Source organism: Maricaulis salignorans, from assembly GCF_900103475.1.
Classification (GTDB): Bacteria; Pseudomonadota; Alphaproteobacteria; order Caulobacterales; family Maricaulaceae; genus Maricaulis; species Maricaulis salignorans.
This window is the reverse complement of record NZ_FNHG01000019.1, coordinates 1-56,199: the sequence shown is the minus strand read 5'-3', so window position 1 is coordinate 56,199 and position 56,199 is coordinate 1. Positions and strand designations below refer to the sequence as shown.

Sequence of the window (56,199 nt, the reverse complement as noted above, 5' to 3'; positions counted from 1 at the left end):
GAGATGGACCGAATTCATGGCGAGATGGCCGCCATCATGGAGCAGGTGGGCTTTGAGGGCACGCTGGCTGAATTCTTCGAATTCATGCGCTCCGACCCGCAATTCTACCTGCCCAGCACCGATGAGGGCCGGGCCGAATACATGACGCGGGTCAATGCGATTTTCGACCGCGTGCGCGGTGTGCTTCCGGATTATTTCGACACCGTGCCACGCGGCGAAATGGTAGTCCGCGAGGTCGAGCCCTACCGGGCCGCCGGGTCACCGAGCGCCTTCTACAATACCGGCACAATGGATGGCACGCGTCCCGGCGCCTTCTACGCCAATACGCTGAATATGCGGAATCTGCCGATCTATCAGATGGAGACCCTCGCCTATCATGAGGGTATTCCGGGCCATCACTTCCAGCTCACCCTAGCGCTGGAAGCCGACGACACCCCCATGTTCCAGCGCCTGCTCTACCTGCCGGCCTTTGGTGAGGGCTGGGCGCTCTACGCCGAGAGCCTGGGCAAGGATATGGGGATGTTCACCGACCCCTATCAGGATTTCGGCCGTCTCGCCTACGAGCTGTGGCGTGCCGGACGGCTGGTCGTCGATACCGGCATCCATTCGATGCGCTGGTCGCGCCAGGATGCGATCGATTATCTGCGCACCAATACCTCCTTTACCGAGGAAGAGATCACGCGCGAGGTCGAGCGCTACATCGTCTGGCCCGGCCAGGCGACCGCCTATAAGATCGGCCAGATACGCATTCGGGCTCTGCGTGACTTCGCGCAAGCCCAGTTGGGCGATGCCTTCGATTACGGCGAATTCCACGATGTGGTGCTGACGAATGGCTCCTTGCCGCTGCCGGTCCTGACCGAGCTTGTGAATGATTATGTTGAGTCCAAGCGCGCTGAAACGGCGCCTTGAGGGAGAATGAAATGACGAATCTGAAACGTTTCCTGGTCAGCGCCGCAAGCGCAGCCCTGCTCGCCGCCTGCTCCGACCCGGCCAGCACACCCCCTGCGGCCAGCACCGCGCCAGCCGCAGATACGGCGTCCGCGCCGGCCGATACCGGCAGCGAACAGCCCGTCCTGTCCGCGGAGACCGTGCGCCTCAATGCCTGGTTTGAAGAGGTGTTCCAGCGCAATGTCGCCCGCTCGCCGATGACCCAGACCTTCCTCGGCATGAAGACCAATTACGATCAGTGGAATGACGCCTCGCCGGAATATGAGCGCGAGGACTTCGAACTCGGCCAGGCCGACCTTGCCTACATGCTGGCAAATTTCGACTTCGATTCCCTCGATGAAAGCGCGCAACTTTCCTGGCGCCTGTTTGAATATAATGCCCAGCGGGCCGCCGACGGCCAGCGCTGGGTCGATCACGGCTATACCTTCACGCCGCGCTCCGGTCCGCACATGAATTCGCCGACCTTCCTGATCAATAATCACCGTATCGACGATGTCAGCGACGCGGAGGCCTATATCGGCCGCCTGCGCAATCTGGGCCCCTATCTCGACCAGAATATCGCCAATGCGCGCCGCTCCTTCGAGCTCGGCGTCTCGACGCCGGACTGGACCTATCCACCGATGATCCGCACGGCGCAGAACATCATCACTGGCGCCCCGTTCGACGATGGCGATGACAGCCCGATCATGGCCGACTTCCGCGGCAAGGTCGCAGCCCTGGGCCTGCCACAGGACGAAGCGGATCAGCTGCTGGCCGACGCCTCAGCGGCCCTGCGCGACGTCGTGGCACCAGCCTATGGCCGGATCATCGCCCTGTTCGAGGAACAGGCCGAGACCGCCAGCAGCGATGATGGCATCTGGAAGCATCCCGATGGCGGCGAGTATTATAATTACCTGCTCAATGGCTATACGACGATGGATATCTCCGCCGAGGAGATCCACCAGCTTGGCCTGTCGGAAGTCGCCCGTATCCATGACGAAATGCGTGGCATCATGGAGCAGGTCGGCTTTGAGGGATCCCTGCAGGACTTCTTCGAATACATGCGCACCGATCCGCAATTCCAGTATTCCAATGACGAGGCCGGCCGCACCGCCTATCTCGCCGACGCCACGGCGCTGATCGACACGATGCGCGAAGCACTGCCGCAAATGTTCAACACCTTCCCGCGCGCCGAGCTGGAAGTGCGCCGGGTCGAAGCCTTCCGCGAGGCCTCGGCGGGCAAGGCCTTCTACAACCGTCCGGCGCCAGACGGATCACGGCCGGCCTATTATTACGCCAACCTGCGCGATATGGCCGACATGCCGACCTATCAGATGGAAGCGCTCGCCTATCATGAGGGCATTCCGGGTCACCACATGCAGCTGGCCATCATGCAGGAACTGGAGGGGGTTCCATCCTTCCGCCGCTTTGGCGGCTACACGGCCTATACCGAAGGCTGGGGCCTCTACAGCGAATTGCTGCCGCGCGAATTCGGCTTCTATTCCGACCCCTATTCCGACTTCGGCCGCCTGGCGATGGAATTGTGGCGCGCCTGCCGGCTTGTGGTCGATACCGGCATCCATCACCACCAGTGGAGCCGCCAGGAGGCGGTCGACTATCTCGCCACCAACACGCCTAACCCACAGGGCGATGTCGAGAATGCGATTGACCGTTATGTCGTCTATCCGGGTCAGGCCAATGCCTACAAGATCGGCATGCTCGAGATCCTGCGCCTGCGCGGTATCGCTGAAGCCGAGCTGGGCGAGGCCTATGACATCCGTGACTTCCACGATGTCGTCCTGACCCAGGGCGCCATGCCATTGGCGATCCTGGAAGAGCGCGTCCAGGACTATATCGCTGCCACGCCGCACTAGGGCTGGCATAGCAGACCAGAAAAAGGCCGCCGGATCGGATGATCGGGCGGCCTTTTTTTGTCGGATTACTGCGGTCGTTCGGGGCTGATGCTAGATCGGCATGCGCAGGATTTCCTGATAGGCGCGAACCACTTCATCGCGAACCGCGACCATGGTTTCCAGCGAGATCTCGGCGGCCGACACCGCGGTCGCGACATCGATCAGCTCGGCATCGCCAGTGGCCGACGCGGCGGTCATCTGCTCGGCATGGCCCAGCGAATTGGAGGTTTGGCTGATCGCCTCGGCGACCATGTCACCGAAACCAAATCCGCCGGCATCGACTTTCTCGCCGCCATTGCCGACAGCATTCTGGGCGGAACGGATAGCGGCCTGATAGGCCTGTACCCCGGTGAGATCACCTGCCATTGAATTTATCCTTCAAACTCGTTCTGAGTCAGTGATGCGACCGGCTAGCGGCGCAGGAGGTCAAGCGCACGCTCCTGCATGCGCCGGCTGTTTTCAATCATGTTGAGATTGGCTTCATAGCTGCGCAAGGCTTCGCGCATATCCATCATTTCCACCAGCATGCTGACATTGGAGGTGCGTACATAGCCACTCTCGTCAGCGGCCGGATGGCCGGGATCATATTCCAGCGTGAACTCGGATTCGTCCCGGGCGACATCGGTCATGCGGACGCGATTGACGCCGGAAGCCCGGTCGAGCTCGGTGTCGAAGATCGGGATCTGGCGCTGGTAAGGATCGCCGCCCGCTTCGCGTGCCGTCGAATCGGCATTGGCGATATTCTCGGAAATAATCCGCATCCGGGCCGCCTGGGCCCGCATGCCGGAGGCCGAGACCTGCATCGCATCTGAAGCATTTCCCATAACTTACTCTCCCGACTAGCGGCCAGCCTGGCGGATCGCGGTACGGATCATGCCAAGGCTTTTCTGGTAGAGGCTCAAGGCGCTCTCGTATTCCATGCGGTTTTCATTGGCCCGCATCATCTGCTCCTCGAGCACGACCGTATTGCCGTTGACGGTGGTCTCGGAGTCCGGCGCATCCTGGGTCTGCCACTGGCGCGTCGGCGATGTCAGTGCCGGCAAGGTGCCCTGCGTCGAACGGGCCGCAGAGCGTGCCTGCATCTGTTCACGCAGACTGCGCTGGAATTCGCCTTCATCAAGATCCTGGGCGACATAGCCGGGCGTGTTCGCATTGGCGACATTCTCCGCAATCACGCGCTGGCGCTGATTGTGGAAATTCATCGATTGGGTCAAAAGCCCCAGTACGGGCACGTCTTCGGGTCGCATGAGCGAATCGCCTTCTGATTAGGGTTCAGGCTGCGCCCGCACGGTTAACGCTGGCTTAACCGCATCGGCCCACAAGGCGAGATGAAGCAAAATGCGGCCCTGCCATGAATGACCTCGTCAATTGGAGCCATTACCTGCTCGCCCTGATGGTCCTGCTCGGCCTGCTCGGCGCGATGGGCTTCTTCGCCTATGCGGTGCAGCGCGGCTGGATCCTCCAGGGCGTGACCGGTCTGCGGGCCCTCACCGCAACGACGCGCCGCCTGTCGATCAGCGAAACCATGAGCGTCGATCCACGCCGCCGCATTGTCATCGTGCGCTGCGACAATCGCGAACATATCCTTCTGCTCGGTGCCGAGCGCGAAACCATTCTGGCCAGCCATGATGTGCCGGCGCAAAGCCCGTTGGCGAACAGGGAAACCGAAACATGAAAAAGGGTTTCTGGCTCTATCTCGGCCTGTTTGCGCTCGGCGCGGTCCTGCTGCTGGGCGGCGGGGCCCAGGCCCAGTCGATCACGATCGATACCGGTACTGAAGGCGGGCTGACCGAGCGCGTGCTACAGCTGATCGCCCTGATGACGGTGCTGTCTCTGGCGCCCTCCATCGTGGTGATGACGACAAGTTTCGTACGCATCACCGTCGTGCTGTCGCTCCTGCGTACGGGCCTCGGCCTCCAGCAAAGCCCGCCCAATGCGGTGCTGGTCAGCCTGGCGATGTTCCTGACCGCCTTCATCATGGCCCCGGTTTTCACCCAGTCCTATAATGAGGGCATCGAGCCCCTGCTCAACAATGAGATCGAGTTGACCGAGGCGTTTGACCTCAGCACCGACCCGCTCAAGGCCTTCATGCTGATGCATACCCGTGAGGATGATCTCGGCCTCTTCATCGGCATGTCCCAGGGCGAAGTGCCCGAAACCCCCGCCGACGCCTCTTTCTTTGTCGTCGCGCCGGCCTTCATGATTTCCGAATTGCGACGCGCCTTCGAGATTGGCTTCCTGCTCTTCATCCCCTTCCTGGTGATCGACCTGGTCGTTGCCTCCATCCTGATGTCGATGGGCATGATGATGCTGCCGCCGGTGGTGATCTCACTCCCGTTCAAGCTGATCTTCTTCGTGCTGGTGGATGGCTGGCGATTGGTGACCGGAGCGCTGGTGCAGAGTTTCGGCACGCTCAGTTAGCGAGCCCCTGAAACCAGGGGCGGTCTGTCGACAGAGGCGCTTCCGGCGCGGACCTCGCGCCCGCAACTTTCCGCTGAGAGACACCCGCAGCGAGCCGCGCGCCCATCCCGGCTCCGCTTGACCACCCCGCTGCATGGCCACGACTCAGCTCAATGCGGCCGGCTCAAGTGCCAAACGATGGCGCGATCGGAAGAGTTCAGACAAACGCTTGAGGCTCAACCCGCCCTAGGCCGGTCCACCGCCATTATTGAAGCGCGCCCGGAAGGGTTCCATGAAGGCATCAAGCGTGTCGATGCGCGCGATGCGGGCCGCCAGGTCCGAGAAGCGGACATTGCCCGGCGGCGTGTCATCATCGGTCAGGACCTCGAAGGCCGCGGCCCCCTCGGTGATTGCCATCGCCTCGCCATAACGGCGGCCGAGCCGCCCGGCCGCTGCGCGATCGCCCGACAGGGAATAGGCGATTGCGGCCCGCACCAGATCGGATTGCTCCGATGGCGTCAGCGGCGCGGCATCGAGATAGCGATTGCCCAGCAGGGCTTCCAGCCGGCGGCCGGTATTGGGCCAGTCACGCTGGGCCCAGGTCACATCGGCGCGCAGGCGGGCCGCAGCCGGTGACTGATCGTCCTGGATCAGCTCCAGCGCCTGTTCATGACGCCCCAGCTCGGACAAGGCCCGGGCCTCCAGCAAATAACGTTCATCAACCAGGGCTTCAGGCAGACCGGCGACACGCGAGCCACGGATTGTGTTGAGGGCGTCCTCATAGCGATGATCCATCAGATAGACCACGGCCAGATCGGTGGCGACGCGGGCCCGCGCCGTCGGTTCACGCAGGCGATAGGTGCAATCAGCCCCCGTACTGATGCGATGACAGCCGACCTGGTGTTGCAGCAATTCCGACGCCGGGCCGAGCAGATCAAAGGCGATCAGGCGGTCGGCCAGGCGGCGGATCATGCGGTCACCATCGGAACCGATCGGCGCCAGATGCTGGTATTGGTAGAAGATCGCAACAGCTTCGACCGGATCCATCCGGTCAGCTTCGCCTTCGAGGAAAAGCCGGCGGAAAATCGCCGCCATGTCGCCGCCCATGCGGCGCCCGGCCTCGGTGTCGGGGAAGCGTGATTGCGCCGTGCTCATGGTCTGGAGCCCGCGGGCAAAACTGCCCGACTGGACATAGAGCTCGCCGAGCAGGCGCACGGTGTCGAGTTCAATTGTGTCGCCGCGCCAGCGGAAACGCAGGTTTTCCAGCGCGTCGATCGCGTCTTCGCGGCTCATGCGTCCATCGGCGACCTGCAGCCGGTACAATTCGTAAAGCGCGTGCGCCTCCAGCGGTGGGACGCCGGATTCCGCGAGGCGTTCGAACCGGCGGATCGCTTCGTCCAGATTGCCGGATTCGGCCTCGATCCGGGCGGCGATATAGGCAGCGTCCAGCCGGGTCCGGTCATCGGGCTCGCCTTCGTCGACGCGATAGAGGAAATCCTGCGCCGCAGCGAGGTCGCCAAGTTCCAGCGATGCGCGTGCCTGGGCCACAGCGAAACGCGCCTGCCATTCAGGCGAATAGGCGCCAGCCACAGCCTGGCCAGCCAGCAGACGCCGGCGCCCCTCCGGCCAACGCTCATGACCGACAGCAATCATGCCGCGCCACAGATCAGCCGCGGGATCGACGAGCAAGGACGGATCAGCCAGGAAGCGGGTCGCATCATCGAGCCGGTTCATCTCGTAGGCGGCGACGGCCTGCAGGGTGCGGACATGGGAATCGGTCGCGAGTTGCGGTTCGCGATCGATGGCGAAATCGAGCATGCCGAGCGCTTCCAGGGCCATGTCGCGGGACAGGAGGAAGCGCGCCAGCGCAAGACGGCTCTCCGAACTGTCTTCCAGAGCGGATTGCCGCAAACGCGCATTCCAGGCCGGAAGGAAAGGCCCTTCCCCGTGCCAGCTGGCGAAATCCATCATCGCCGGCGAGGCCAGCGCCGCGGCATTGGCATCGCCTTCGCCGGTCAGGCTGGCAGCCGGGGTCAGGTCGAGCCCGCCGGGGCGGCCAATCGCGGCACCGGAGCCGATCAGGGCCAGTTGGAGATCTTCGGCGACGACTTCCACAGCGCCGCCATGGGCCGAGCGCAGTAGTGCACCGCCGACGAAATCGCGACGGGATATCAGTCCCTGTACCGGACCGGTGGCGGTCACCACGGCGATCTGGTCGCCCACGACCGGGTCCGGGACCCAGCGAATGGCATGAGCGCCATCAAGCCCGATCAGAATACGGCCCGGCCGGTTGAGACGGGCATCACGGCGGATCTGGATCGGGCGCGGCGGCGCGTCGATCCGGTCGCTGAAGACAATGATCCAGCGGCCGCCATCGATCCGGGCCTCCGCTTGCGTCACACCGGATGTCACCAGCCGCACGGCCGTGTAGTCGGCGCCCTGCATGACCTCATAATCACGGATGTGACGGTCCGGTCCGCCGGGAAATTCGCCGAACTGCAAGGCTGCGGCGGCGTCGAAGACAATCCAGATCGCCTCACCGCGCCGGAAAATCGCTGCGCCCACGGGCGCCGCCCAGGGGAATTCGGCCCGCAAATCACCATTCGTCTCGGCCAGAAGGACCGGTATAATGCCGCTCTCGGGCACGGGATCGAGCCCCGCCTCCGGCGCGATTACGTCCGCTGCAGGCGCGATTTGTGCCGGCCCGTCCGGCTGCACATCCGCAGCAATGGGCGTGGGATCATCGCGGCTCAGGACGACGGGCACCGCAGCGGGCTCGGGGGCCGGTTCCACGGCAGGTTCAGCGAGTTCGTCTGGCGCCCGCAGGCCGGCCAGTTGTGCCAGCAGGGCTTCGGCACCGGCAGCGGCCGGGTCAGGCAAATCAATATTGACCCGCGCGCCGTCAGCCCAGGCCCGGGCCTGGACGCCGGGATCGAGATCCAGGCGCAATATCCAGTCATTGCCGATGCGTTCCTGGCTCGCGGCGCGCAGGAAATCCGGCGGCGAACCGGTCAACCGCCCGAGCGAAATATCAGCCGGTTCGCTGAAGCGCAGTTCGGCCGTGTCGCCCGTCTGGCTCAGGGTAAAGGGGACTTCGTGCGGCCAGATCAGTTCAAGCCGGGTGTATTCCGTGGTCTGGCCAATCCGGTAGCGGACCGGAACCGGATCAAGCGGTGGCGGGCCGGCGGGCGTGCTGGCGGCGAGTTCGGCGGCACGTGCGGCGGCCTCGCGCTCGGCCTGCTCGCGCGGCGAGACCAGTGGCGCAAGCGCCGGCGTGCCGGGCGGGGCGAGATCGATCGCGACCTGGTCATAACTGGCCGATACGCGTGTTTCGACCGGGCGCGTCAAGGCGATCCGCAAGGTGGCACCGTCCGCATCCAGCCGGGCACGCGCTGCCAGATCACCGATCTCGTCGGCCAGGCCGGAAATGTCGGCGCGCATGGCCTCGCTCAGGCGGATCAGCAGAACGGAGTATTCCAGCCCGGCCGTCGCGGTCGGGCGGGCATCACCAATACTGTCCTCATAATCGAGAATAATGCGCGCAGTTGCGCCCTCGCGCTCGACGCGGACATCGGCGGCACTTTGAGCCAGCACGGCCGGGCTCAGACAACAGGTGAGCGCCAGGCCGGACAGAAAGCCGATATGTCTAGCCGCCTTCGGCAATCCGCGCCTCCAGCTCGGCCACGGTATCGGGAAGATTGCTGCGCGCGGCCATGCGCTCGGTCAGGCTGGCAGCGGCCAGCGGCGTCATCTCGGCGAGAATGCCGCCAAAGGTGCGCTGCGACATCCGCGAGGCGATCTGCAACTGGGTGTCCAGATCAAGGCTCGAAATCCGGGTCGCCGCATCGCCGGCATCCATCGCGGCATACCAGGACACGATGACATTCATGTCTTCCGATTCGCGCTCGGTCAGATTGCCGGCCAGGCCTTCAATCTGGGTGCGCAATTGCGTCAGTTCACCAATCTTGGTGTCGACGCGGTGTTCCATCGCCAGCATCAGGGCTTCGCGTGTCTCCAGCTCGCTTTCACGGCGGTCCAGCTCGATGGAGCGTTCGCGCAGGCGATAGATCACCCGTTCCTCATCGGCCGTGCGCACGCCACTGGCAATGCGGCTGGCGAATTCGGCAGACGGTGTCGCGGCCGCAGCCACCGGCTCCGGCGCTTCGGCGTCACCCAGGCTGATCGGCGCCGCAGCGGCCGGAGCCGGCTCGTCATCCGTGTCAGCCGTCGCTGCGGCGGCCGTGTCCTGCTCCACGCCTGCAGCATGGGCCTGCCACCAGTCGGCGGCGCCATTGGCGACCGAGATCGTCTTGAGGGCGAAAAGGCCGCCCATCAGGATGGCGAGGACAGCAAGCAGGCGCATGGGTTCACGCATCATGGTCTATCTCACATCCTTCAGGCCATTGATCACCGAGGAGCCGGCGCCTTCGGGGAAAATCTCCGAAGCGCGGCGGCGCGGTGCCCGGCGGGAGATCGTGTCGGCGGTCCGATCGGCCTGGCCGGTCATCAGGCGCAATTCCTCGGACAGGCCGCGCGCCTCGCGCACCCGGGCTTCGAGTACTTCACCGGACTCCGTGGTGGCGCGTTCGAGCGCCGCCAGGCTGGCACGGGCGCGGTCGGTGGCTTCGTTGAGCGCGATCACCGCACTGCGCACGCCATCCTGGCCACGCTTGAGCGCGTTGAGCCGGCGATCGACGCGCCAGCACATGACGACAGCGACCAGCAAGAGACCGGCGACCAGCGCCTCGAAAATCAGACCTGCGAGTGTCATGCGAACCTCATCATTGTTTTCTTGGCTACCGGCGAGAGCGGACCGCTCAGGCGCAGGGCAACACTGTGTCCGAGTCGGCCCATCCGGCCGCGCGTCAATGGCACATTGCCACAACGCAATTCCACTTCACTGGTCGGCGAGGCATCCAGGAAGAGCGTGTCGCCCACCTTGAGATCCATCACCCGGCCCAGCGTCACGCGCTGCTCGTCGAGCACGGCGTGAACTTCCATCTTGGTCGACCACAATTCGGTGGCCAGATGGCCTTCCCAGATATTGTCGCGACCGAATTTCTCACCCATGAATTGCTGCAGCAGCATTTTCCGGATCGGCTCGAGCGTCGCATAGGGCAGCAAGAGCTCGATGCGGCCGCCGCGGTCTTCCATATCGATGCGCAGCTTGACCAGGATGGCGGCATTGGCCGGGCGCGCGATGGCGGCAAAGCGCGGATTGGTCTCGACACGCTCGAGATCGAAATCAACCTCGGTCAATGGCTGGAAAGCCTGTTTGGCATCGCCGAGCACGACCTCGATCATGCGCTGGACCAGCATGCGCTCGATCGTGGTGTAGGGCCGGCCCTCAATGCGCATGGCAGAGGTCCCGCGACGGCCACCGAGCAGCACGTCAACAATGGAGTAGATCAGGTTGGAATCGACGGTCAGCAGGCCGTAATTATCGAGCTGCTTGGCGCGGAACACCGCCAGGATGGCCGGCAGCGGGATCGAGTTGAGATAATCGCCGAACCGGATCGAGGAAATATTGTCGAGGCTGACCTCGACATTGTCCGAGGTAAAATTGCGCAGGCTCGTCGTCATCAACCGGACTAGCCGGTCGAACACGATTTCGAGCATCGGCAAACGCTCATAGGAGACGAGTGCCGAATTGATGATGGCGCGAATGCCCGACTTGTCGGCCGCATCATCATCGGAGAGGGAAAAGCCCAGCAGGCTGTCGATCTCGTCCTGATTGAGGATACGCTCCTGGGCACCGCCGGACTGGGCCATGTCGGACGAATCATCATCGCCGCCGACCATGGCTTCCCATTCGGAGGCGAGGTCGAGATCATCGCCGTCCTCGGCCATGGCTTCCCATTCGGCAGCGAGCGCATCTTGGTCCATATCGTCAGACATGCAGTTGGGTCCTAATCGACAATCATGAATTCTTGAATCAGCACGGCGTCGGCGTATTCCGGTTCAATAGCCAGATTCACCCGCCGCAATAATTCCAGACGCACACGGTGCATTCCGGCCGAACCGTAGAGATCGTCCTCGCGCAGCTCGCGCAGGAACATGATGAACTGGTCCATGATCGGATCGATATGAGCATCGATGACCTGGCCAAAATCCGGATTGGAGGATTCCAGGGTGATCTTCAGCATCACCGTAACCGGGCGGCCATCGACCGAACGGATATTGGTAATGATCGGGTCCTCGGCACCATCGGCATCGCGCAGCGGGAAGTAATAGGCCTGCGCCTCATGCTCCTCTTCCGCTTCAGCATGCCCCCCGGCAGCCGCCATCACCGGCTGGCCATGATCGTCGAGCACAGGGTCGCCATGCTCGTCGAGTACAGCCTCGAGAACGGGCTCATCACCTCCGCCGGCAAACATCATGAAACCGGCCACACCGGCAAGCAGCAGGATAATCGCCGGCAGGCCAATAAACAGGCCGAGCTTGAGCACGCCCATTTTCGGCTTGGCCTTGGCCTCGCCGCCGTCTTCGTCTTCGTTTTCTTCCGGATCGTCGGCCATGCCGGTCTCCTGCAAGGGAATCGCTTTGCATGATTAACGGCCAGCGCGGTTAACACTCCGTAGCCTTCCCGCCGGAACCGGCAATTCCTGCCCAGTTGCCCGGACAGGATTGCCCCTGCCGCAGGGCCTCCCCAACCCCGCTACAAGACCAACCGATTGATTTTGCGCGATATTAACCTTGGCACGCCGGATGCAATGGTTTGTGGCAACGCCGCAGACGGTGGCGAACACCGGCATCCAGAATGGAATATGCCCATGGATAATACTCTGATGATCGGCCTGTCGCGCCAAATGGCCCTGCGCCAGGCGATGGATGTGGTGGCGAATAACATCGCCAACGCCAATACGGCGGGCTTCAAGGTCGAATCACTCCTGATCGAGAATAATGCCGCCCCGACCGCCTCGCAGGCTGACGGCCCGACCGACCTTCAATTCGCCGATGTCTGGGGCATGGGCCGCGATTTCCGCCAGGGTACGCTGGAAAGAACCGGCCGCAATCTCGACGTCGCGATTGAGGGCGATGGCTTCTTCGCTGTTAGCGTCAATGGTGCCGAGCAATTCACCCGCGATGGCCGCTTCCATCTCGACAATGCCGGCCAGCTGACAGCCCATGACGGGGCGCCGGTGCTCGATGCGGCGACGCGCGGTCCGATCATGCTCAACCCGTCGGCGCAATCGACCAGCATCTCCCAGGACGGCACCATCACCCAGGATGGCGTGCCGGTCGGAACGGTCGGCGTGTTCGAAATCACCGATCTCTCGGCCCTCTCCAAACAGGGCAATGGCCGCTACGTCCAGACCGACAATCCCGACGGCCGCAATGACCCGCAATCCATGTTGTCGCCGGTCATGCGCCAGGGCTTTGTCGAGGCGTCCAACGTCCAGCCCATCGTCGAGATGACCGACATGATGACCATCATGCGCAGCTATCAGTCTGTGTCGAAATTTGTCGAACAAGCCGAAGACATCAACCGTCGCGCCATTGAGCGCCTCGGCAAGGTTTAAAGGGAAAGAGGACCGATATGCGCTCTCTCATGACTGCCGCCACGGGCATGCAAGCCCAACAGCTCAATGTCGAGGTCATCTCGAACAATCTGGCCAATATGAACACGACCGGGTTCAAGCGGCAGCGCGCTGAATTCCAGGACCTGCTCTACCAAAATGTCCAGCAGATGGGGGTCAGCTCCTCGGACGCCGGCACCATCGTGCCGACCGGTATCCAGGTCGGGCTCGGCGTCCAGACCGCCTCGATCTATCGCATCACCGAACAGGGCTCGCTGGCCAATACCGGCAACCCCTTCGACCTGGCGATCAATGGTGATGGCTATTTCCGGATCCAGATGCCCAATGGCAATGACGCCTACACCCGCGCCGGCAGCTTCGCCGTCAGCCCGGAAGGCGAGATCGTCACCGCCGACGGCTATACCGTCGCGCCGGGCATCGTCATCCCCCAGGGCGCCCGCAGCGTGGCCATCAATGAGCAGGGCCAGGTCCAGGCCCTGATCGATGGCCAGACCGACCCGCAGACCGTCGGCCAGCTCGAGCTTTCGACCTTCAATAATGATGCCGGCCTGGAAGCCATTGGTAACAACCTCTTCCTCGAATCCGCCGCCTCCGGCGCGGCCGCAACCGGCACCCCGAGCTCACCGGGTTATGGCTATGTCATGCAGGGCTTCGTTGAGGCCTCCAACGTCAATGCGGTGACCGAAATCACCTCGCTGATCCAGGCCCAGCGCGCCTATGAAATGAATGCCCGCGTCATTACCGCGTCCGACGAAATGATGTCCGCCACCTCGAACCTTCGCTAGGAGGACCGTTAGATGATCCGCGCCAGCTTGCTTGCCCTCGCCTGCCTCACCACGGCACCGGCCCTCGCATCAGAGCCCGTCTTCCTGCGCGAAACGCTGGTCGTCGAGGGGCCACAAATCACCCTTGGCGACCTGTTCGAAGTCGGCGGACCACAGGCCGCCACCGTTCTGGCCCGATCGCCAGCTCCCGGTGCGCGCCTGGCGCTCGACATCAATTATGTGCGCCAGATCGCGGCCGATCACGAGCTTGACTGGGCCAATGCATCCGGACTGCTGCGCCTGACCGTGACCCGCGCCAGCCGTGTCGTCGACGCCCGTGAGCTGACCGGCATGATTGAGGGTGAATTATTTGCCCGCGAAGGCGGCCAGCATGAAGTCCAGCTCGCCAATACCAATCTCGCCCTGCACGCGCCGGTCGGTACAATTGGCGGGCCGCAGATCAGTGCCCTCAATTATGATCCACGCACCGGCATGCTCAGCGCCGATATCGCGCCGTTCGACGGCGCCGCAACAGTCCGGGTGACCGGCCGGGCCTATCAGACCATCGACATCCCTGTCCTCGTCCAGCCTGTCGCGGCCGGCGAGGTGATCGGCGATGATGATATTCGCTGGGTGTCGCTGCGCAGCGACCGCGTCCGTCCGGATTCGGTACTCGACCCGGGGGCCATCATCGGTCACCAGGCCCGCCGCGCCCTGCGGGCCGGCGAACCCCTGCGTGGCTATGACGTGCAGGAGGCCATTCTGGTCAATCGCGGCGATCTGGTCACCCTGATGTTCGAAGCCCGCGGCATCCAGCTGAGCGTGCGCGCCCGCGCCATGGAGAATGCCGCCGATGGCGAGCTGATCCGCTTCGTCAATCTGCAATCCAACCGCACTGTTGAAGCCATGGTAGACGGCCCCGGCCGCGCCCGCGTCTTCGCCAGCCCTGCCGCCAGCTTCTAGGCCCTGGAGACCATCATGATCCGCAAGATAACCGTCATCATCATCGCCGCGCTCGCCCTCCAGGCCTGTGGTGCCACCACCCGCCTGTCGCAAGTCGGCCAGACCCCGCCGATGCGGCCCATCGAAAACCCGGCCGTGCTGGCCGGCACCGGGCCCTCGCAAATCCCGATGCCTGTGATGCCGCGGCGGCTGCCGGCCACCCAGACCAATTCGCTCTGGAACGCCAATTCGCCAACCTTCTTTGGCGATCCGCGCGCGGCACGCATTGGCGATATCCTGACGGTCAATATCGATATTTCCGACAGCGCCCAGCTGAACAACACGACCAGCCGTTCGCGCACGGCGGCAGAAGATTCCGATCTGACGCAATTCTTCGGGATCGACCTGACGCAATTCTTCAATGACTCGATCGATCCAAGCTCGCTGACCAGCCTCGGCTCGGCCTCATCAACCTCGGGGACCGGCACGGTCAACCGCGGCGAGTCGATTTCGCTGACAGTCGCCGCCATCGTCACCCAGGTGCTGCCGAACGGCAATCTGGTGCTCGCAGGCCGCCAGGAAGTGCGGGTCAATAACGAGGTGCGCGAACTCCTGATCAGCGGCATCGCCCGGCCCCAGGACATCGGTTCCGACAACACGATCAGCCATACCCAGATCGCCGAGGCCAGAATTTCCTACGGTGGGCGTGGACATCTCTCCGAAGTCCAGCGTCCCAGCTATGGCCAGGAACTCTACAATATCCTGATGCCTTTCTAGGCGGCATCAGCAACCCGACAGCCGGCCGGCCTCGCGCGAACAGAGATCGCGGCAGGCGGGCCGGGCAGACATCCCGCCACCATCGGGCTTCTCTGGGCCGTCACGAGCAATCGCGGCGGCCCGTTTTTTTTGGGGTTATCGGCGTATTCGGCCGGAGCTAGTCGTCGCGGTGGACGCGTTCCTTGCGCTCGTGACGCTCCTGCGCCTCGAGCGAGAGCGTGGCGACCGGGCGGGCATCAAGCCGGGCCAGGCTGATCGGCTCGCCGGTGGCTTCGCAATATCCGTAGGCGTCTTCCTCGATCCGGCGCAGGGCACTGTCGATCTTGGAGATCAGCTTGCGCTGGCGGTCGCGGGCGCGAAGTTCAAGGGAGCGATCCGTTTCGGTCGAGGCACGGTCGGCAATATCCGGCAATGCCCCCTGATCAGCCTGCAAATTGGACAGCGTTGATTTGCTCTCCCGCAGGATATCTTCCTTCCAGGCGATCAGTTTGAGACGGAAATACTCCTTTTGCCGCTCACTCATGAATGGCTCGTCTTCGCTGGGCCGGTAGCCCGCGGGGAGTTCGATCGGTTCAGATTCCATCATCGCCTTCTACTCAACAACTGTCGCCTACAGGCTCTCCCCCCAGAAAGCGGGCGGAGCATATGCACGGTGAACGCCGAGTCAACGCGGTGACGCTGCTCGCCGACCGGGCTCACCTAGCAAAAATCTGACCAGATTGGGAAATGGGGAGCATGCGAACCGGTAGACGGCTGCCGGATCAGCCGAATTTCGCGAGCTCGACGGCTGCCCGGATCTCGACTTCATCCAGGGCGGCTTCCAGCCCGGCATCATTGGTATCATCGCGCCGCGTCTGCAGCAGACTCATCAACGCGACCAACTTCGCTTTCGGCAGCCCGCCCTCCAGCAAGGCCAGTTTGAGCTCATCGAGCACGTCGAGCAATTCCATCGCCCGTCCGGTCGCCTGTTTGCGCGCTTCATTGAAGTCGCCAACCGATTGCAGTGCCAGAATGGCATCCACCGAGCTGACGCCGGTCATCGGTGCGCTCGCCATCGCCGCAGAGGATTGCGTGGCCTGTTCAAGCGTAAATCTGTCGCCGCCTGCAGACGAGCCGGAGGCGCGCTTGCCGGTAGAAACTGAGCTCGCTGAGCGGGGACCTGTGACTTTCATAACGAGAATCGCTTCCTGTTCGATGACCTTCAGGGATGCGCCGCCGCCGTTAACAGAGGCTTAATCCCGCCGCCCCGCCCGGCAGATCTTGCCCGGCGATTGCCGCCACCGGCGAGTTTTACCGGCTGGCCGCGCAAAATGACCGGAGGCAAACACCTGATTTAAATAGCATAATTTTATATCCCTTCAAACCGGCTCTGGCACGCCATTCGCAATGCTTGGGGAGAATCTTTCCGGAGACCGCAAAATGCGTCTGCTCATTACTGTCCTGACCGCCCTGCTCCTGTCGGCCCCGGCCCTCGCCTCGTCGCGAATCAAGGACATGGTCGATGTCGAGGATGTCCGCGATAATCACCTGGTGGGCTATGGCCTGGTTGTGGGTCTCGATGGCACGGGCGACTCGCTGCGCAATTCCAGCTTCACCAATCAATCGCTCAACGCGATGCTCGAGCATTTCAACGTCAATACCCGCGACGCCAATCTGAACACGCGCAATATTGCCGCTGTGATGGTCACCGCCACACTCCCCGCCTTCTCCTCACAGGGTTCACGCATTGACGTCACCGTCTCGGCGATCGGCGATGCCGGCAGCCTGCAGGGCGGGACCTTGATCGGTACGCCCCTGTTTGACAGCCATGGCCGCGCCTGGGCCGTCAGCCAGGGAACCCTGACCATTGGCGGTTTTGCCGCCGGCGGCGACGGTGCCTCGGTCACACGCGGTGTTCCGACCAGCGGCCGCATCGCCAATGGCGCCCTGGTGGAAAACCCGTTTGACGGCACCGGGATGGATCCCTGGCAGGAGATTGCCAATCGCACCTCCCTGCGGCTTTCGCTGCGCAATCCCGATTTCACCACCGCGCGCCGCATGGCCGATGTCATCAATGCCTTCATGGGCGCCAGCGCCGCGCGTGCGACCAATCCGGCCACCGTCGAGCTGACCCGCCTCGCCTCCTATAATGGCGACATGATCGACCTCCTCTCCGAGATCGAGCAATTGCGCGTCCAGGCTGACCAGCCGGCCCGCATCATCATCGACGAAAACACGGGCACCATCGTGATGGGCGAGAATGTCCGTGTCTCCACGGTGGCGATCGCCCAGGGCAATCTGACCATCACGGTCCGCGAAAGCCCGGTGGCCAGCCAGCCCGCCCCCTTCTCCGGCGGCGAGACGGTTGTCCTGCCCCGTACCGATATCTCGGTCACCGAGGATGATACCCAGCTCGGCGTTCTCAATGGCGGCGTCTCGCTCAGCGAACTCGTTGACGGGCTCAATGCCCTTGGCGTCACGCCCCGCGACATGATCACCATCCTGCAATCCATCAAGGCAGCCGGTGCGCTGCAGGCAGAAATCGAGGTTCTGTAATGGAAAGCCTGCTCGACTTTCAGCTCAACCAGGCACTCGGCGCCTCGCGTTCGGGCAATGTCACCGCCCAGACCAGCGGCACGACGGCCGATGCGGCCCGCGCTGCGGCCGAGGATTTCGAATCCGTCTTCCTGGCGCAGATGATGGAAGCCATGTTTGCCCAGGTCGGCGAGGATAATCCCTTCGGCGGCGGGCCCGGCGAGAATGCCTTTCGCGGCATGCTCAATGAGGAATACGCCAAGGTCATGTCGCAGGCTGGCGGACTGGGCCTGTCCGATCGCCTCACCTCGGAGATCCTGCGCTACCAGGAAGCCGCTGACAGCCAGGGTGGAGAGAGCCAATGACCGAACTTGCAGCGAGAAACGGGGCCGAGCGCGCCGAGGCGCTCCTGCGCCTGACCGCCCGCCTGACCGAACTCATCCGTAGTGAGACCCAGATGTTTCAGCGCCGCCGGCCACAGGATGCGGTTGCGCTGCAGGATGAGAAAAGCAAGCTGGCCAATATCTATCGCAGCGAGGTCGCCCGGGCCCGCAGCGAACCGACACGCTTTGCCGGCGCACCGGCACCGCTCAAGAACACATTGCGCGAGGCGACGGTGAGTTTCCATGCTGCCCTGGCCGAGAATTCACGCGCCGTGACAGCGATGAAGGTGATCACCGAGGGCGTTGTCCGCGCCATTGCCGAGGAAGCCGAACGCCAGCGCAGCACCGGCCATGGCTATGGCCCGGGTGCCGCCCAGCGGCCGCAACAGACGCGCGGCCTCTCCATCGCCCTGAATCAGACGGCCTAGGCGCTCACAGCGCTGCCTGTCGGGGATGCCACAGTGCGAAGACCGGTCCGGCCTAGTATAGCCCGCCGCTCGACGAGCCGCCCAGGCGTTCCAGCCCGGCGGAGTAATTGGCCAATTGCCGGCTCAGATAGGCCGGCACGGTACCGCCACGTTTGCCCGGGCCCTCATTGAGCAGATTCTTCAGCGCCGCCGGCGTCGTCAACTCGCGATAGGACCGCTGGACAATCGTCATGGCGTGGCTGATCGCGTCGAAAGCGGTCTTGGACGTATCCTTGTCCGACAGTTCCAGCAGCGTCGGCAGGTCCATCGCGAAAAGTGGCGGCGCATCGGCCGAACCATCCTTGTCGAGCGCCGAGACTTTCTTGACGATCGCGCCGGGCGCCATGCCCAGCGCCTTGAGCAGGTCGCGCCCGTCACCGCCGGCGAAGAGCTCGATGGTCGAGCCTTCCTTCGGCGAGATGCGCAGGGCATCGCCATTGGTGGCGCGCCGGACATCGGCTGTTCCGTCGAGGATCAGGGCGCCATTGATCTTGAAGGTGAGCGATCGCATCGTGTCATCGGCGTCGATCGTGATCTTCTTGCGGCTGCCGCCATTGACGGAAAGATAGAAATGATCGCCGTCGCGCGCGGCGGTGCGGTCGGTAACGACACGGCTGTCGGAATAGGTCAGCGTCCCGGCTGGCAGGCCCATCGCGTCGAGCACAGAATCGCCACCGGCGACAACGGAAACACCGGTCGCCTCGCTGATACCGCTACGGCCGCTGAGCTGGACGGCCCAGTCGAAAGCGCCGTCGGCAGCGTTGAAACTGGCCGCAAAGGCGTCGCGATCACCGATCAGTGACTGTCCGGGCAGCGCGCCCGTGGTCTTGCCGGCGAGATAGACCTTGGAGCCATCCAGGGTGATGGCATTGGCCGTTTCATCCTTGTCGGAGCCAAGGAAGGTTGTGTAATCCACCGTGGCGGCCGCGCCATCGGTCAGCTTGATCAGAACGGCATCGCGGTCGCCGCCGGAATGGGCTGTGATCGGGGCGCTCGGGGCGAAGCTGCCGCCCGCGGAACCGGCGATATAGATATTGCTGCCATCGACCGCGATATCGCCAATACGGCCCGCGCCCATATCGCCCAGCGATTGGGTCCAGAGCGGGCCGGCCGCCAGATCGGCGGTGTCGAATTTGCGGATCACGCCGACGCCGTCTTCCTGGCTGGCGACAATCAGATTGCCGTCCGATGCCATGGTCAGGGCTGACACCGATTCATCGCCAACGCCGCCAATGCGTGTGGTCGAGAGCGTCGTGCCGCTGGAATTGATCGCGCGCAGATAGCCATCACTGGCACCGCCCAGATGATTGGCGCCGCCAAAGGCGCTCGCGGCCTTGCCGGCGACATAGATCGTGCCATCGCCGGCAATCGTCACCGCATTGGGCTGGTCATCACCACTGCCGCCAAAACGCGACAGCCATTGCTCGACACCATTGGCATTGTATTTGGCGACGAAGCTGTCCTTGCCGCCGATATCGGTCGTGCTGCCCAGCCCGCCCTCGACAATGCCGGCGACAACGACATTGCCGCTGTCATCAACGGCCACACTGGTCGCGCCGGCTTCGGCGGCAGCACCGAGCACGCGGCTCCACACCATCTTGCCGGTGGAATCATACTTGGCGAGCACCATATCGTGCTCACCCTTGATATCGGCACCGCCCAGCGCGGCCGAGGTCGTGCCGACGACAAACACACTGCCATCCGTCGCGGTGGCGCTCGATTTGATCTCGAGTGGATTGACCTCTTCCTTGGTGCGGGTTTCGTCGTCCTCGCTGCCCACAATGGCAACTTCGCTCGTGTCCGGTGCGGCCTCGAGCCGGGTCGAAAAGGCGGTCGTCGGGGCGGCGGCGCCGAGATCGGTCAGCTTGATGACCTGGCCAGCGGCGTTGTCATTGAGGCCGGACGTGCCGGCGAGATAGATGGCCGGGCTGCCCGAAGCGGCACTGAAACTGACCACTTCGGTGGAAATACCCGAGACCTTGAAGCCGTAATCGCTGCCGGGAATGATATTGTTCTCGTCCGGCGTGCCCAGTTTGACGCGGGAAAAACGGGTCATCACGCCGGCACCCTCAAGTGCGGTATTGATATGCGCCGAGACATTGTCGAGCGAGCGCGTCGTGGCGCCCATATCGGCCAGATTGATGGCGATGTCCTGCGTGAGGCCGTTCTTCTTCACCGAAACGGTGAATTGCACATCGCCCGTCAGGCTCGCCACCTCGGCATCAAAGTCACCGCTATGCACCTTGCCGGTGACATAGACCGACTCGCCGCGGCTGATCGCCACCGTGCTGTCAGCGCTGGAGAGTTGTTTGCCCTTGAGCAGGGTGAGGCCGTCCAGCTTCATCGAATCGTAGAAACTGTCCAGCTGGGCCAGACCTTCGGCGAAACGGGTATTGATGAATTTGCGATCGGTTTCCGAGACCGTCTTGTCCATCGCCTTCTCGGCCAGTGAGGACAGGGTCTTCAGCCCGACATAGAGGTCAAACAGCGCCTTGTAATCATCCGGGGCCTTGAGATCGGAGAATGCGCTTTTCTTGGAGTCGAAGAACTCGCCGCTGGCCAATACGCCACGGCGCAATTCCTCGATCGAGGCGGATTCGCTGGAAACATCCCAGGGCGGCGTCACACCGGCCGCAGCCTGTTCATTGGCGGTACGGGTCTGGGGCGCGAGATTGGACGCTTGCGACGCACTGAGCCTGGACTGGTACCAGCCATTCAGTACCGATAAATCCAACCCGTAAACGGCCACGATGCAAAACCCTTCTGATCCAGGCTACGAGACTAGGCTCAGAGTGCGAATAAAGTCTTGCCAGCAAGGATCAAAAGCCGGTCTCAGGCGGCCTCGCGCAGGGCGAAGGGCGCGCTGGTGATTTCGGCCAGCTGCGGATTGTCCAGGCGGCCCGTATCGAGCCGGCCGGCATTGATCGCAACAAGGTCGGGACGGCGCAGACACAAGGCTGCCAGCTGAGCCGCTGACGCGGTCGCGGCGGCCTCGCCGAGTTCCTCATAGACGGCCTGGAAGAATTCCAGATCCTCGGCGTAATCGAGCGTCCAGCGCAAGCGCTCCAGCCCCTGGCCGGGCCCGGTGAGGCAGGCGTGGTGGAGGTGCGGGTTCTGGCGCAGCCACGGTGTGACATGTTCACGATCGCCCGCTTCGCTCGCCAGACGGTCGGCGCGATACAGCAACACGGCCGGGAAGACTTCACAATCGAGCCCGTGCGGAAACAGGGCCGGCATCGTATTGCTGGCATAGTCAGCATGGGTGTCATGCAACAGGCCGATCACGCGTTCGCAGATCTGCGGATCGATGAAGGGGCAATCGCTGGTGACCCGCATAATATATTCGGCGCCGCAATCGCGTGCCGCTTTGGCATAGCGCGACAACACGTCGCTCTCCGACCCGCGGCTGACGGCATAGCCTGCCGCGCGGGCCGCATCCGCGACCGCATTATCGGCCTCGGTATCGGGGACCGCAGCAATGACATGATCGGCTCCGGCTATGCGGGCGCAGCGGTCGAGCACTCGCGCCAGCGCGGTCTTCGAACCGAGCGGGTTGAGAATTTTTCCCGGCAACCGGGACGAGCCGAGACGCGCTTGAACGATGATGGCGAGGGTCATGACCAGCCTTGAAGAGTAGCCTGATGAAACAGTGTAGTATCAGTGTCAGCGGCACTCTCCTAACGCCTCGTTAACCGCTGCACGCCAGCGTCGAGTCCGACAGGCGAATCACGAGACCCAATATGGCCAAGACACCGATCGAAGAAGATGCGCTGGAACAGATGGTGATGAGCCGCACTTTCCGGGAACCCCGTATCGATCTGGACGGCAAATCCGTGCTGATCACTGGCGGGACCGGCTCGTTCGGCAAGCGTTTCGTGGAAACCATTTGCCGCGACTACAAGCCGCGCAAACTGATCATCTTTTCGCGCGATGAGCTGAAGCAATATGAAATGGCTCAGCAATTCTCACCGAGCGACTATCCCTTCCTGCGCTATTTCATTGGCGATGTCCGCGATGAATCGCGCCTGGAACAGGCCATGCGCGGGGTCGATATCGTCATCCATGCGGCGGCGCTGAAACATGTCCCGATTGCCGAATACAATCCGTTCGAATGCATCAAGACCAATGTCATGGGCGCCGAGAATGTTGTCCGCGCGACCATCAAATGTGGCGTGAAACATGTTTGCGCCCTGTCGACCGACAAGGCCGCCAACCCGATCAATCTGTACGGCGCCTCCAAACTGGCTGCCGACAAGATTTTTACCGCCGGCCAGCATATGGGCGGTGCTGACGGCCCGATTTTCTCGGTCGTGCGCTATGGCAACGTCGTGGGTTCGCGCGGATCGGTCATCCCCTTCTTCCGCAAGCTGATTGATGAGGGCACCGACCACCTCCCCATCACCGACCCGCGCATGACCCGCTTCTGGATCACGATCGAGCAGGGCGTGAATTTCGTCCTCTCCACCCTGGCCATGGCCCGCGGCGGCGAGATCTTCGTTCCGAAAATTCCGTCGATGAGCATGGTCGACCTCGCCCACACCATCGCGCCAAAGCTGCCACACAAGGTGATTGGCATCCGTCCCGGCGAAAAACTGCACGAAATCATGGTGCCGTCCGACGATGCCCGCTCGACCGTCGAACTCAGCGACCGTTTTGCCATCCTGCCGGCCTATGCCGGCGAACTGATGGCGCGCTATCTCGGCCAGGGTGCCAACCGGGTCCCCGATGACTGGTCCTACTCCTCCGACAATAATGCCGAACAACTCGACGGCCCATCGCTGCGCGAACTCATAGGCGAAGCGAACGCCGCCTGATGTCGGCTGCGGCCCTGCCTGCACGCATTCTGGTCCGGGCCGATGCCGGGCCTGAGCTGGGCGGCGGCCATATCATGCGATGCCTGGCGCTGGCCGCCTCGCTCAAGGCCCGCGGCGCCAGTATCGCCTTTGCCTGCGCCCCCGGTTCCAGCGATCTCGTCCCGGCCCTGTCGCGATCCGGTTTTGCGGTGATGACAGCGCGCTCGGCCGCCGATTTCGACCTCCCGCCGGCCTGGGGTGGCCAGGCCGATGCCATCCTCGTCGACCTCTACACCTCCACCCGTGCCGATGAGAGCCGGATGCGGCAGATCGCACCGGTCATCGCCGTGCTGGAGGACCTGCCCGACCGGGTCCATGATTGCGACCTGCTGGGCGATCAGGGCTTTGACCGCCAACCGGCCGATTATGCCGACCGGGTGCCGCCCGGCGCGACCCTCCTGCTCGGGCCGGACATGACGCCTTTGCGGCCCGATTTTGCCCGCTTGCGGTCCGCCTCGCTGGCCCGGCGGCTGGCCAGTCCGGGTCTGTCGCGCCTGCTGGTCTCAATGGGGATGACCGATGTCGGCGGCATCAGCGCGCAAATTGTCGCCCTGGCCCGCAAGAGCCTGCCGGACATCACGATCGACGTCATTCTCGGCCCGCTTGCGCCGAGCCTGCCCGGCTTGCTGCAGGCGGCGGAAAACGACCCGAAGTTCCATATCCTGGTTGATGTCGACCGCATGGCCGAGTGTGTCATGGCCGCCGACCTGGCCATCGGCGCCGGCGGCGGCAGCGCCCTGGAGCGCTGCGTTCTCGGCGTGCCGAGCCTGGTCATTGTGCTGGCCGAAAACCAGCGGCCGGCGGCCCGGGCCATGGCCGCAGCCGGTGCGGCCCTGATGATCGAGACGCCCCAGGCATTGGCAGACGCGTTGCCCGCCCTGCTGCGCCATGTTTCGCCGCCGCAATTGGCGCAAATGTCGGCCAGCGCCGCCCGGCTGTGCGACGGGCGCGGCGCCGAGCGGATCGCTACTGCCCTGCTGGCGCGCATCGCCCGGCCCCCGACCCCCGCGAATGCGTGACCGACAAGACTTGGTTAAACTCGGACCACCACAGTCCGCTGCATGCACGTCCTGATTCTTTCCCCCTATCCCGACTCCCTGATCGCTCCGATCACGGCGCGAGGGGATCGTGTTACCGTGCGTTCCGACCTTCTGAACGAGGCCGATTTTGCCGCCATCCGCCCGGACTGGGTCGTCAGTTATGGCTATCGGCGCCTGATTACCGCACCGGTGCTCGACCTGTATGCGGGCCGGATTGTGAACCTGCACATTTCGCTCCTGCCCTATAATCGCGGTGCCGATCCCAATTTCTGGTCCTGGGTCGACAACACCCCCAAGGGCGTGACGCTGCACCTCATTGATGGCGAGATGGATACCGGCCCGATCCTGGTGCAGCGCGAGGTCAAACTCGATCCGGACCTTGAAACCCTGAAATCCAGCTATCTGCGGCTGCGCCAGGAAATCGAGGATGTTTTCGCACGCCATTGGGACGCGATTGCCAGCGGCCAATTGCCGCCCCAGGTCCAGACGACCTGCCTGCCCATGCACCGCGCCGCCGACAAGACAGAGCTGTTCGCCAGGCTGCCGCAGGGCTGGGACACCCCCGCGCGCATCGCCATGCGCCTGCTTTCCGGCGCATCCAGTCCCGGCGAGGCGGGCGGCGCCGACGGCCGGGGTCGAACGACAAATTAACCCTCCTGACCGAGGCTCGAAGCCTGTCTTCAAGGGTGATTCGCGCCATGCGCCACGCAACATGTTTTCGCCCCGACACTGCTCTGCCTGGGGACCATCATGCCCGCCGCCGCTGACACCACATTCGATTTCGCCGGTCGCCCGGTTGGCCCCGATCACCCGCCGCTGGTGATCGCCGAGATTTCGGCCAATCATCTCGGCCGCATCGACCGCGCCATCGCGTCGATCGAGGCGGCCGCGGCCTGCGGTGCCGATGCGATCAAGATCCAGACCTATACCGCCGATACCATCACCATTGATCATGACGGCCCCGGCTTTGTGATCGAAGGCGGTCTGTGGCACGGGCGCTCACTACATGAACTCTATAGCGAGGCCCACACGCCGTTTGAATGGCATGGCGAGCTGTTCGCCCGCGCCCGCGAACTCGGCGTGCCACTCTTCTCGACCCCCTTCGACCACACCGCCGTCGATCTGCTGGAATCGCTCGATGCGCCCGCCTACAAGATCGCCTCTTTCGAGATCACTGATTTGCCGCTGATTGCCCGCGTCGCGCGCACCGGCAAGCCGATGATCATGTCGACCGGCATGGCCAATCTGGCCGAGATCCACGACGCCGTCCGCACCGCCCGCGAAAACGGCGTTGGCGGCCTGGCCGTCCTGCATTGCCTCTCCGCCTACCCGGCACCGATCGACCAGTCCGATCTGCGCACCGTGCCGCACCTGGCCGAGGCCTTTCACGCCGTCGCCGGGCTGAGCGATCACACGCCGGGCACCGCCTGCGCCGTCGCCGCTGTCGCGCTCGGGGCCCGCGTGATCGAGAAGCACTTCACCCTCTCGCGCGCCGATGGCGGCCCGGACGGCTCCTTCTCGCTGGAGCCGGATGAACTCAAACGCCTGGTCGAGGATTGCCATAACGCCTTCGCCGCCCTGGGCTCGGTGCGTTACGAACTGGCCGGCTGTGAGCGCGGTTCGATGAATTTCCGCCGCTCGCTCTATGTCGTGCGCGACATCGCCCCCGGCGAGGCCTTCACGGCGGAAAATATCCGCTCGATCCGGCCCGGCCTGGGCCTGGCCCCGAAGCACTGGGATGAAATCATCGACCGGCGCGCCACACGCGCCCTGAAACGCGGCGATCCGCTGGCGATGGATATGATCGACTGGCGCGCCCCTGGAGAGACAGCATGACCGACACAACCCAGCTCGACGCCTGGCGCGGCGAATTCGGCGACAAATATATCGATCGCAATGAGACCCTGACCGACGCTCTGCGGATGCGGACCCGGATGTGGGCGCAGTTGCTCAAAAGCACCCATGGCGCCGAGCCGGAGAGCATTCTGGAGGTCGGTTGCAATATCGGTCTCAACCTGCGCGCCATCGACCGGCTCTCGCCCGCGACACTGTACGCGGTGGAGCCCAATGCCAAGGCAAGGCAGCGCGTGCTTGACGACAGGGTTGTGGCAGACGAACGGCTACATAACGCGACAGGGCAGAAACTGCCCTTTGGCGCGGCCGAAATCGATATGGTGTTCACATCGGGCGTGTTGATTCACGTCCATCCCGACGATCTCGGCACCGTCGCCGACGAGATGCACCGGGTTTCAAATCGCTGGATTCTGGTCGCCGAATATTTCTCGACCAAGCCCGAATCCATCCCGTATCGCGGTCGTAACGACCTGTTGTTCAAGCGCGATTTCGGCGGTTTCTTCCTCGACCGCTTCGACGATCTGGAAATCGTGGATGACGGATTTCTCTGGCAGCGCTCCACCGGGATTGATGACCTCACCTGGGTCTTGTTCCGCAAGAAGAACCGCTAGCCGCCCAGCACCGCGTCCAGCGCCGCCACCACCCGCGCCGGATCGTCCGGCGCCATGTCCGTGAATAGTGGCAGGCTCAGAGTCTGGGCATAATATCCAGCCGCGCCTGGCGGGGTCTGATCGCCATAACGCCTGCGATACCAGGGCTGTGACGGCACCGGGATATAGTGAACCTGCGAGCCTATCCCGCGTTCCTGCAGGGCCCGCATAATCGTGGCGCGGTCCGTTCCAGCCCCGGCAAAGTCGATCCGCACCGGGTAAAGATGCAGACAGGGGTCACAATCGGGTGTCCGCACCAGCGCCTTCACCAGCGGATGTCCCGCCAGCAACGCGTCATAAGCCGCTGCAAGCGCTTTGCGTTTGGCGGCGAAGGCATCGAGCCGATGCAATTGCGAACGCGCCAGCGCCGCCTGGACGTCGCACAGGCGATAATTCCAGCCCAGCTCCTGCATCTCATGCCACCAGGGCTCATCCTGGCCCTGTTCCATCCGCGCCGGATCGCGCTCAATGCCATGACTGCGCAAGCGCCGCAGCCGGGCCGCGAGGGCCGCGTCACTGGTCGTCACCATACCGCCCTCGCCGGCCGCGATCGTCTTGACCGGATGGAAAGAAAAACACGCCGCATCGGACTGCTCGCACGCCCCGACCGGCCGGTCCTGCCAGCGCGTGCCGAGCGCATGACAGGCATCCTCAACCAGTCTGGCACCGACCGCGTCGGCGATCTCGCGCATCGCCGCCATATCCTCGCACTGCCCCGCCAGATGCACCGGCAGGATGGCGCGCAATCTCGCGCCGGAGACACGCGCAATGGCCTGCCGCAACGTGTCCGGGGTCATCAGCCCGGTAGTGGCGTCAACATCAGCGAACACGATATCGGCACCGCAATAGATTGCCGCATTCGCTGTCGCCATGAAGGTGATGGCCGGCACGATACAGACATCACCGGGCCCGACATCCAGGCCTGCAAGCGCCAGGTGGAGCGCGGTCGTGCCATTGGAACAGGCGATGGCATATTGCGCCCCGGTACAGGCGGCGAAGTCTGCCTCAAAGGCATCGACCGCAGGCCCGGTGGTCAGCCAGTCGGAACGCAAGACCCGCGCGACCGCCTCAATATCGCTGTCATCAATGGATTGTCGGCCATAGGGCAGAAAGGGTCTGGGCATGATGTGTCCTCAAAACGCGCTGCATCATGACGCGAGTCGCGAAAACGAAAACGGCACCCCGTGGGGTGCCGTTCCGCAGCAAGACAGGCCGTGGTGGGGCAGGCTTACAGGTCTACTGGAAGAGGTTGAGAATGATCTGCGGCTGCGAGTTGGCAATCGACAACGCCTGGACACCCAGTTGTTGCTTGACCTGCAAGGCCTGCAATTGCGCACTTTCAACCGCCAGATCGGCATCGACAAGATTGCCAACCCCCTTGGTGAGGGCATCGGCCAGCTTGCTGACGAAACCGGAATGGGCCTCAAGCTTCTTGGTGTCCGAGCCAAGATCGGCCAGGGATTGATTGACGTTGTCGAGACTGGCCTGAATGTTGGCCATGACAGCGGTCGCGAGGGTGACGGTACTCAGGCTGGCGGTCGCCGGGATCGTCACGATCGCGCCGCCAATGCTCATATCCTGCGACTTCAGCGTGACCGTCCGTGCCGCATCAGCGTCGGCGAGGAATTCAACACCGGTTGTCACCGAGCCGTCGAGCAGATTGGCGCCATCGAATTCAGCGTTCTCGATGATCACCCGGACCTGGTCGAGCAACGCCTTGAAATCGGAATCATAGGCCTGGCGCGAATAGGAATCGATCGACGGGTCCATCGCCGCCATCGCCTTTTCGCGCATCTGGATCAGCAGGTCCGAAATCGTCTCACCGGCCGCGAGCGCAACATCACCAATCGTCGTGGCCCGGTTGAGCCCGGTCTGGACGGCACTGAGCGCACCAAGATCGGCGCGCATGCCCTGGGCGACCGCATAGATGGCCGCATTGTCCTTGGCCCCGGAGATCTTCAGGCCGGTATTGATCCGGTTCTGAACACCATCCATCTGGTCATTGGTTTTATTGAGGTTCTGCAGCGCAATCATCGCGGCGGTATTGGTGTGGACACTCAAGGTCATGCGATATTCTCCCGCAAATCACCGCGCCACACTTTCGTGACGCCTTGAAATTACGAGCGCAATTGCCGTGCCGATTCCCGGAAGATAATAAAAACGCATCTTTTCCATTAGTTAGAGCGCTTTTAGGTGTTGGCTATAAGTGGCAAAAGTCGGATTTTGCCGAGTCGTGACGGCCAGACCGGTCAGTTTTGCCCAGCAGCTCAGGCCGTCTTGTTGACGAGGCCGGCTTTGAAGGTGCGCAGATATTCCGCCAGATCCTGATGCGTTTCAGGCGGCCAGCGACGGATGGTCTCGCCGGTATCCTTGTCGATCATCAAATAGACGAAGTCGCCCGATGTGGCTTCACGCTGAATGCTGAGCCTGGAATTGCCCAGAATTTCCCGGGACAGACGCTCAAGCTCGGCGACCAGTTCTTCGGGGGGGCGCCCGGCGGTTTGTGTGGCCGGAGGCTGTTTTTCTACAGGCGGGACGCGGGTCGGGTCGGGCCGTGGGCGGTCGCCGGACATATCGCGTGAATCCAGAAGTGGATTAGCCACCAGAGGCGGCCGAGTATAATTGGTATCAGCCATTTTCTTTTCGCTGACGTAGAGGCGTCAGCGCCTCCAAAACATCCTCCGTCAGCGATCCCGGGAAGGTGGATGGCGGGCCAGCTGGCCCGCCATCCGGTTCCGTGGATTAACGGAAGTAGCCCAGGATCGTGCTCGGAGCACTGTTGGCGATCGACAGAGCCTGAACGCCAAGCTGTTGCTTGACCTGCAGGGACTGCAAACGCGCGCTCTCTTTTGCCAGATCGGCATCGACCAGATTGCCGATACCCTGGGTCAGGGAGTCAGCCAGCTTGCCGACGAAATCCTTGTGGATACCCACAGATTTCGAAGCCGTACCCAGGCGAGCCAGGGAACTATTGAGGTTGTTCAGAGACGTCGAGATGGTGCCGGCGAGCGTTGCGGCGGTACCAGCTGAATCCATCGATGCTGTAGCGGTCAGCGTAACAACGCCGCCACCGAGCGAGAGATTTTCGTCAGCGATCGAGATCGTGGACGAGCCCGAAGCATTGGCGAGCGCCGAGATCGACGTCACGGTGTTATTGATCAGGTTCGTACCGTTGAACGAGGCGTTCGAGACGATCTTGCCGATCTGGTCGCGAAGTGCCTTGAAGTCTTCGTTCAGCGCGGAGCGCGAAGCCGAGTCGAGGCTGGTGTCGGAAGCGGCGAGCGCCTTCGACTTCATCTCGATGAGAATGTCGGAAACAGCTTCGCCGGCGGCCAGGGCCACGTCGACCGTCGATGCTGCCAGATCGAGCGACCCGCCAACAACTTCATAAGCCTGAACGTCTGCACGCATTTTCTGCGCAATAGCGAACTTGCCGCCATCATCTTTCGCGGAGCTGACCGCAAGACCGGTGGTGATCCGGCTCTGGACCTGTTCCAGGTCGCGATTGGTCATGTTCAGCTGCTGCAGCGCAACCATGGCGCCGGAATTCGTATTAATGGTAGCCATTTCTTGGCCCTTTCCGTTCTGGTTTATGCCGGGCGTTTTGCCCGATGGACCTTCTGATCCACGGAAAACCTCGCAAACTACGGGCCAGAAACGGTTGGCTGAAACAGGTTAATCGGGAGAGAGATGGTGCCGTTGGTGATGTTCGCTGAATCGACCTGTTCGCGGTAACCATTTGCTGGGTAAAAAGTGCCGCCTCAAACCTCGAAATGCCCGGCAAAAACTGCCCGTCGGCAAAGATTTATGATTTACAAAGGGTTAAAGCCGGATTGCGGACATGCCTACGGGCCCCCGCGTGCGGAACCAAAAAAACCGGGACCGCCCGAAGGCGGCCCCGATCGACGAAACTACTGGAAGAAGGAAAGGATGGTCTGCGGCGCCGTATTCGCAATCGAAAGTGCCTGAACCCCCAGCTGCTGCTTGACTTGCAGCGACTGCAGGCGTGCGCTTTCTTTTGCCAGGTCCGCGTCGACAAGGTTTCCAATACCCACTTCGAGGGCGTCGGAAAGCTTGACCACAAAGTCTCCGTGAATCTCCAAAGATTTCGATGCCGTGCCGAGGCGCGCCAACGCAAGATTCAGATTATTCAGCGAAGTCGAGATCGTTCCCGCAAGCGTATCAGCAGTACCCGCCGACGCGAAGGAAGCCGTCGCGCCCAGGGTCACGATACCGCCCCCGAGCGAGAGGTTTTCATCCACGATGGAGATCGTGCTGCTACCGTCATCATTTGCCAGGGCAGAGATGGACGTCACGGTATTGTTGATCAAGTTTGTGCCATTGAATTCAGCGGTACTGACCATCTTCGAAATCTGATCCCGCATGGCCTTGAAGTCTTCGTTCAGGGCCGTTCGCGACGCAGAGTCGAGAGAAACATCAGATGCCGCCAGTGCCTTTGCCTTCATCTCAATGAGCAGATCCGAAATGCCCTCGCTCGCCGCAAGCGCGACGTCGACGACAGATTGGGACCGGTTGAGGCTATCCTTCACAACAGCATAGCCGCCCACTTGGGCGCGCATGCGCTGGGCGATGGCGAACTTGCCGCCATCATCCTTCGCGCCGGCCACATCAAGGCCGGTGTTAATCCGCTGTTGAACCTCTGTCATTTGAGCGTTGGTTTTCGTCAGGTTCTGCAGAGCCACCATGGCTCCGGCGTTGGTGTTCACTGAAAGCATAATTGTTCCTCCATTCTGGAAGTGGTGAAGTCGTTCTTGACTTGGACTTTTTGTCCTGCCCAGACAGTCGCAATCCCCATGCCACGCGGAGCGCGGGCAAGCAGTTGTTTTCATGGGAATTTTTGGAGACACCGGGAAGCCGGATCCGGCATTTGCCCGATTGTGCAGTCCAATTGTGCCGACCCGGCAGAAGCTGCCTGCGCCGGACTTTCGACCGTTGACCGGAAGACCGGCGTGCATGCCGCGCGCGTCGGGGCGCCCGGTCAGCTACGCCCGGAAGACGGAAGGCCGGGCGCACAAGCGTGCGTCCGGCCTTCAGGTGTTCAGCAGGAGCCGCGGCTGAATGCCAGCAGCCATTTTCGGCCGGTCAAGCGGCGCTGTTGGCCGCGGTCGGCTGTGGCGCAAGGCCCTGCATGATCGTGCGGTTCAGATCGATCAAGACTTCAAACTCGCCGGTCCCGCGCATCACCTGGGAGGTGTATTTCGAGACAAAGAGCGAGAGCGAAATGATCGAGGCCCGGAGCTGCTCCGGGAGCTTGTTCTCGGTACTGGCACAATCGGCACCGAGATTGGACCAGAGTCTGCGATTCCAGTCGAGCGCGTCGATCCGGCTCGATATCTCGATCTGGTCGGTTTCCGACGCCTGCATCAAGGCCCGCGTCACCTGGGCAAACAACCGGTATTCCGTCGAACGCGGGTCTTCCACCCGGGTTGAGGCTTTCTGATAGGCTTGAAAGGACATTACTTCAGGCGCTCCTCTTCAAACTCGATCAATTTCTTGCAGCGCATCAGCGCCTTGTAATATTCGCCGGCCATCACATCGCGACTGATGGTAACGCAGCTCGACAGGATTTCGGTCGCCGTCACGGCGCCCATGAATTCATTCATCCGGAGCACAAATTGCTCGTACTGGAGATCATCTGCCTGATCCGAGAGATACATCATCATGATCGGAAAATAGATGTGGCGGGCCGGCGTTGTGACCTGCTCGGCCTGCATGATGTCCTTCTCACGAAGCACCGAAGCCCGGTTCTGCAACAGAAGCGTGGCACGGCGGTCGCCATTCTCCACCACGGCTCCGTTCAGCACGAACTTCTCGCCGGGTTTGAGCGAGATTTTCAGGGCCATGAGAATTCTCCAGTCATCGAAGCGCGGATTCGCACCCTATCAGACGTCACGTTGGCAAAGCGGGGTGAAGAAAAGGTTTCGCTGACATCCGGGCAACAGCAAGTCTGGCCTTGGCCGCGTTAGCAAGTTTTAAATCGAATCCCGTCCAGCTGCGGTTGAAATTCCAGTCACACCAGACCCGATAGGCTTTGAATGACCGACGCTGCCCTGATTGACGAGTTTACCGCCGAGGCCGAGTCCGCAAAGAATGATGCGGTCGGCGCGCGCGGATCGCGCGGCCGCCTCAGCACGGAGCTTCGCCTGGGCGTTGTGCCGAAAGCGCAGCGCGACAAATACCGCAAGGCCACCAGTCTCGTCACCCGCGGGATCAAGCTGTCCGACGCGGGCGATCACCAGGAAGCCTCGAAATACGTCCTGCGGGCCCTCGACATGGCTCCGGACATTGCCCTGACGAACCACGCGGTCGGCCTGGTCCTGTTCCGCGTCGGGCGCCTGTCCAAAGCCCTCGAATACTATGAACGCGCCTGGAAGCTCGACCCGAAAGATGCCGAGGTCTATCTCAATATGGGCATTGTCGCGTGGAAGCTGGACATGCTTGACGCCGCCGAGAAATTCTACCGGCTCTGCGTCCAGATCGATCCGGGCAATCTCAGCGGAGTCACCAATCTGGCCAGCGTCTTGCGGGACCAGGCCCGGATCGAGGATGCGATCGAGATCCTGCGGACTGCAATTTTCCAGCACCCGGAAAATATCGAATTGTGGAACTCGCTCGGCACCGTCCTCGCCGAGTCCGGTGACCCGGCCGGCGCCACGACTTTTTTCAGAGAAGCCCTGCGGCTGGATCCCAATTTCGCCCGTGCTCACAACAACATGGCGAATATGTATGAGCTGCTGGGCAAGCCGTTCGAAGCCGTGGAACATTTTGAACTCGCCCTGAGAAACCCTCAGGACGCAGCCGATCGGGCGACAATGGAACATGGCCGCTCCCTGCTCCTGCTGGCCTGCGGGCGCGTCGAGGAGGGTTGGAAAGCTCAACAGGGCCGTCTTGACCCGAACAATGCGCAGGCGACGATTTTCGCGATGAACTGCCCGCGCTGGGAGAGCCATGACCTCGCCGACATCAAGGGCAAGATCGTCGTCCTGGTCGGCGAACAAGGCCTCGGCGATGAAGTGCTCTTCCTGAATACCGCGCAGGAATTGATCGACGCGATCGGCCCGGAAGGCGAGCTGAGAATTGCCTGCGAGTACAGACTGGTGCCACTGGTCCAGCGTTCCCTGCCCCAAGCCAGGGTCGGCAACCACACCTCCGTCAAACTTGAGGGACGCGATGTGCGCACCGCCAATCATCTCGATGACGGGGCCGATTACTGGACGCCGATGGGCGATCCCCTGATCGCCCTGCGGCCATCGCTTGAGAGCTTCCCCAAACGCCCCGCCTTTCTCACGCCCGATCCCGAGCGCGTCGGGGTGTGGCGCGACTATCTCGACCAGATCGGCGACGGGTTGAAAGTCGGCATTCTCTGGAAGTCATTGAAAATGACCGTCCGGCGAGCGCGCTTCTTCTCCGAGTTCGAGGACTGGAAGCCGATTTTCGCGGTCGACGGCGTCAATTTCATCAACCTTCAATATGGCGAGATCGCCAGGGAACTTCAGCAAGCCAAGGACATGTTTGGCGTCGACATCCACCAGCCCCAGGGCATCGACCTCAAAATGGATCTCGATGATATCGCCGCCTTCGCCTCAAGCTGTGACCTGGTGATCGGACCGATGAATGCGACCAGCAATCTGGCGGCTGCGTCCGGTGGCCGCGTCTGGTTCATTCACGCGCGGTCGACGGCCTGGCCGCTGCTCGGCACCGATCACATGCAATGGTATCCCCAAACCCGGTCGTTTTTCGGCACTGGCTTCCGGGACTTCAACAATATCATGCCGCGGGTCGCATCCGATCTGGAGCAATTCGTCAAAGACCGGAAATGACCGGCACGCACGCCCGTCTCGCGATCCGCGCCGATGGCGATAGCCGTCTCGGCTTCGGTCACGTGATACGGTGTGCTGCGCTGGCGCAGGCCCTGCTGGATGCGGGGCATGCGCTCATCTGGTTCAGCCAGACGCCACATGCCATACCCGCCAGCCTCGCCAGTCGCATTGAAGTCCGGCCCATCCCGGCCGGGGGTGACACGGACGGGAGCCTGCTTCCCGCCCTCACCGATGCGCGTATCGACGGCCTGATTGCTGACTGGCAGATCACGGACGCCCCGCTGTGTGCCCAGCTGCGCCGCGCCGGATTCTGGCTGGCGCTGGTCGGCAACAATCACGGTGACGCCGAGGCCGATCTCTACATCCGCCAGGGATTCGAACCGACCCAGACGGGTGCGCTGATGCAGGTCTGCGAGGGCCGCGAGCACATTCTCCTCGCCCCCGACTATGCCAGCCGCCCGCCACGCACCATTTGGCCACAGGCGCGACGCCTGCTGATCTCGCTCGGGGGCAGCGAAACACCGGTGCTGGAGGCTGTGCTGGCGGCCCTGGATAACCTGCCCGAACTCGAAGGTGTCATGATCGACATCAAACGGGCAGCGCCAGGCACGACCGCCCTGCCCGAGGCTGGTCTTCTGGCCGAGCTGTGCGCGGCCGATATTGCCATTCTCGGCGCCGGAACCACTCTGCATGAGGCGGCAGCGACCGGTCTCGCGGCCATCGCCCTGCCGATCGCAGCCAACCAGCGCGAACGGGCCCGGCAATTCGCGGCGCTTGGACTCGGGCTCAGCCTGGATCCCACAGCCACCGGCTTTGCTGAAGATTTACGGCAGGCCCTGCGCGGTCTGCTGGAAGCACCGGCCCGGCGCCAGGCCCTTGCCCGGGCCAGCGAGGCAGCGGTCGATGGCCGCGGCGCCGACCGTGTGGCAAGCCGCATTTCACATCTCGTTTCAGCGACACAGACACAGCTAAATTCAACCATTTCAAGGACGGCGGCTGGTCCGGCGGCCTGAATCAGGCGCAGTATTTCCAGTCCAAGCCAACACAGAAGCAGCCAATCGGCCGCTCCGAGGGAGACCAGGGTGGGTAACGCACCAATACATCAACACCCCGGCCCAGGGGCGCCGCCCCCCACCGGATGGCCGGACTTTCTGGTCATCGGGGCGCCGAAATCCGGCACCACCTCGCTCTATCATTACCTGCGACAACATCCGGATATTTTCCTTTCGCCCACGCGCAAGGAAGGCCGCTTCTTCTCGGACATCTGGAAGGGCGCGGTCCATTGGCCCGCCTTCTACCATTTCGACGCACCAGGCTCTGCGGCCGACTACCAGGCCCTTTTCGCCAAGCGCGGCAATGAGAGCCGCGCCGGCGATGTCTCGCCGGACTATCTCGCCTATGCCGATATCGCCGCACCGCAGGCGCTGTCACTGTGCGGACCGGCAACCCGGATCATCGCCATATTGCGCAATCCGGTTGATCGTGCCTGGTCGCATTATCTGCAGAATGTCCGACGCGATGCCGAATTTCTCTCCTTCGCCAAGACCCTCGAAATCGAAGCCGGGCGCAAGGCGGCGAATTGGGGCTTCCAATGGCTCTACACCGAGACCGGCCGCTATGTCGGCAAGCTCCAGCCCTGGATGCAGCGGTTCGATCATCGTCTTGTCCTGCTCCAGGACGAGCTCGACCGCGACGCCCCCGGCACGATGCGCCGCATATTCGAATTTCTCGACCTTGATCCCGATGCACCGGTCTCGCTGCAGGAGCGCTATAATACCGGCGGCATCCCAGCGGCCAAACTTCCTGTTCTCGCAGGCGACTACGACCACCGCACGGCGGAGAGTTTCGAAGCCCTGCATGCCGAACTGGTGGCGCCGGTCACCGGTATATCGTCAGCCTCGACGGCCGATGGCGTCTACCCACCACCGGGTGCAGCGCCGGTGCAGGTCCCGCCGATGGATGCGGATATCCGCGCCATGCTGGAGGCTCGCTTCGCACCGGAAATTGACGCACTGGAACGCCTGCTCGGCCGGTCGCTCGACGCCTGGAGGCCGGCATGATGCTGCATGAGCTCTCCAGCGGCGTTCTGGTCACAGGCGTTGGTGCCCCGCCTGGCCTGGGCACGGTCCGCTCGCTCAAACTGGCCGACAGCGCGCTGAAGATCGTCGCTGCGGATCTCAACCCCCTCGCGGCCGGCCTGTTCGAACCGGGCGTGGAAGCCCGGCTCCTGCCCGCAGCCGGCAATGCCGACGCCTATCGCGCCGCCGTGCGCGAGATCTGTGCAACTCACCAGCTCGACATCATCATTCCCGGTTCGGAAGCCGAAGCCGCCGCCCTCGCGCCGGTCGCCCGCGATTGGGCGCGTCAGGGCCTGCGCGTACCGGTGCCTGACCCGGAGGTTTTGCGCTTCGGGATCGATAAGGGCCTGCTGCTCACCCGCATCGCCGAGGCCGGTTTGCCGCTGCCGCGCACTTTGCAACCAGACACGGCCGCAGATCTGGACAGCTGGGATGGCGATTTCCCCTGCGTGCTCAAACCACGCTGCTCGCGCGGTGCACGCGGTGTGAGCTATCCGGCCGATATGGCAACACTCAAACGCGACTGGCCGCAGACCGTCGCGGAGCACGGCCCAAGCCTGGTGCAACAGCGCATCCCCGGCGGTCCCGAGACGATCTACACCATCGGCACGCTCTGGAATCGCGGCGAGCTGGTGATCTCCACTCTGCATCGCAAGCTGCAAACCAATCCCCCCAGCGGCGGCGCCGCCATTGCCGGCGAAACCGTCGTCGATGCCCGCCTCACAGAAGCCGGCCTCGCCGTGCTGCGCGCCACCGGCCCCTGGCACGGTCTGGCCGCCGTCGAGCTGAAACGCCCCTCGCCGGACGCCTTGCCCTATCTGCTGGAGATCAATCCGCGCATGTGGGGCTTTGGCTATCTGATGACGCTGGCCGGCCTGAATGTCCCGGCCCTGCTGGTGCGCATGCTCGCGGGAGCGGAGCATCTGGATGGCCATATCCCGTCAACCATTCCGCCCTATGCTCCAATGCGCATGGTCCGCTCCTGGCAGGACGTGGAAGTTCCACTCGGTGTTAAGGGCATCACATGAAGCGTACAATCGCCGTCATCCAGGCCCGCATGGGCTCCAGCCGACTGCCCGGGAAGATTCTCGAGCCGCTGCATGACGACGTGTCGCTGCTGGCCTATCAATGCCGCCGCCTGCGCCGGATCGAAGGCGTCGACGAGCTCGTAATCGCCACGACACAGGCCCGGCGCGACAATGTCATCGCGGCCCTCGCCAAAGCCGAAGGCATCCGCGTCTGCCGCGGTTCCGAACGCGATGTGCTGAGCCGTTTCGTCCTCGCCGCCGATATGACGCTCGCCGACACACTGGTTCGCATCACCTCGGACAGCCCGTTTCGCGACCCGGACGTGATTGCGCGCTGCGTCGCCGAACACCAGGCGCACGGCGCCGAATACACCCGGCCCGAGGCCGGTCATCTTCCCAAGGGCCTGCGCGCGGAAATCGTCGAGACGCGCGTGCTGCGCCAGATTGATGGCGACGGCGCCACAACGGACCGCGAGCGCGAGCATGTGACGATCAAGGTGCGTGAAAACCCGGACGCCTATCGCTGCCTCACCCTCGCCTTCCCGGAAGCGCTGCATCACCCCGAGTACGACCTGTCGGTCGACACCGCCGCCGAGCTGGACTTTGTCCGCATGATCCACTCCAGCCTCGAGGCGCGCGGCTGGCCGGTCGATACCGGACATATCTGCGCCCTGCTGGCCGAGATCGCGCCTGCCCGGTCCGCGCAACAAGGATCAGCCTCATGAGCCCTGCCATCACACTGATCGCCGAGATCGGCTCCAATCATGGCGGCAGCCTCGACGAGGCCAAGCGCTATATCGAAGCCAGCGCGAAGGCTGGCGCGCAGATCGCCAAATTCCAGTCCCTGACGCGCGAAGGCCTGATCGCCCGCAAGGCGAAGGATGCCGCGAGCGGAGAATGGATCGACAACCCACGCTATGCTGCCTTCACCAATCAGGGCCTGCCTGATCACTGGTTGCCCGAGCTCAAGGCCTGCTGTGACGAAAACGGCATCGAATTCATGTCGACCCCGTTTGAACTGGAGGCTGTCGACAAGCTCGAGGCACTGGGCGTCAAACGCTACAAGATCGCCTCGGGTGACCTGACCTTCACGCCTCTGCTCGAGAAGGTCGCCACCACCGGCAAGGCCGTCATCATGTCAACCGGGGCGAGTTACCTGGAAGAGGTCGAGGCGGCGATCAAAACGGTGCAAGCCGCCGGCTGTACCGATCTGACGGTGCTGCAATGCACGGCGAGCTATCCGCCCAGCTGGGAGGATCTCAATCTCAACGCCATCACGACGCTGAAATCGGCCTTCGGCTTACCGGTGGGATTGTCGGATCATTCGCCGGGCCATGTCGCGCCGATCGCAGCGGCAGCGCTGGGTGCCACGGTGATCGAGAAACATGTCACTTTCGACCGGACCAGCACCGGGCCGGACCACCCGTTCGCGATGGAAATGGATGAGTTCGCCAATCTGGCCCGCGACCTGGCCGCGCTCGCCACGGCGCTCGGTGATGGTGAAAAGCGCCCGGCGGCCAGCGAGATCAATCGCCGCAATAATCTGCGCCGCGGCGTCTATGATCCGGACACGGGACTGCCAACCGATGCCGCAAACGGCGTCTGGCTGCGTCCACAATACAAATAGCGAAAATCAGGCGGTACGGATCTTGTCGATCTTGTTGGCCGAGACCCCGTCAACCATGGTGCGGTTGATCATCGGGTGATCCTCGTCCTGCGGGCCGAAATCACTGTCCGGATGATAGGCGATCACGCGCATTTCGCTGTCGAAGGTGCGGAATTTGTGATTGCCCTCGAACGGGATGCGGAACATCACGCCGGGCTCGAGCGGGATAATGCCTTCCGGCGTCACGCATTCGCCACGACCGGAGAACACCACGCCGATACGGTCGGACGGGTGTGTATGGGGTGTCTGATCAATGCCTGGCGGGAAATAGAGCAGGTTGAGACAGGCATCGCCCATCCGCACTGGCGGGATCAGCAGGCTGTCGGTGCAGCCATCGATATATTTCAGGCGCCCCTTCTCTTCGACCGGGCCACCAATCATGAAGAAGCCGCTCGCGCGATCGCGGGCGATGACGATGCCGCGTCCGCCAGAGACCTGGCCACGATCATTGAAGGAGAAATACATGCCGGGCTTCAGCGTGAACCGTCCGGAGGCGCATTCGATGACGGCCTCGCCTTCCTGCACGAAGCCGAAGAATGCGGTGTCAGGTTGATGCAGATCGAGCGGTTCGCCATCCCAGGCATGAAGCGTGGTCGGGAAATTCGGATCGCAATCCGCAATCTTCCCGGTCTTCCAGCCGAAGCTGTAGAAATTCTTGGCCTGGGCAAGCTCGATTGCCATGGGACACGCTCCTCTTATCCTTGTTGGTGCAATTGCGAAGGGATTCGCTTTACAGACTCTTAATCCGCCCCGGCCCGGCCAGGCAGGTCAGCTGAAACCCGCCCCTACCCTCGCTTGCATAATCGCGCTAAGTCGGTGGCATGCGTTTTCAAGGTACAGATAGTTACGTCGCTGACGGCGAATTGAGCGCCGCGGTTAACGCCGCGATTGCTCTGGAGCGTCCGCTGCTCGTCAAGGGCGAGCCGGGCACAGGGAAGACCGAACTGGCGCGCCAGGTGGCGCAGTCTCTCGGCATGCCGCTGCTGGAATGGCACATCAAATCGACCACCAAGGCACGCCAGGGTCTGTATGAGTATGATGCCGTCGGGCGCCTGCGCGACAGCCAGCTCGGCGATGAGCGCGTCCACGACATCTCCAACTACATCCGCAAGGGCAAGCTGTGGGAGGCCTTCACGGCCGAGAAGCGCTCCGTCCTGCTGATCGATGAAATCGACAAGGCCGATATCGAATTCCCCAATGATCTCCTGCAGGAGCTCGACCGGATGGAATTCCATGTCTATGAGACCGGCGAGACCATCAAGGCCGTCGAGCGCCCCGTCGTTATCATCACCTCGAATAATGAGAAAGAACTGCCGGACGCCTTCCTGCGCCGCTGTTTCTTCCACTTCATCGCCTTCCCCGACGAAGAGATGATGCGCGCCATCGTCGACGTCCATTTCCCGGGCCTCAAAAGCCGGCTGCTCGCCGAAGCGCTCAAGATGTTCTACGAGATCCGCTCGGTGCCCGGCGTCAAGAAGAAGCCGTCCACCTCGGAATTGCTCGACTGGCTGAAACTCCTCCTGATCGAGGATATCGATCCGGCCGTGCTCAGCGAGCAGGACCCGCGTAAGCTGATCCCGCCCCTGCATGGTGCCCTGCTGAAGAATGAGCAGGATGTGATGCTGTTCGAGAAACTGGCCTTCATGGCGCGCAGAGCGCCGGCCGGTGGACCGGGGCGTGGGCCGGGTGGTGGACCGGGCGCGGCTTAGGGAAGGCTGGCACTGAACCTTGGGCGGGGGTATAATTCACGACCAGACAATGGAGAGTGACATGGACCAGCGCGGCTAGACCGCGCCCCGCAAAGGCGGAGGCGCATTTCACCCGAGACCTTGTGAAACTACGCCCGGAGTCCGCTCATGCCTGAGTCCAGCCAACACCCTGCGTCTACCCACCCCGCCCTTGACCCGATGACGCTGCACCCCATGCCGGCCGCGCCGTCGATGGCCTATCTCAAACCCCTGCTTGCCGGTCACCCGAAGATCGAGGCCGGGGATTTCAGCTATATCCACTCCTTCACGGATCCGGCGCGCTTCGCCGATCAGGTGAAATACGCCTTCGATTTCATCGATGACCGGCTGGTGATCGGGAAATTCTGCTCGATCGCCGCCGATGCCAGTTTCGTGCTCAATGGCGGCAATCATTTCGCCGACCGGCTCTCGACCTATCCCTTCCCAATCTTCGGCTGCTGGGGCGAACCCGATCCCGGTGCCTGGCCCAACAAGGGCGGCATCACTATCGGCCATGATGTCTGGATCGGATGGGACGCGACCATCATGCCCGGCGTGACCATCGGCCATGGCGCCATCATCGCCGCCAAGTCCGTCATCACCCGCGATGTCGAGCCCTACACGATAGTCGGCGGCAATCCGGCGCGAATGATCAAGCGGCGTTTGCCCGAGGATGTCGCGGCGCAATTGCAGGCGCTCGCCTGGTGGGACTGGCCGGTGGAGCGCATTGCGCAGGCATCGGACGCGCTGATGCAGGCGGATATCGACGCCTTGACCCGACTGCGCCCCACAGAAGACTGAGCCGCCCCCGCGCCGCGCCGCATGCGAGGCCCGGTCCGGCGCGGGGCCCGGCCGCTTCGCTGCCAATAAATAGAAAGTGTTTCTGTTTCTGATTGTATCCGCGTCCGGAATGTGGAATTTTTGCCCCCATGACATTTATCGTCCGCAGTGCGTTACTGTTGCGCTGACGGATCAAGGGGAGACCGGGATGAAGACGACGATACGCAATATCATCATTGGCGCTGCGGCACTGAGCCTGGGCGCCTGCGGCAACCAGGTCGACACGACCCGCGATATTTCAGCCGCCGACAGCGATTATCAGAGCGTGCTGCTGGAACAACTGATCGATGCCCAACCCGGTGATGTGATCGAGATTCCGGCCGGCATCTATAATTTCACGCGCTCGCTCAGCCTCAATGTTGATGGCGTCACGATTCGCGGCGCGGGCATGGACCAGACCATTCTCAGCTTTCAAAACCAGATTGCCGGCGCCGAAGGCCTGATCGTCACCGCCAACGACTTCACCCTGGAAGACCTCGCCATCGAGGACACGATCGGCGATGGCCTCAAAGTCAATGGTGGCGAGAATATCATCATTCGCGGCGTCCGTGTCGAATGGACCAATGGCTATGCGACGGAGAATGGCGCCTACGGCATTTATCCCGTGCAGACGACCAATGTCCTGGTGGAGAATACGGTCGCAATCGGCGCATCGGATGCCGGCATCTATGTCGGCCAGTCGCGCAATGTGATCGTGCGCAACAGCCGCGCCGAATACAATGTCGCCGGGATCGAGATCGAGAACTGCATCGGTGCCGACGTCTATGGCAATATCGCGACCAATAATACCGGCGGCATCCTCGTCTTCAACATGCCCAACCTGCCGCAGCCCGGCTACCACACCCGCGTCTACGACAATGACGTCTTTGCCAATAATACCGAGAATTTCGGCCATGCCGGCACCCCGGTCGCCAGCGTTCCGGCCGGTTCGGGCATCGTCATCAATTCCAATGACCAGGTCGAGATCTTCAACAACCGGATCGCCGACAACAACACGGCCAATGTCATCATTTCCAGCCTGCACTCGACCGGTTATTCCTCCTATTCGGTGCAGGCGGATTTCGATCCCTATCCCGAAGCGATCTGGATCCATGACAACACCTATACCGGTGGTGGAACCTCGCCCGACGGGCTCGAGCTGACGGCCCTGAAAGTCACCATGTTCGGACTCAATGGCGCCCTGCCCGATATCCTGTTTGACGGCTATGTCGATGCGGCCAAACTTGTCGATGGTGCGATGCCGGCTGAACTTCGCATCTGCAACAGCGATGCGGTCGATGTCCTCAATGCCGACGGGCCGAATGGTTATGCCTCTCCGCGCGTCGACACCGAGGCCTTCAGCTGCGCCCTCGAGCCGCTGAGCGGTGTCGAACTTGCCTTCGCCAACTAGGAGCATGGTCATGGGTGTGTTGCGCGGATCCCTGCTGCTGATTGCGATCACGCTTGCGGCCTGCGCCGAGCAGGGTTCGACACCGCAATATCACGCCACCGACAATCCCCGGCTGCTCTCCGAATGGGGGCAGCTGGGCATTGCCACGGGTGAATTACGCCTCGGCGAAGGCGTCGTGCCCTATGATCTCAACACACCCCTCTTTACCGATTATGCCCTCAAACTCCGCACAATCTGGATGCCGCCGGGCACCCAGGCGACATATCGCGAAGGCGCTGCGCTCGACTTCCCGGTCGGCACGGTGATCACCAAGACCTTCTATTATCCGCTGGCTGACACGCCCGGCATGGTGGCGGCCGGTGACGGGCACAGTCTGACCAATCCCGATGGCAGCCTCGACCTCTCCCGCGTGCAATTGATCGAGACCCGGATCCTGGTGCACCGCGAAACCGGCTGGGCGGCTATTCCCTATCGCTGGAATTCCAATCAAAGCGATGCCTTGCTGCACCGCTATGGCGATATCGTGCCATTGCAGATGGTCAATGCGGACGGCGAAGAGACCGCCTTCAACTATGTCATGCCCGATACCAATCAATGCGGCAGCTGCCACATCCCGGATTCCAATGTGCGCGCCATCGCGCCGATCGGGCCGAAACCGCGCCATCTCAATCGCGATTTCGACTATCCCGAAGGAAGCCGGAACCAGCTGGAATACCTCACGGAAGTGGGCTTCCTCACCGGCGCACCGGATGCCGCGATCGCACCGCGCAATGCTGACTGGGAAGATGTGACCGCGCCGCTGGAAGCCCGCGCACGCGCCTATCTCGACGCCAATTGCTCGCATTGCCACAGCCCTGTGGGGCCAGCGGATACCTCGGGGCTGGACCTGGAACCGGGCGTGCCACACGGCCCTGCCGCCGGCTTCTGCAAACCGCCGGTTGCGGCGGGCAGCGGAACCGGTGACCGGTTATTCGATATTTTTCCGGGCCAGCCCGACCAGTCCATCCTGGTCTTCCGCCTCGACACGGTGTTACCGGACCAGATGATGCCGGAACTCGGCCGCTCGACCATCCATAGCGAAGGCGTGGCGCTGATCCGTGACTGGATCGAGAGCCTGCCGGGCGATTGCGGCTGACTATTTCAGATACGCAGCCAGGTAACGCTGCAACGCCATCAGAGCTTCGGTGAAATAGGCCTCGGCCTCCTCCGGACGATCGCGCACTTCGAAGATCAGGATCTCGGCCGAACAATAGATCTCGACCGTCATCCGGGCGACAATCGCCGGGTCGCCACCATGGAAACCGTCTTTCCCCTGGCGCCAGCGCGTCGCGAGGACATCGGCGAGGCGTAGATTCCAGGCTTCTCGCACGGCCCGTAATTCATGCGTCATCAGGGTCAGGTGGAAGACTGCGCCATAGGATGGATTACTGGCGACGAGTTCACGCAAGCCGAAAATCACACCCGACAGGCTTTGCTGCCAGTCCTGTGCCTCAGGGTCCTCCAGCACGGTCAGGACAATCCGGTCGGTCTCGAGTTTGAACTCTTCCAGAATGGTGCGGTGGATCGAGTAGATGTTCGGGAAATAGCGATAGACCGAGCTGACCGGCACATTCGCCTCCGCAGCGACGGTGGTGGTCGTGATGGAATCGACCTCACCGCGCTCAAGCAGGCGCTTGGTTGCGGCGACAATCTGCGCGATCCGGGCCTGTGAGCGCTTTTGCTGCGGCGCCGCCCGGCGCTCGAGGTCGACCATTTCTGCGGGGGCACGCTCGTTCAATCTACGCCTCTTCGATATCTCGCGGTAAAATCGCACATCGGGATGATGAAACAAGTGTGACCATTTTACGCCACGCGGACACCATCATGCCATCAATCGCGCAGGCCGCTTGAATACATGAAAAAAATTCTGTTTCGTTTATAGTGGAAACCAACTGAAGAATCCAAGGGGAAACGGCGGGGCGTGCGCATATGCGAGCATCCACGCCGGAGACGGGCCAAGGGCTCAGCGGAGAGAACATGAGAACCACCAATCCAACACGCCGGCCTGGCCTGCGCTGCATGCTCGTATCGACGGCCGCCTGTATTCTGGCAGCGCCAGCCCTGGCCCAGGATGGGGACCAGGCCCAGGACGTCATCACCGTCACGGCGCAACAGCGCGCCCAGTCTGCCCAGGACGTACCAATCTCGCTTCAGGTTCTCGATAGCGGCTTCATCCAGTCCCTTGCCGCCGATGATATGGGCGATCTCGATGCCTTCGTGCCCGGTCTTGATGTCTCCAATGGCAGCCCGACCCAGCCGCGTTACTCGATCCGCGGGATCAGCACGAGCGATTTCGGTGTCGGTACTGACCCCGCAGTCGGCATCTATGTCGATGGCATTTACGCCGCCCGGTCAGGCGCCTCGCTGCTGGCCTTCAACGATGTCGAGCGCATCGAAGTGCTCAAAGGACCGCAAGGCACATTGTTCGGTCGCAACTCCGCAGCCGGCGCTGTCTCGATTATCACACGCGCGCCAAGCGATGAGCTCGAGGGGCGCCTCGCCCTGCGGATCGGCAGCCATAGCCGGGTGCGCACCGAAGGGATGATCAATATTCCGATCACTGACACCCTGGCGATCCGCGCCAACTTCCTCAGCAACAAGGCCGATGGCTGGCTGACAGATTCGGTCACCGGCGAGGACTACCGCCGCGAAAATGGCTCGGCCGACCGGTTGACCATCCGCTGGAACGCGACGCCGACCACCGAGATCCTGCTGCGTCACAGCCGCGACAATATCAGCCAAGACGCCCGCCCGGCGATCGGGATCGTCGAGCTGCCCGCCTATCCGGGCACACCGGCAGCTCCGGCCGATCCCAATGCCTATCTGAACCCCTTCAATGCGCCGCTTCGCAATGATGTCGCGATCAATCGCGAGTCGCGCGACCTCGCCGAAACGACCCTGACCATCCACCAGGATATCGGTGCGATGACCCTGACTTCGCTCACGTCTTTCCGCGAATTCAGCACGATGAATCGCGAGGACGAAGACGGGACCAACCGGATCGACACCTATTTCGACACCAGCAATGTCGAGGACAATGAAGCTTTCTACCAGGAGCTCCGCCTGGCCGGCACGTCCGGTCCGGTCGATTGGCTGATCGGTGCGAGCTATTATGACGAGACTGCGGTGCAGGCGTCCGAGACCTTCACCTATACCGATACCGTCAACACCGTGCTCGGCAATCTGGGCGCGGGCACTCCCTTTACCGATCTGGAATACGGCCTGCTCGTCCCCTTCGGTCTGCCCTACACCATGCTCGGTCACAGCTGGTCGGAAAATATGAATAATCGCGGCGAGTTCACAGCCCGCGCCATTTATGCCGACGCCATCTGGTCTGTGACCGACCGCATGAATCTCTCGGTCGGCCTTCGCTACACCGAAGACGAAAAGAGCTTCCAGTGGCTCAATGGCGGGCGTCAGGCCGATAGTCTGGACCAGACGCTGGCCGCCCTCGACGGTGCCGGCATTCTGGGCCTGGCGGGCGCCTCTCCGGCGGACTTCCTGTTCGACTTCGTGTTTGACCTCGCCCCGCTGGCGGGCGTTGCCTGCGACAATGGGGTCTTCGTCGCGGAGAATGTCGCCTGCATCCAGCAGGACAGCTGGAGCAATCTCAGCCCGCGCGTCGTCGTCGACTATCAGCTGACCGACAATGTCATGGTCTACGGTTCCTTCAGTGAGGGCTACAAGGCCGGCGGTTTCAACTCGGTCGAGGTGGGGTCGCGTTTCGAAAATGAGACCGTGACCAGCTGGGAATTCGGCTTCAAATCCGACTTCATCAATCCCGACCTGATCTTCAACATGTCGGTCTTCTCCTACCTGTATGAAGGCAAGCAGTCGGTACGGCTGGTTGTCCCCGCGGGTGGCGGCATCCCGCAATATCTTGTCCAGACCTCCGATGATGAAGCCATCGGGGTCGATTTCGAACTCGACTGGAATGCCACCGAAGCGCTGCGCCTCTACGGCAATGCACAATGGCTCGACTCCACCCACAAGCGCCGGGTCGACAGCAATGGCGCTGATCTGGCCGGCGAGCCAACCGGTGAACCCAATTGGAACCTCGCCGTCGGGGCCGAATACGTCATCAACTGGCGTGAACGCGGCGAGCTCACCTTGCAGGCCAATCACGCCTATCGGGGCGAAAGCCGGTGCAACAGCCAATCCGTGCTGCAGGGCACGTGTGGCGGCTATGCGGCCTTCGAACTCGGTGAAGCCCGCAACCGGACCGATCTGCGTCTGCGCTGGACGGCCCCCGGTGACCGTCTGAGCGTCAGTGCTTTCGCGAACAATCTGTTCGATAACCAGTATGTGGAAGGCGTCAGCAATCTCACCGCTGACACGCTCGGCACCCCCTTCGTCACCATCTCGACACCACGGGTATTGGGGCTGGAGATCGGCTACGACTTCTAGAGCCTGACCGTTCTGCGGCAGGACGGCCCCGCCCTCGCGCGGGGCCGTTTTGCATGGGGCGCATGGCCGCCTTTTCCTGCGGCCCGAAGCTCGCTAGGTTGGCGCCATGCTCCATCACTTCTTCACCCAGCTGCGCGCCGCCAAAATCCCCGTCACGACGCGGGAATATCTCACGCTTCTTGAGGCGCTCGACAAGGGCGTGATCGAGCCGGATATCGGACATTTCTATTCCGTCAGCCGCGCCGCCCTGGTGAAGGACGAGAAAGCCTTCGACAAGTTCGACCAGGTGTTCGCGCATGTCTTCAAGGGCGTCGAGACGCTGGGCGACCTGTTCGGGGAAAACGAGATCCCGGACGACTGGCTCAAGGCGATGATGCAGAAACTCCTGACCGAAGAAGAGATGGCGGCCATGGAGGCCCTGCCCTTCGACGAGTTGATGGAAACACTGAAGAAGCGGCTAGAGGAGCAGGAAAAACGCCATGAAGGCGGCTCCAAATGGATTGGCACCGGTGGCACATCGCCCTTTGGCCATGGCGGCTATAATCCGGCCGGCGTGCGCATTGGCGGTCCGGGCAAGCATAACCGTGCCGCCAAGGTGTGGGAGCAGCGCCGCTACAAGGATCTCGATGGTGATCGCGAACTGGGCACGCGCAATCTGAAAGTCGCCCTGCGCCGTCTGCGCAAATTTGCCCGCGACGGCGCCCAGGACGAACTCGACCTCGACAATACGATCAACGCCACCGCGCGCCAGGGCTGGCTTGATGTCGTGATGCGCCCCGAACGACGCAATGCGATCAAGGTATTGGCGTTGTTCGATGTCGGCGGTTCGATGGATCCTTACGTGAAGCTGTGCGAGGAATTATTCTCGGCCTCACGCTCGACCTTCAAGAACCTGGAATATTTCTACTTCCACAATTGCCCCTATGAAGGCGTCTGGCGCTCCAATCTGCGCCGCCGCGCCGAAACGGTGCCGACACTCGATCTGATCCACAAATACCCGCACGACTGGAAAGTCATCATCGTCGGCGATGCCGCCATGGCACCCTATGAGATCACCCATGCGGGCGGCTCGGTCGAGGGCTGGAATGACGAAGCCGGTGCGGTCTGGATCAAGCGCCTGGTGGAAACCTGGCCCAATCTGATCTGGCTCAATCCGCAACCCGAGGAATGGTGGGAATACTCCCATTCGACCAAGCTGGTACAAGATCTGATCGGTGCCCAGCGCATGTTCCCGCTGACGCTGGAAGGCGTCGACGAGGCGATCAAGGAATTAGCTCGCTAGGGCGAGCCGGGGCAAGGAACTGGCCCGCTAGGGCGAGCCACACACACGCCCCATCCGCAGCCATTGCGTCACTGCCCAGGCCGCCGCCGGATGGCGCAGGCGCGTCAGTGCTTCATGCGGGTCGAGCCAGACCAGTTCATGATCATCCTCGATCTTGCCGCCATTCATCGCGCCCAGCTCGCACAGAAAAAAGCCACACTGATTGCGGCGGCGCTCGCCGGTGCGGGTGATGGTGAATTGTTCGGCCCGCGCCACCAGGGCACCGGGCGTGACCGTCCAGCCGGTTTCCTCGCAAAATTCACGCGCCAGCGCCTCGGCCTCGCTCTCTCCGGGGTCAATCATGCCGCCGGGCAAGTCCCAGTTCACATAGGTCTCGCGTGCAATCCGCACCAGGGCGATATGGCCGCCGTCATTGACCGCGATGCCGAAGGCGCAGGGGCGCACGCTATAGGGTGTTCCGGCCTCGCAGACGCCGAATTGCGGGATGGCTTCGATGGTTTCGCTCAGCTCCACGTTTCCTAGGCGCCCGGATTGACGCGCCCATCATCGGGGTCGAGCCCGAGTTCCTGGTCGATCCGTGCAATCCAGCCGCGCACATTGAGGAATTCATCGAGATCAAACCCGCCCTCATCGGCCAGGCGCGTATAGGCAACGAGGGCGATATCGGCGAGCGTCATCGTCTCACCGACAATGAAATCGCGCGACAGGAGCCGCATCTCCATCACGCCGAGCGCGCGGCGCCCCTTAGCCATCAGGGCCGGATCAATCGAGTCCTCCGGCAGGTTCTGGAACGCTTTCTGGTAACGGCGCACAGCGATCGCCGGCTCGTGGCTATATTGCTCCCAGAACATCCATTCGAGCATTTTGGCGGTATCGAAACTATCGGCCGGGATCAGCGGGGAGCCGCCGGCGAGATGGAAGATGATCGCGTTCGACTGGGCCAGGATGCGGCCATCCTCGCGCTCCAGACAGGGCACCTGCCCGGCCGGATTGATGGCGAGGAAATCATCGGTGCGGGTCTCGCCCCTGGCCACATCAACCTCAATCCACTGATAGGGAATGGCGAGATAGTCGGCGGTCCATTTCACCTTCAGACAGTTACCGCTGCGGCGATCACCATAAATTCTGACCGGCTGTGACATTGCGAGTCTCCAAGATTTTGCCGCCAGCATAGCGCGGCTGGCGATCAGGTCGACCGGCAATGCGCTTGACCATGCGGGTGTGACAGCTCGCCCCTTGGGGGATGGCTCCGCGCCGCCTATAAACGCCGCAGGACTGCAACAGGTTGACCCGATATGAGCACACAGACCGCCAGCACGCGCATCAGCCCGGAGGATTGCACCAGCATGGCGCAGGTGCGCGAAGGGGTCGATGCGATCGACCGTGAACTGGTGGCGCTGATCGCCGAGCGCGCGCGTTATATGGAAGCCGCGGCCCGGATCAAACCGTCACGCGCCGTTGTCCATGATGATTGGCGGATTGAGGATGTGATCGGCAAGGTTCTCGCCGAATCGCGGCGCGTCGGGCTCAGCACCGAACTGGCCGAGCCGGTCTGGCGCGAACTGGTTCGCCAGTCGATTGCCTATGAATTCGAGGTCTGGGATCGCACGCGCGGCAGCTAGCCGCGATCAGCTGCGCTCGAAACAGCGCCGGGTTTCGCCAAAGGCCTGCGCCACAGATCGCGCCGCCTCCGGCCAGCGCGCTTGTGGCGCCTCCTCGGCGGCTTCACAGGCCTCGCCAAGGGCAAACGCCCCGACACCGCGCGCCGCGCCCTTGAGCGTATGCAGCGCCGAGGTCCAGCTTTCATGATCGGGTGCCGAACTGATCAGACCGATGCAGCGCTCCGCCTGCTCACACATCAGCGCCAGCAATTCCGCCTTCAGCTCCGCATCGCCGCCGGTATAGCGCGCCAGATGCGCGGCATCAAAGAGTGGTGCCGTCACGTTGACGGAAGAATCGGGCCGGGCTGGTTTCATGGCGACAAGCTCGCACGCCTGTCTTAACAGCACGCTTAACACCACGGGCGAGGCACACACTTTCCTGGCCCAGGGTAAATGAGGACTTGCCACCGCCATGCGCGAGCGGCCGACCGGCGCCCCGCTGCCAGACCCGCCTCCCGCTCTGGCCGCGCACGCTGAAATCAGGCCCTTGCTTTGTGAACAATCTCGCGTATGTTCCGCCGCCTCCACCCCGGCGCGCCTATAGCTCAGTTGGTAGAGCAGCTGACTCTTAATCAGCGGGTCCAAGGTTCGAATCCTTGTGGGCGCACCATACTTCTGAAAACGACATCACGAGCGGCGAAGCGGCCGCGATCACTCGCCGCCCCGCGCGCCACCATGGTCTATCAATGCGGCGGAACCCGTGGCACAGCCGGCGGAGCAGCGACCTCATCGCGGGCGATCGCCCTGGCTTGCGCGCCCCCGTTGATCCGCAGACCGTTCGCCAGCACATTTGCCCCTCCGACGCCCCTCGCAGGGTCTCGTCAGTCACCGATATCAGGGCCAGGGGATACAGGCCGGCAGCCCGCCCATCACCATGCAGCGTAGCGTTCGGGTCGTCGTTCGCCCCAGGATCCGCAGCCCATTGCCCCTGAGGCAACCGAGCACAGCACGAACACGCGCGTACAATTCCCCGCCGCCACCGACCTGTTCGTTGCAGGCAACGGCCTGCCCGACAACTGTCGCAATGCCGGCGCGAAGGACACAGCCGATCAACGGGTCAGGTACAGGGATGGCATCGATGGCTGCCGCGACCGCTTCGGCATTCGCACTACTGGCCTCGACAATGGTGTTCCAATACCCGTCCAGCTCGCCCTCGTCCCCGGGCATCAGCCCATCAGCCCGGTGGTCGACATCGGCCAAATTGTAATCGAGCAGATCAACGACCAGCTCAGTGCCGCCGGGCAAAGTCACAATGATCTGGTTATTGTCCACATCAACCGCGACCGTCGCGGTTATGGACGCATCTTCATGTCCGTCTGCGTTGATCCGGACAACAGCAATCTCCGTGGAGATCACGCCGTCATTAACCCACCCCATATCCTGCCAAATATAGCTGAATCTGTAGCTGTGCCGGCCTCCGGGGGCTGGCACCTCGAATTCGCAAATCTTCATTGTGCTACTCCCCAGCACAGTTTGAGAAAGAACGGCCCGCCAAGCAGGGCTGATTGTTGCGGCGCGAAAACGAGGGTCACACCCGCTCGCAATTTGCGCCATGGATGCACACAACACTCCGCCCTGGTTCGAAGGGCGGGACCTCCCCCTATACCCGATGTGGTTGCATTAATAAAGTGGCAACCGGAACGTTTAGGCCAAGAGCCCTGTCGACGCCCCCCGCGTCTGACCGGGCGGGCAAATCACGACTGGCCAGATCCGGGTTTCACTTCGGTCCCAGGCGATCCGCCCCGTCGCCCCCGCCACCCGAGCGCACACAGCAAAACGCCCGGACCATGACAGTCCGGGCGCCGTGCAATTCGCTTGACGTCGTGGCGGCGTAATCAGCCGGCCTTGCGCACTTCATTGAGGAAGGTCTCAACCGTCTTGTTAAGCCGGTCGGCACGTTCCGACACGGCACGAACCGATTTGAGCACTTCCTGGGAAGCCTCACCGGTCTGCATTGCCGAACGCGACACCGAGTCGACATTGTCGGACACATTGCGCGCGCTGGTCGCGGCATGAGCGACCGAGCCGGAAATTTCGCGGGTCGAGGCGCTTTGCTCTTCGGAGGCCGCAGCAATCGCGGCCGATGCACGGCTGATTTCCGCAACGGCTTTGGTCACATCGCCAATGGAGGCCGATGAGGAGGCTGCAGCCTCCTGGATGGCTTCAATCTGGCCGCGAATATCGCCGGTGGCCTTGGCCGTCTGGGCCGCCAGTGACTTCACTTCCGAAGCGACAACGGCAAAGCCCTTGCCGGCTTCGCCAGCGCGGGCGGCTTCGATGGTCGCGTTCAGAGCCAGCAGATTGGTCTGCTCGGAAATGTCATTGATCAGCTGGACAACATTGCCAATCTGCTGCGCCGCGGAGCCGAGATTATCGACCACGGCCTGGACAGCCTTGGAACGCTCATCGGCCTGAGCCGCCATATTGGAAGAATTCTGGATCTGCTGGGTGACCTCCTGGATCGACGCCGACAATTCCTCGGAAGCGGCGGCAACGGATTCCACATTGCTCGAGGCTTCAGCAGCCGATGTCGCCATCATACCGCTCTTGGTCGACCCTTCGATCGCGGCGGTCGACAATTGTTCCGAGATTGCCGACATCGAGGAACACGCCTCGGTCACTTCGCCCAGCAGGGTCATGACTTCGGTGTCGAACGCCTTGGCCAGATCATTGATCTGGGTCGCCCGGCGCTCCTGGAGCTCGGTCGCATTGCGTTGCTCCTGTTCGAGTTCCTCGGCCTTGATGCCGCTTTCGCGGAAGCGCTTCAGGCTTTCAACCACGGCGCCCAGCTCATCGGTGCGCTCAAGCGCGACGATATCCAGCGAATAATCGCCATTGGCCAGCGTCTCGGTCGCATCGGCGATCGAACGGACGGATTTGGAAATCCGGGTTCCGAAGAAGATGGACAGGGAGATCAGGCCAACTGCGACCAGTGCGGTCAGGCCGATAAAGACCATGATGGCGGTGCGGGCCGCAGCGTCGGCCGCCTCAGCATCGGCGCGGGACAGGCTGGCAGCCGTATCGGCAAGTTCAGTCAGGTCGCCGCTCAACTCGGTAAACACCTCATCAAAGGGCGTCAGGAAAGCAACCGAGCTGGCGAAATCGAGCTCCAGCATCTGGCCGACAAAATCCAGCGCGTCGCGGTAGAGGGCCAGTTGTTCGGTCAAACGATCGATTGTCTCGCCGCGGCCGGCTTCATCGGCAAAGGGGCGCAAGGTCTCGACCTGTGCAGAAAGGCTGTTGATATTCACGGCGACGGGCTCGAAAGCGGCCATGACATCGACACCCTGGCCGGCAGCCTGTGATGTAATGATCTGGAAGACATCGGCATTGATGGTTTCCAGCGTCGTCTGCATGCGGGTCAGGTCGACACCGACCTCCATGCCCGCAATGACGCGGCCCTGGCTGGCGGACGCCTGCATGAGGGACCAGGTGCCCAGGCCGGCAACAGCGGCAAGGGCCAGAATGGCAGCGATGGGCGCCACGGCGAACGACCGTGCGATGGTGAGATTGAACAATTTTGTTCCCTTGGCCATGGGGCCCTCCTGCGAACCGGTCGGCGACAATTGGTTGGTGGCGTTAACAGTCCACCTGAATGGTTAACATGACGCGTATCGCCCCGGTGCGTCTGCACCGGGGCGGTACGCTTCTGCTAGAAGCCGGCGCTGATGGAGACCCAGACGCGGGATTCTGTCTGGAACACGGAGTTGGTGACTTCACCATCGCCGTAATTCACATTCTGGGCATTCACCGAAAGATCGAAATGATCGTTGATTTCATAGGCACCGCGCAGCGACAGTGACAGCGTAGAATCGATCGGCACCTGTGTAGTGCTACCGAAGACCGCCTGCATCGGCATGTCGATCGCCGACGTGTAATTGGCATAGCCATCGACGGTGATGCGGCCTTCGCTCCAGCCCAGGTGGCCATTGAGAATATGGGCCGGTGTGGACGCCTCAAAATCCAGCGCAGTGGTCAGGGCGAAGGTGGTGAGATCATCTTCAACCTGCTTGTAGGTGTAGTTCACATCCCACAACCAGGCGCCTTCCGGACGGCCGGCGAGCGCAATCTCGGCACCGGAAACCGCCGTATCACCGCGATTGGTGTAGATATAGGTTGGAACTGGCGCGAAGATATCCGGGAAGTTTCCGAAGCTGCCCTTCACGTCCTGCGTTTCCTGATAGAAAACCGCCGTACGAAGCGTCGTCGACGGCGTCAGCTGACGATCATAGGCGAGCTCGTAATTCGTAACGATGGACGGAGCGATATTGGGGTTCCCTGACAGGGCCGCTGTGCCAAGTCCCAGCGTGAATCCGATATCGAACATGGACGGAGCCTGGATGCCCCGTGCGGCCGTCAATCGGACAGCGCCACCGGATTCCGGATGCCAGACCAGAGCGGCGTTGTAGCTGATCTCTTCGATCGTGACATCGTAATCAGCCTGGGAGAAAGCATAGAAGGCCGGATCAGGATCACCATCACGGCTCCAGGATACATTGTCATAGCGCAGGGCAAGCGTGGCATCGACGGCGCTATTGAACTTGTGGTTCCACATCGCGGCGAAGGCAATCGTCTCATAGCCGAAATCGCCATTCGTCGTCGTCGGGAATGAATTCGCCAGGGCATCGCGGTACTCGACACTCAGCCGGATGGTGTCATCGGTGCCGATCCGGAACAGGTCCTGCAATCGCATCGTGGTCAGGGTCGAGGTCAGTGGACCGAAGGAATAGGTGATTTCGGTCTCATTGCGGTAAGCGCTGGCCGTAATCAGGCCCCAGGCTGTGTCCGCTTCGATATCGCCCTTATAGGAGGCGAGTTCGTAGTGTGAATAAGCGGGCAGATAGATCGAGCCGTTCTCATTCGTCGTGGAATCAGCGCGGGTGACCTCAGCCGTCAGGTTGATCGAGTCGGTCAGGCGGAAGCGACCTTCCAGGGAGGCCGTCTCGCGGCTGAACATGGGCGAAGCGATGCCGTTGGCAATTGCTCTCGCATTGCCCTCAAAGGCTGCGAATTCACTGGCTTCCGATGCGCCATAGCTGGCACGAACCGAGAAGCGGTCGCCAAACTGACGGCCGGCAACGATGGAAACGCCCTGATACTCATCCGTGCCGGCATTGACGCGCAGCTGGGTGTAATCACCATGGTTCGGGTTGCGGGTGATGATGTTGACCACGCCGGCAACGGCATTGAAGCCGTAGAGTGCCGACTGCGGACC

56 protein-coding genes and 1 tRNA gene (1 of these 57 only partly in view) are annotated in these 56,199 nt (G+C 62.5%); 30 read left to right on the top strand and 27 right to left on the bottom strand.

The window, feature by feature from the left end; genetic code table 11:
- Positions 1-909, top strand: the final stretch of a protein-coding gene (locus tag BLT42_RS12930) for a DUF885 domain-containing protein (protein ID WP_091771462.1). Its footprint begins 969 nt before the window's first position; only the last 909 of its 1,878 coding nucleotides appear in the window; the start codon falls outside the window, past its left edge; the stop codon is at positions 907-909.
- 11 nt (positions 910-920) lie between these two features.
- Positions 921-2,801, top strand: coding sequence for a DUF885 domain-containing protein (locus tag BLT42_RS12925; protein ID WP_091771461.1), 1,881 nt, complete (start codon positions 921-923; stop codon positions 2,799-2,801).
- A 90-nt stretch (positions 2,802-2,891) separates the two neighbouring features.
- On the opposite strand, the gene fliE is transcribed toward BLT42_RS12925, so the two are convergent.
- The 3 genes from fliE to flgB are packed head-to-tail and all read right to left on the bottom strand — an operon-like array spanning position 2,892 to position 4,087.
- A complete protein-coding gene (gene fliE, locus BLT42_RS12920) occupies positions 2,892-3,206 on the bottom strand; it encodes a flagellar hook-basal body complex protein FliE (protein ID WP_091771459.1) in 315 nt (104 codons plus the stop codon).
- A 44-nt stretch (positions 3,207-3,250) separates the two neighbouring features.
- Positions 3,251-3,664: a flagellar basal body rod protein FlgC gene (gene flgC, locus BLT42_RS12915; RefSeq protein ID WP_091771457.1), complete on the bottom strand. Its 414-nt coding sequence runs from the start codon at positions 3,662-3,664 to the stop codon at positions 3,251-3,253.
- A 15-nt stretch (positions 3,665-3,679) separates the two neighbouring features.
- Positions 3,680-4,087 (bottom strand): flagellar basal body rod protein FlgB, encoded by a 408-nt coding sequence (gene flgB, locus BLT42_RS12910; protein WP_091771455.1) that lies wholly within the window; start codon positions 4,085-4,087, stop codon positions 3,680-3,682.
- A 104-nt stretch (positions 4,088-4,191) separates the two neighbouring features.
- Here flgB and BLT42_RS12905 point away from each other — a divergent pair, with 104 nt between their 5' ends.
- Positions 4,192-4,515 carry a flagellar biosynthetic protein FliO gene (locus tag BLT42_RS12905; RefSeq protein WP_091771453.1) on the top strand — a complete coding sequence of 108 codons (324 nt, stop codon included), beginning with the start codon at positions 4,192-4,194 and terminating at the stop codon, positions 4,513-4,515.
- Positions 4,512-5,261: a flagellar type III secretion system pore protein FliP gene (fliP, locus tag BLT42_RS12900; RefSeq protein ID WP_091771451.1), complete on the top strand. Its 750-nt coding sequence runs from the start codon at positions 4,512-4,514 to the stop codon at positions 5,259-5,261. Before BLT42_RS12905 ends, fliP begins: the two co-directional genes overlap by 4 nt.
- Before the next feature lie 225 nt (positions 5,262-5,486).
- Here the strand turns inward: fliP and BLT42_RS12895 are convergent, their stop codons facing one another.
- Genes BLT42_RS12895 through BLT42_RS12875 form a run of 5 tightly spaced genes read right to left on the bottom strand, consistent with a single transcriptional unit; the run spans position 5,487 to position 11,758 of the window.
- Positions 5,487-8,834, bottom strand: a complete 3,348-nt coding sequence (locus BLT42_RS12895) for a tetratricopeptide repeat protein (protein ID WP_143024147.1) — start codon at positions 8,832-8,834, stop codon at positions 5,487-5,489.
- 52 nt (positions 8,835-8,886) lie between these two features.
- A complete protein-coding gene (locus tag BLT42_RS12890) occupies positions 8,887-9,618 on the bottom strand; it encodes a MotE family protein (protein WP_091771447.1) in 732 nt (243 codons plus the stop codon).
- 3 nt (positions 9,619-9,621) lie between these two features.
- Positions 9,622-10,011, bottom strand: a complete 390-nt coding sequence (locus tag BLT42_RS12885; protein ID WP_091771445.1) for a DUF6468 domain-containing protein — start codon at positions 10,009-10,011, stop codon at positions 9,622-9,624.
- A complete protein-coding gene (gene fliM, locus BLT42_RS12880) occupies positions 10,008-11,138 on the bottom strand; it encodes a flagellar motor switch protein FliM (protein WP_091771443.1) in 1,131 nt (376 codons plus the stop codon). Before fliM ends, BLT42_RS12885 begins: the two co-directional genes overlap by 4 nt.
- Positions 11,139-11,149: 11 nt before the next feature.
- On the bottom strand, positions 11,150-11,758 hold the full coding sequence (locus BLT42_RS12875) for a flagellar basal body-associated FliL family protein (RefSeq protein ID WP_143024146.1): 609 nt from the start codon (positions 11,756-11,758) through the stop codon (positions 11,150-11,152).
- A 255-nt stretch (positions 11,759-12,013) separates the two neighbouring features.
- On the opposite strand from BLT42_RS12875, the gene flgF reads away from it, so the two are divergent.
- Genes flgF through flgH form a run of 4 tightly spaced genes read left to right on the top strand, consistent with a single transcriptional unit; the run spans position 12,014 to position 15,264 of the window.
- On the top strand, positions 12,014-12,763 hold the full coding sequence (gene flgF / locus BLT42_RS12870) for a flagellar basal-body rod protein FlgF (protein WP_091771440.1): 750 nt from the start codon (positions 12,014-12,016) through the stop codon (positions 12,761-12,763).
- Between the two features lie 17 nt (positions 12,764-12,780).
- A complete protein-coding gene (gene flgG, locus BLT42_RS12865; protein WP_091771438.1) occupies positions 12,781-13,566 on the top strand; it encodes a flagellar basal-body rod protein FlgG in 786 nt (261 codons plus the stop codon).
- 12 nt (positions 13,567-13,578) lie between these two features.
- Positions 13,579-14,508: a flagellar basal body P-ring formation chaperone FlgA gene (gene flgA, locus BLT42_RS12860; protein WP_091771436.1), complete on the top strand. Its 930-nt coding sequence runs from the start codon at positions 13,579-13,581 to the stop codon at positions 14,506-14,508.
- 15 nt (positions 14,509-14,523) lie between these two features.
- A complete protein-coding gene (gene flgH, locus BLT42_RS12855) occupies positions 14,524-15,264 on the top strand; it encodes a flagellar basal body L-ring protein FlgH (protein ID WP_091771434.1) in 741 nt (246 codons plus the stop codon).
- Between the two features lie 157 nt (positions 15,265-15,421).
- On the opposite strand, the gene dksA is transcribed toward flgH, so the two are convergent.
- Both dksA and BLT42_RS12845 read right to left on the bottom strand, forming a co-directional pair.
- Positions 15,422-15,850, bottom strand: coding sequence for an RNA polymerase-binding protein DksA (dksA, locus tag BLT42_RS12850; protein ID WP_407657309.1), 429 nt, complete (start codon positions 15,848-15,850; stop codon positions 15,422-15,424).
- 175 nt (positions 15,851-16,025) lie between these two features.
- Positions 16,026-16,436 carry a flagellar assembly protein FliX gene (locus tag BLT42_RS12845; RefSeq protein WP_091771432.1) on the bottom strand — a complete coding sequence of 137 codons (411 nt, stop codon included), beginning with the start codon at positions 16,434-16,436 and terminating at the stop codon, positions 16,026-16,028.
- Positions 16,437-16,683: 247 nt separating this feature from the next.
- Between BLT42_RS12845 and BLT42_RS12840 the strand changes: the two genes are divergently transcribed.
- The 3 genes from BLT42_RS12840 to BLT42_RS12830 are packed head-to-tail and all read left to right on the top strand — an operon-like array spanning position 16,684 to position 18,589.
- Positions 16,684-17,799, top strand: coding sequence for a flagellar basal body P-ring protein FlgI (locus BLT42_RS12840; RefSeq protein WP_091771478.1), 1,116 nt, complete (start codon positions 16,684-16,686; stop codon positions 17,797-17,799).
- Positions 17,799-18,143, top strand: a complete 345-nt coding sequence (locus BLT42_RS12835) for a rod-binding protein (protein ID WP_091771430.1) — start codon at positions 17,799-17,801, stop codon at positions 18,141-18,143. Before BLT42_RS12840 ends, BLT42_RS12835 begins: the two co-directional genes overlap by 1 nt.
- Positions 18,140-18,589, top strand: coding sequence for a flagellar basal-body protein FlbY (locus BLT42_RS12830; protein WP_091771428.1), 450 nt, complete (start codon positions 18,140-18,142; stop codon positions 18,587-18,589). The genes BLT42_RS12835 and BLT42_RS12830 overlap by 4 nt, the downstream gene beginning before the upstream one ends.
- 52 nt (positions 18,590-18,641) lie before the next feature.
- Here the strand turns inward: BLT42_RS12830 and BLT42_RS12825 are convergent, their stop codons facing one another.
- Both BLT42_RS12825 and BLT42_RS12820 read right to left on the bottom strand, forming a co-directional pair.
- Entirely contained in the window at positions 18,642-21,362 is a 2,721-nt protein-coding gene (locus tag BLT42_RS12825; RefSeq protein WP_233342486.1) for an NHL repeat-containing protein, read from the bottom strand.
- Between the two features lie 98 nt (positions 21,363-21,460).
- Complete coding sequence (locus BLT42_RS12820) at positions 21,461-22,246, bottom strand: cytidylyltransferase domain-containing protein (protein WP_091771424.1); 786 nt, start codon at positions 22,244-22,246, stop codon at positions 21,461-21,463.
- A 122-nt stretch (positions 22,247-22,368) separates the two neighbouring features.
- On the opposite strand from BLT42_RS12820, the gene pseB reads away from it, so the two are divergent.
- From pseB to BLT42_RS12795, 5 genes are all read left to right on the top strand, one after another.
- Positions 22,369-23,442 (top strand): UDP-N-acetylglucosamine 4,6-dehydratase (inverting), encoded by a 1,074-nt coding sequence (gene pseB / locus BLT42_RS12815; protein WP_091771422.1) that lies wholly within the window; start codon positions 22,369-22,371, stop codon positions 23,440-23,442.
- Complete coding sequence (pseG, locus tag BLT42_RS12810) at positions 23,442-24,500, top strand: UDP-2,4-diacetamido-2,4,6-trideoxy-beta-L-altropyranose hydrolase (RefSeq protein WP_091771420.1); 1,059 nt, start codon at positions 23,442-23,444, stop codon at positions 24,498-24,500. The genes pseB and pseG overlap by 1 nt, the downstream gene beginning before the upstream one ends.
- Before the next feature lie 42 nt (positions 24,501-24,542).
- Entirely contained in the window at positions 24,543-25,172 is a 630-nt protein-coding gene (locus BLT42_RS12805) for a formyltransferase family protein (protein WP_091771418.1), read from the top strand.
- Positions 25,173-25,271: 99 nt separating this feature from the next.
- A complete protein-coding gene (gene pseI / locus BLT42_RS12800; RefSeq protein ID WP_091771416.1) occupies positions 25,272-26,357 on the top strand; it encodes a pseudaminic acid synthase in 1,086 nt (361 codons plus the stop codon).
- Positions 26,354-26,986 carry a pseudaminic acid biosynthesis-associated methylase gene (locus BLT42_RS12795; protein ID WP_091771414.1) on the top strand — a complete coding sequence of 211 codons (633 nt, stop codon included), beginning with the start codon at positions 26,354-26,356 and terminating at the stop codon, positions 26,984-26,986. The genes pseI and BLT42_RS12795 overlap by 4 nt, the downstream gene beginning before the upstream one ends.
- Here BLT42_RS12795 and pseC read toward each other — a convergent pair.
- From pseC to flbT, 7 genes are all read right to left on the bottom strand, one after another.
- Positions 26,983-28,149, bottom strand: a complete 1,167-nt coding sequence (pseC, locus tag BLT42_RS12790) for a UDP-4-amino-4,6-dideoxy-N-acetyl-beta-L-altrosamine transaminase (protein WP_091771412.1) — start codon at positions 28,147-28,149, stop codon at positions 26,983-26,985. The two genes, BLT42_RS12795 and pseC, sit on opposite strands and share 4 nt — an antisense overlap.
- A gap of 112 nt (positions 28,150-28,261) precedes the next feature.
- Positions 28,262-29,092, bottom strand: coding sequence for a flagellin (locus BLT42_RS12785; RefSeq protein ID WP_091771410.1), 831 nt, complete (start codon positions 29,090-29,092; stop codon positions 28,262-28,264).
- A gap of 200 nt (positions 29,093-29,292) precedes the next feature.
- Positions 29,293-29,598, bottom strand: a complete 306-nt coding sequence (locus BLT42_RS12780; RefSeq protein ID WP_176780360.1) for a flagellar protein FlaG — start codon at positions 29,596-29,598, stop codon at positions 29,293-29,295.
- A gap of 169 nt (positions 29,599-29,767) precedes the next feature.
- Positions 29,768-30,592, bottom strand: coding sequence for a flagellin (locus tag BLT42_RS12775; protein WP_091771406.1), 825 nt, complete (start codon positions 30,590-30,592; stop codon positions 29,768-29,770).
- 344 nt (positions 30,593-30,936) lie between these two features.
- A complete protein-coding gene (locus tag BLT42_RS12770) occupies positions 30,937-31,761 on the bottom strand; it encodes a flagellin (protein ID WP_091771404.1) in 825 nt (274 codons plus the stop codon).
- A gap of 367 nt (positions 31,762-32,128) precedes the next feature.
- The gene (gene flaF / locus BLT42_RS12765) at positions 32,129-32,503 is read right to left on the bottom strand and encodes a flagellar biosynthesis regulator FlaF (protein ID WP_091771402.1); all 375 of its coding nucleotides are present in this window, start codon (positions 32,501-32,503) and stop codon (positions 32,129-32,131) included.
- Entirely contained in the window at positions 32,503-32,889 is a 387-nt protein-coding gene (gene flbT, locus BLT42_RS12760) for a flagellar biosynthesis repressor FlbT (RefSeq protein WP_091771400.1), read from the bottom strand. Before flbT ends, flaF begins: the two co-directional genes overlap by 1 nt.
- Before the next feature lie 192 nt (positions 32,890-33,081).
- On the opposite strand from flbT, the gene BLT42_RS12755 reads away from it, so the two are divergent.
- From BLT42_RS12755 to BLT42_RS12730, 6 genes are all read left to right on the top strand, one after another.
- On the top strand, positions 33,082-34,866 hold the full coding sequence (locus tag BLT42_RS12755; protein ID WP_091771398.1) for a tetratricopeptide repeat protein: 1,785 nt from the start codon (positions 33,082-33,084) through the stop codon (positions 34,864-34,866).
- Positions 34,863-35,879 carry a hypothetical protein gene (locus BLT42_RS12750; RefSeq protein ID WP_091771396.1) on the top strand — a complete coding sequence of 339 codons (1,017 nt, stop codon included), beginning with the start codon at positions 34,863-34,865 and terminating at the stop codon, positions 35,877-35,879. Before BLT42_RS12755 ends, BLT42_RS12750 begins: the two co-directional genes overlap by 4 nt.
- Before the next feature lie 69 nt (positions 35,880-35,948).
- A complete protein-coding gene (locus BLT42_RS12745; protein WP_176780359.1) occupies positions 35,949-36,926 on the top strand; it encodes a sulfotransferase family protein in 978 nt (325 codons plus the stop codon).
- Positions 36,923-37,972: an ATP-grasp domain-containing protein gene (locus BLT42_RS12740; RefSeq protein WP_143024145.1), complete on the top strand. Its 1,050-nt coding sequence runs from the start codon at positions 36,923-36,925 to the stop codon at positions 37,970-37,972. The genes BLT42_RS12745 and BLT42_RS12740 overlap by 4 nt, the downstream gene beginning before the upstream one ends.
- Positions 37,969-38,697 carry a cytidylyltransferase domain-containing protein gene (locus BLT42_RS12735; protein ID WP_091771390.1) on the top strand — a complete coding sequence of 243 codons (729 nt, stop codon included), beginning with the start codon at positions 37,969-37,971 and terminating at the stop codon, positions 38,695-38,697. Before BLT42_RS12740 ends, BLT42_RS12735 begins: the two co-directional genes overlap by 4 nt.
- Positions 38,694-39,599, top strand: coding sequence for an N-acetylneuraminate synthase family protein (locus BLT42_RS12730; RefSeq protein WP_091771388.1), 906 nt, complete (start codon positions 38,694-38,696; stop codon positions 39,597-39,599). The genes BLT42_RS12735 and BLT42_RS12730 overlap by 4 nt, the downstream gene beginning before the upstream one ends.
- A 6-nt stretch (positions 39,600-39,605) precedes the next feature.
- Here the strand turns inward: BLT42_RS12730 and BLT42_RS12725 are convergent, their stop codons facing one another.
- Positions 39,606-40,319, bottom strand: a complete 714-nt coding sequence (locus BLT42_RS12725) for a cupin domain-containing protein (RefSeq protein ID WP_091771386.1) — start codon at positions 40,317-40,319, stop codon at positions 39,606-39,608.
- Positions 40,320-40,459: 140 nt separating this feature from the next.
- Here BLT42_RS12725 and BLT42_RS12720 point away from each other — a divergent pair, with 140 nt between their 5' ends.
- From BLT42_RS12720 to BLT42_RS12705, 4 genes are all read left to right on the top strand, one after another.
- Positions 40,460-41,347, top strand: coding sequence for an AAA family ATPase (locus tag BLT42_RS12720; protein ID WP_091771384.1), 888 nt, complete (start codon positions 40,460-40,462; stop codon positions 41,345-41,347).
- A gap of 147 nt (positions 41,348-41,494) precedes the next feature.
- Positions 41,495-42,166: a CatB-related O-acetyltransferase gene (locus BLT42_RS12715; RefSeq protein WP_091771382.1), complete on the top strand. Its 672-nt coding sequence runs from the start codon at positions 41,495-41,497 to the stop codon at positions 42,164-42,166.
- 187 nt (positions 42,167-42,353) lie between these two features.
- On the top strand, positions 42,354-43,595 hold the full coding sequence (locus BLT42_RS12710) for a parallel beta-helix domain-containing protein (protein WP_091771380.1): 1,242 nt from the start codon (positions 42,354-42,356) through the stop codon (positions 43,593-43,595).
- Positions 43,596-43,605: 10 nt separating this feature from the next.
- Positions 43,606-44,730 carry an SO2930 family diheme c-type cytochrome gene (locus BLT42_RS12705; RefSeq protein ID WP_091771476.1) on the top strand — a complete coding sequence of 375 codons (1,125 nt, stop codon included), beginning with the start codon at positions 43,606-43,608 and terminating at the stop codon, positions 44,728-44,730.
- On the opposite strand, the gene BLT42_RS12700 is transcribed toward BLT42_RS12705, so the two are convergent.
- On the bottom strand, positions 44,731-45,372 hold the full coding sequence (locus BLT42_RS12700; protein ID WP_143024144.1) for a TetR/AcrR family transcriptional regulator: 642 nt from the start codon (positions 45,370-45,372) through the stop codon (positions 44,731-44,733).
- Positions 45,373-45,611: 239 nt separating this feature from the next.
- Here BLT42_RS12700 and BLT42_RS12695 point away from each other — a divergent pair, with 239 nt between their 5' ends.
- Both BLT42_RS12695 and BLT42_RS12690 read left to right on the top strand, forming a co-directional pair.
- Entirely contained in the window at positions 45,612-48,041 is a 2,430-nt protein-coding gene (locus BLT42_RS12695) for a TonB-dependent receptor (protein ID WP_091771376.1), read from the top strand.
- A gap of 106 nt (positions 48,042-48,147) precedes the next feature.
- Positions 48,148-49,323 carry a vWA domain-containing protein gene (locus BLT42_RS12690; RefSeq protein WP_091771374.1) on the top strand — a complete coding sequence of 392 codons (1,176 nt, stop codon included), beginning with the start codon at positions 48,148-48,150 and terminating at the stop codon, positions 49,321-49,323.
- A 27-nt stretch (positions 49,324-49,350) separates the two neighbouring features.
- Here the strand turns inward: BLT42_RS12690 and BLT42_RS12685 are convergent, their stop codons facing one another.
- Complete coding sequence (locus tag BLT42_RS12685) at positions 49,351-49,836, bottom strand: NUDIX domain-containing protein (RefSeq protein WP_233342484.1); 486 nt, start codon at positions 49,834-49,836, stop codon at positions 49,351-49,353.
- Between the two features lie 5 nt (positions 49,837-49,841).
- Positions 49,842-50,465 (bottom strand): glutathione S-transferase family protein, encoded by a 624-nt coding sequence (locus BLT42_RS12680; protein WP_091771372.1) that lies wholly within the window; start codon positions 50,463-50,465, stop codon positions 49,842-49,844.
- 153 nt (positions 50,466-50,618) lie between these two features.
- Here BLT42_RS12680 and BLT42_RS12675 point away from each other — a divergent pair, with 153 nt between their 5' ends.
- The gene (locus BLT42_RS12675; RefSeq protein WP_091771370.1) at positions 50,619-50,945 is read left to right on the top strand and encodes a chorismate mutase; all 327 of its coding nucleotides are present in this window, start codon (positions 50,619-50,621) and stop codon (positions 50,943-50,945) included.
- A gap of 6 nt (positions 50,946-50,951) precedes the next feature.
- On the opposite strand, the gene BLT42_RS12670 is transcribed toward BLT42_RS12675, so the two are convergent.
- The gene (locus tag BLT42_RS12670; protein ID WP_233342483.1) at positions 50,952-51,266 is read right to left on the bottom strand and encodes an Hpt domain-containing protein; all 315 of its coding nucleotides are present in this window, start codon (positions 51,264-51,266) and stop codon (positions 50,952-50,954) included.
- A 252-nt stretch (positions 51,267-51,518) separates the two neighbouring features.
- Between BLT42_RS12670 and BLT42_RS12665 the strand changes: the two genes are divergently transcribed.
- A tRNA-Lys gene (locus BLT42_RS12665) sits at positions 51,519-51,594 on the top strand.
- Between the two features lie 224 nt (positions 51,595-51,818).
- Here BLT42_RS12665 and BLT42_RS12660 read toward each other — a convergent pair.
- From BLT42_RS12660 to BLT42_RS15155, 3 genes are all read right to left on the bottom strand, one after another.
- On the bottom strand, positions 51,819-52,361 hold the full coding sequence (locus BLT42_RS12660) for a hypothetical protein (RefSeq protein ID WP_233342482.1): 543 nt from the start codon (positions 52,359-52,361) through the stop codon (positions 51,819-51,821).
- Between the two features lie 458 nt (positions 52,362-52,819).
- On the bottom strand, positions 52,820-54,520 hold the full coding sequence (locus BLT42_RS12655; protein ID WP_091771364.1) for a methyl-accepting chemotaxis protein: 1,701 nt from the start codon (positions 54,518-54,520) through the stop codon (positions 52,820-52,822).
- 116 nt (positions 54,521-54,636) lie between these two features.
- Positions 54,637-56,199, bottom strand: a 1,563-nt coding sequence (locus BLT42_RS15155) for a TonB-dependent receptor plug domain-containing protein (protein ID WP_091771362.1), incomplete at its 5' end; no start/stop codon positions are given.

What these genes read in the sequence shown, in the direction of transcription:
- BLT42_RS12925 (WP_091771461.1), top strand. Translation starts at nt 921, where the DNA reads ATGACGAATCTGAAACGTTTCCTGGTCAGCGCCGCAAGCGCAGCCCTG.
- fliE (WP_091771459.1), bottom strand. Translation starts at nt 3,206, where the DNA reads ATGGCAGGTGATCTCACCGGGGTACAGGCCTATCAGGCCGCTATCCGT.
- flgC (WP_091771457.1), bottom strand. Translation starts at nt 3,664, where the DNA reads ATGGGAAATGCTTCAGATGCGATGCAGGTCTCGGCCTCCGGCATGCGG.
- flgB (WP_091771455.1), bottom strand. Translation starts at nt 4,087, where the DNA reads ATGCGACCCGAAGACGTGCCCGTACTGGGGCTTTTGACCCAATCGATG.
- BLT42_RS12905 (WP_091771453.1), top strand. Translation starts at nt 4,192, where the DNA reads ATGAATGACCTCGTCAATTGGAGCCATTACCTGCTCGCCCTGATGGTC.
- fliP (WP_091771451.1), top strand. Translation starts at nt 4,512, where the DNA reads ATGAAAAAGGGTTTCTGGCTCTATCTCGGCCTGTTTGCGCTCGGCGCG.
- BLT42_RS12890 (WP_091771447.1), bottom strand. Translation starts at nt 9,618, where the DNA reads ATGATGCGTGAACCCATGCGCCTGCTTGCTGTCCTCGCCATCCTGATG.
- BLT42_RS12885 (WP_091771445.1), bottom strand. Translation starts at nt 10,011, where the DNA reads ATGACACTCGCAGGTCTGATTTTCGAGGCGCTGGTCGCCGGTCTCTTG.
- fliM (WP_091771443.1), bottom strand. Translation starts at nt 11,138, where the DNA reads ATGTCTGACGATATGGACCAAGATGCGCTCGCTGCCGAATGGGAAGCC.
- BLT42_RS12875 (WP_143024146.1), bottom strand. Translation starts at nt 11,758, where the DNA reads ATGGCCGACGATCCGGAAGAAAACGAAGACGAAGACGGCGGCGAGGCC.
- flgF (WP_091771440.1), top strand. Translation starts at nt 12,014, where the DNA reads ATGGATAATACTCTGATGATCGGCCTGTCGCGCCAAATGGCCCTGCGC.
- flgG (WP_091771438.1), top strand. Translation starts at nt 12,781, where the DNA reads ATGCGCTCTCTCATGACTGCCGCCACGGGCATGCAAGCCCAACAGCTC.
- flgA (WP_091771436.1), top strand. Translation starts at nt 13,579, where the DNA reads ATGATCCGCGCCAGCTTGCTTGCCCTCGCCTGCCTCACCACGGCACCG.
- flgH (WP_091771434.1), top strand. Translation starts at nt 14,524, where the DNA reads ATGATCCGCAAGATAACCGTCATCATCATCGCCGCGCTCGCCCTCCAG.
- dksA (WP_407657309.1), bottom strand. Translation starts at nt 15,850, where the DNA reads ATGATGGAATCTGAACCGATCGAACTCCCCGCGGGCTACCGGCCCAGC.
- BLT42_RS12845 (WP_091771432.1), bottom strand. Translation starts at nt 16,436, where the DNA reads ATGAAAGTCACAGGTCCCCGCTCAGCGAGCTCAGTTTCTACCGGCAAG.
- BLT42_RS12840 (WP_091771478.1), top strand. Translation starts at nt 16,684, where the DNA reads ATGCGTCTGCTCATTACTGTCCTGACCGCCCTGCTCCTGTCGGCCCCG.
- BLT42_RS12835 (WP_091771430.1), top strand. Translation starts at nt 17,799, where the DNA reads ATGGAAAGCCTGCTCGACTTTCAGCTCAACCAGGCACTCGGCGCCTCG.
- BLT42_RS12830 (WP_091771428.1), top strand. Translation starts at nt 18,140, where the DNA reads ATGACCGAACTTGCAGCGAGAAACGGGGCCGAGCGCGCCGAGGCGCTC.
- BLT42_RS12820 (WP_091771424.1), bottom strand. Translation starts at nt 22,246, where the DNA reads ATGACCCTCGCCATCATCGTTCAAGCGCGTCTCGGCTCGTCCCGGTTG.
- pseB (WP_091771422.1), top strand. Translation starts at nt 22,369, where the DNA reads ATGGCCAAGACACCGATCGAAGAAGATGCGCTGGAACAGATGGTGATG.
- pseG (WP_091771420.1), top strand. Translation starts at nt 23,442, where the DNA reads ATGTCGGCTGCGGCCCTGCCTGCACGCATTCTGGTCCGGGCCGATGCC.
- BLT42_RS12805 (WP_091771418.1), top strand. Translation starts at nt 24,543, where the DNA reads ATGCACGTCCTGATTCTTTCCCCCTATCCCGACTCCCTGATCGCTCCG.
- pseI (WP_091771416.1), top strand. Translation starts at nt 25,272, where the DNA reads ATGCCCGCCGCCGCTGACACCACATTCGATTTCGCCGGTCGCCCGGTT.
- BLT42_RS12795 (WP_091771414.1), top strand. Translation starts at nt 26,354, where the DNA reads ATGACCGACACAACCCAGCTCGACGCCTGGCGCGGCGAATTCGGCGAC.
- pseC (WP_091771412.1), bottom strand. Translation starts at nt 28,149, where the DNA reads ATGCCCAGACCCTTTCTGCCCTATGGCCGACAATCCATTGATGACAGC.
- BLT42_RS12785 (WP_091771410.1), bottom strand. Translation starts at nt 29,092, where the DNA reads ATGACCTTGAGTGTCCACACCAATACCGCCGCGATGATTGCGCTGCAG.
- BLT42_RS12780 (WP_176780360.1), bottom strand. Translation starts at nt 29,598, where the DNA reads ATGTCCGGCGACCGCCCACGGCCCGACCCGACCCGCGTCCCGCCTGTA.
- BLT42_RS12775 (WP_091771406.1), bottom strand. Translation starts at nt 30,592, where the DNA reads ATGGCTACCATTAATACGAATTCCGGCGCCATGGTTGCGCTGCAGCAG.
- BLT42_RS12770 (WP_091771404.1), bottom strand. Translation starts at nt 31,761, where the DNA reads ATGCTTTCAGTGAACACCAACGCCGGAGCCATGGTGGCTCTGCAGAAC.
- flaF (WP_091771402.1), bottom strand. Translation starts at nt 32,503, where the DNA reads ATGTCCTTTCAAGCCTATCAGAAAGCCTCAACCCGGGTGGAAGACCCG.
- flbT (WP_091771400.1), bottom strand. Translation starts at nt 32,889, where the DNA reads ATGGCCCTGAAAATCTCGCTCAAACCCGGCGAGAAGTTCGTGCTGAAC.
- BLT42_RS12755 (WP_091771398.1), top strand. Translation starts at nt 33,082, where the DNA reads ATGACCGACGCTGCCCTGATTGACGAGTTTACCGCCGAGGCCGAGTCC.
- BLT42_RS12750 (WP_091771396.1), top strand. Translation starts at nt 34,863, where the DNA reads ATGACCGGCACGCACGCCCGTCTCGCGATCCGCGCCGATGGCGATAGC.
- BLT42_RS12740 (WP_143024145.1), top strand. Translation starts at nt 36,923, where the DNA reads ATGATGCTGCATGAGCTCTCCAGCGGCGTTCTGGTCACAGGCGTTGGT.
- BLT42_RS12735 (WP_091771390.1), top strand. Translation starts at nt 37,969, where the DNA reads ATGAAGCGTACAATCGCCGTCATCCAGGCCCGCATGGGCTCCAGCCGA.
- BLT42_RS12730 (WP_091771388.1), top strand. Translation starts at nt 38,694, where the DNA reads ATGAGCCCTGCCATCACACTGATCGCCGAGATCGGCTCCAATCATGGC.
- BLT42_RS12725 (WP_091771386.1), bottom strand. Translation starts at nt 40,319, where the DNA reads ATGGCAATCGAGCTTGCCCAGGCCAAGAATTTCTACAGCTTCGGCTGG.
- BLT42_RS12720 (WP_091771384.1), top strand. Translation starts at nt 40,460, where the DNA reads ATGCGTTTTCAAGGTACAGATAGTTACGTCGCTGACGGCGAATTGAGC.
- BLT42_RS12715 (WP_091771382.1), top strand. Translation starts at nt 41,495, where the DNA reads ATGCCTGAGTCCAGCCAACACCCTGCGTCTACCCACCCCGCCCTTGAC.
- BLT42_RS12710 (WP_091771380.1), top strand. Translation starts at nt 42,354, where the DNA reads ATGAAGACGACGATACGCAATATCATCATTGGCGCTGCGGCACTGAGC.
- BLT42_RS12705 (WP_091771476.1), top strand. Translation starts at nt 43,606, where the DNA reads ATGGGTGTGTTGCGCGGATCCCTGCTGCTGATTGCGATCACGCTTGCG.
- BLT42_RS12695 (WP_091771376.1), top strand. Translation starts at nt 45,612, where the DNA reads ATGAGAACCACCAATCCAACACGCCGGCCTGGCCTGCGCTGCATGCTC.
- BLT42_RS12690 (WP_091771374.1), top strand. Translation starts at nt 48,148, where the DNA reads ATGCTCCATCACTTCTTCACCCAGCTGCGCGCCGCCAAAATCCCCGTC.
- BLT42_RS12680 (WP_091771372.1), bottom strand. Translation starts at nt 50,465, where the DNA reads ATGTCACAGCCGGTCAGAATTTATGGTGATCGCCGCAGCGGTAACTGT.
- BLT42_RS12675 (WP_091771370.1), top strand. Translation starts at nt 50,619, where the DNA reads ATGAGCACACAGACCGCCAGCACGCGCATCAGCCCGGAGGATTGCACC.
- BLT42_RS12660 (WP_233342482.1), bottom strand. Translation starts at nt 52,361, where the DNA reads ATGGGGTGGGTTAATGACGGCGTGATCTCCACGGAGATTGCTGTTGTC.
- BLT42_RS12655 (WP_091771364.1), bottom strand. Translation starts at nt 54,520, where the DNA reads ATGGCCAAGGGAACAAAATTGTTCAATCTCACCATCGCACGGTCGTTC.